The following is a 56073-nucleotide window of genomic DNA, read 5'->3' on the forward strand; positions in this document are numbered from 1 at the left end:
TCCGGCGCGACCAATGCCTGGGGTTCGTTCGAGGCGTTCCAGGGTGGACTTGAAGGCGACGCCGCTGCACTGTCTCCGGAAGTCCAGCAAGCGGCTTATGCCGCAGGCACCGAAGGCCGTCTATTTGGCTGGCAGGCTGGCTGGACGACCTTCTACTGGGCCTGGTGGATCGCGTTCTCGCCCTTCGTGGGTCTCTTCCTTGCCCGCATCTCCAAGGGCCGCACGGTACGCGAATTCATCGTCGGCTGCGTCTTTGCTCCGGCCATGGTCTGCTTTGCCTGGATGACCATCCTCGGCGGCACAGCGATCGACCTTGAACTGTCCGGCGCGGCCGAAGGCTCGATCATCGCGGCCTCCAACACGGCGAAACTGTTCGTCACGCTGGGCGAAATGATCTCGGGCGGGTTCCTGTCGGCGATCACCATCATGTGCGTCGTCCTGATCATGACCTTCCTCGTCACCTCGGCGGACAGTGGCATCCTCGTGATGAACACGATCATGTCGGGCGGCGATCAGGAGACTGACAACAAGCACAAGATCATCTGGGGCGTCATCCTCACGCTGGTGATCGGCACGTTGCTGATTGCGGGCAAGACCAATGGCGGGGCTGACCCGATGGAGGCGCTGAAAAGCGCGATGATCATCGGCGCCCTTCCCTTTACCATGGTCATGGGCCTGATGTGCGTCTCGCTTGCCAAGGCGCTCTACCGCGACGGGCTGCGCGACAAGCACCGGACGGCGACGTCGGCGGCCGAATAAGCCCGGCCAACTTCGAACCACGACAACGGCGCCGTTCGCGGCGCCGTTTTTTTTCAATATGCCGGTTTCCCCGAGTACGGCGCCTTACAAGGTCACTGCCGCGCCAAACATGACAGCGAGGGCAAGCCGTGCTACATTACCTGAGATTGAAGATTTCATTGCTAAGTTCTGTATTTGGAGCAAATAGATGCCACATCTGTCGCAACAGACTTTGGCCGCTATGGCTGCCGCATTCCTGGCCATGGCCCAGCCACTTGCCGCGCAGGACCTTACCGGCAAGCTGATCGAACCGAGCCAGACGGCGCCGATCCGGGACACGCCGCCCTCCGGCTTCTGGCGCACTCTCGGCACGCAGATCGGCGAAACCTCGGTCGGCACGGAGTACTACATCCTGGACCAGTTCGACATGCAAAGCAGTGTCGGCGCCTCCCAGACCTGGATTCAGGTCGCGCCTGTTGATCCGTCAACAGATGAGGTCGATCCGGGCAAGGCGGGCTGGGTTTATTTCGGTGAAAATGCCAGCAGCCAAAGCGGAAACTTCGAACAGAGCGGTTCTGACGCAAACCGCAGCATGAATTTCGAGCCCGGCGAAGCTGTCACGACACGCAGCCTGTCGGTCACGCCCGAGGACGATACAGGTGCCGCGCCCGACGGCACGCGCTCCATCATTATTCTCAGCCCCGAGGAGAACTGACCATGGAACCGGCCTTTTTCGACATGACGGTCAAGCTTCTGGCGCTGGCCTATCTCGTCCCGTTCATCGCCTTCCTGTTCGGAGTGGTGATCTGCGATCAGCTCAAGCTGCATTCGATGCACAAGCGTAAGCATCTGTGGCTCGTTTCCGCACCGGTGGCGATGTTCACGGTGGGAATGATGGTCTCCTCCACCAAGATCAAGAGCGCCCATGACGACGTGATCACCTATCAATACGCCCATGTGACCGAGTTCGACCAGTATCTGATGTTTTTGGCGATCACGATCTTCCTGGGCACAATGGCGCCGACAACCTTTGACCGGCTGCGCGACAAATTGGCCAAGACCGGGCCGGGCGGGATGGCGGCAGAGTAACGGCGGCGGACGGAGGCCGGAACCTGTACTAGCGGGTGCAGCCTGAAATCAACTTGCACCATCATCGGCTGGAACCGGTGAACTGAATTCGCTAGTACAGGTGCTGAAGGCCGCCATCCGGAGACAGGTAAGTGATTTCATTCATCCTGACGTTGTTTCGCTTGGTCAAGGCGCTCGTTCGCGGCTTGCGCGATCCCGAGTTTCGGGCGGTCGTGATACTTGCCCTGCTGCTCATTCTGTCGGGTGGCCTGTTTTACAAGTGGGCAGAAGGCTGGACATTTCTGGACGCGATCTATTTCTCGGTGATCACGCTATCCACGGTCGGTTACGGCGACCTGTATCCGGTCACGCCGATCGGCAAGGTGTTCACAATCATATATATCCTCGTCGGTATCGGCGTCTTCGTGACCCTCGTAACGCTCATGGCAAAAACGCTATTGTCGGATCCAAAAATCGACAGCAAAGGCGATAGCAGAGACGTGGGCAAGTCACCTGATGACAAGACCGGGTAATCGCGCCTTGCATCCTATCTGCATTCGACTATAAGGCCGCATCCTTCCGCATTCACGGGAACCGGCGTAGCCTCTCGTGGCGGGCAGCGGAAGGGGTCGCCCGCCTATGAAGCCGCCTGAGACTGATAGGAGTATGCATGCCGCTGTATGAGCATGTCCTAATCGCGCGTCAGGACCTTTCCAACGCGCAGGCCGAAGGCCTCATCGAACATTTCTCCACCGTCCTCGCTGACAACGGCGGCAAAGTCGTTGATCACGAGTACTGGGGCGTCAAGACGATGGCCTACAAGATCAACAAGAACCGCAAGGGCCACTATGCCTATATCCGCACCGACGCGCCCTCGGCCGCCGTGCTGGAGATGGAGCGTCTTGCCCGTCTGCACGACGACGTAATGCGCGTGATGTCGATCAAGGTCGACGCGCACGAGGAAGGCCCCTCGGTCCAGATGCAGAAGCGTGACGACCGCGGCGATCGCGGCGACCGTCGCGAGCGTCGTTGATCAGAGCCTGAGGAAAGGAACCCAAACCATGGCGAACAAACCGTTTTTCCGCCGCCGCAAGGTCTGCCCCTTCTCGGGCGAGAACGCGCCGAAGATCGACTACAAGGATGTCCGTCTTCTCCAGCGTTACATCTCCGAGCGTGGCAAGATCGTGCCCGCCCGCATCACCGCCGTTTCGGCGAAGAAGCAGCGTGAACTGGCCCGCGCCATCAAGCGCGCCCGCTTCCTCGCCCTGCTGCCCTATGCCGTGAAGTAAGGAGACACGAACATGCAAGTGATCCTTCTGGAACGCGTGGCCAAGCTTGGCCAGATGGGCGAAGTCGTCAAAGTCAAGGACGGCTACGCACGCAACTTCCTTCTGCCGCAGGGCAAGGCGCTCCGCGCCTCGGAAGACAACATCAAGAGCTTCGAAGGCCGCAAGGCGCAGCTCGAAGCACAGAACCTCGAGACCAAGAAAGAGGCCGACAAGGTCGCTGCGAAGCTCGACGGCCAGACCTTCATCGTGATTCGTTCGGCCTCCGACGCCGGCGCGCTCTACGGCTCCGTCACCACCCGTGACGCCGCCGATGCCGCGACCGACGCCGGCTTCTCCGTCGATCGCAAGCAGGTCGTGCTGACCCGCCCAATCAAGGAGCTTGGCCTTCATGACGTGGAGGTCGTTCTGCACCCCGAGGTTTCCGCGACCATCGTGCTGAACGTCGCCCGCTCGACCGAGGAAGCCGAGCTTCAGGCCTCCGGCAAGTCGATCCAGGAACTGGCCGCCGAGGAAGAAGCCGCCGCCGATTTCGAAATCGCCGAACTGTTCGACGATATCGGGTCTGCCGGTCAGGATGCCGAGGAAACCGCGGAGTAATTTCCGCCGGTTACGAAATCAAAACCGCGCCGGTCCGTCCGGCGCGGTTTTTTTTAATGGCCAACGGTTTTTCAGCCGTCACAGCCCCAGATCACGAAAGACCGCGGGAAGCAGTTCCGGCAGGTCCTCGGCGATCAGGCCGGGGCCGAACTTCAGCGCGCATTCGACATGCAGCCATGCGGCGGTTTCGGCCGCCTGAATCGTCGCGAAGCCCCGCGCCAACAGCCCCGTTATGAAGCCTGCCAACACATCCCCCGAACCCGCCGTCGCCAGCCAGGGGGCCGCGCGGTCGTAATGGGCAGAGTTGATGCTGCACCGGCCCGACGGATCGGCGATCACCGTGTCCGGTCCCTTGTAGAGCACCACGCAGCCCGCCCGTTTCGCCGCCTCGCGCGTGGCATCGACTTTGGAATAGGCGGGGCCTTTGGTGGCGGGGGCGGCCAGTTTTTCGGCGATATCCGGGAAGAGCCGGGCAAATTCCCCCGCATGGGGGGTGAGAACGCAGTTTTCGTGGAGAGCCGCGAAAATGTCGGGTTCGCGGGCGAGGATCGTCAGCGCGTCGGCGTCGAGGACGATGGCGCAGGATGCCCCCCTCCCTTCTTCCCTCCCCACAAGGGGGAGGGAAACCGCCCCGACCTTGTGCGCATCGCCCGGTGCCTCGCGGCTCCCCTCCCCTTCGTGGGGAGGGGATGGGGGTGGGGGGGCGGCGCCGGAAACCCCGAGCGCCGCCGCGACCAGCGCCACCTTCCGATCACCGGTCCCGAGTCCCGGCCCGAGGCAGAGCGCGTTGATGCGGCTGTCCTCCAGCACACGCCTGAACGCATCGGCATCGGCGACAGGCTTCAGCATCACCGCATCGAGCCGCGCGGCGTTCTCCACCAGTGCCTCGGGCGGGCAGCCGACGGTGACAAGCCCCGCCCCGATCCGCAGCGCCCCCCGCGCGGCGAGGCGTGCAGCTCCGCCTTTGCCCGCGCCGCCGGAGAGGATCAGGGCGTGGCCCTCAGTGTACTTGTGTCCATTCGGGAACTTTCCTAGAGGCGCACCGATTTGTTCGTACGAAGAAGCGTGAAACCTCTCCAAATCTAAACGCATAACTACAGCGGCAGGGTCGCGTCTGCGCCGTCGCTTAACGTCATGCAGCGCTCCCAACCGGATCATAGCTGATTGAGCGTCTAGCCCGATGTCCGCGACTTGCACTCGACCAAATGCGAGTGGCGCGTCTCCTAAGAAATGTCCGATCTTTGGAAACTGAAACGTGACTGTAAGATTCGCTGCCACCGCGAGGCTATCGCCTTCAAAGAGCGCCCTGCCGCTTTCAAGACAATGACCGGACGGGCAGTCAACGGCAACGACCCTCTCCGCGCCAAGTTCACTTACTAAACGATACGCTTCGGCGTCGAGTTGTCTCGTTAGCCCCGTGCCAAACAAAGCGTCAATGTAGACGTCGCGATGTTCCCAAGGATCAAAGGCCTCCGAGGCGGCAATCTCCCCCAACCCCAACCACCGCTCACAATTCACCCGCGCATCCGGCGGCAGCTTCTCGGGGTCACCGTAAAGGAACACCTCCACCCCCCAGCCCCACTCCTTCAAGAGCCGCGCGACGACGAAGCCGTCGCCGCCGTTGTTGCCCGGACCGCAGAGAACGACCGCCCGGTGGGACGTCTTCGCCAGCTCCGGCCATTCCTCGAAGATCGCCTCCACGACGCCGCGCCCGGCACGTTCCATGAGTTCGAGGCCGGTGACCGCGCCCGAGGCAATCGCAGCCTCTTCGATGGCGCGCATCTGGGCGGCGGTGAGGAGTTCGGTCATGGTTTTGGCCCCGTCTTTCACAAACTGCCCGGCCTTCGGGCGAAGTGCACAAATTTTAGGCAAACACTCCGGAATCCCGGATGCAGCCGCCCTGACGGGAGCCTAGCCAATTGTGCCGGTGCAGCGAAAGTGGTGACAGGGGCGCGACCGCAGGAAATTGACCCCGGGAGAGTCGCCCCATGAAGAAGATCGAAGCCATCATCAAGCCCTTCAAGCTCGACGAGGTGAAGGAAGCGCTTCAGGAGGTCGGCGTACAGGGGCTTTCGGTGATCGAAGTGAAGGGCTTCGGCCGCCAGAAGGGCCATACCGAGCTTTATCGCGGCGCCGAATATGTCGTCGACTTCCTGCCCAAGGTGAAGATCGAGGTGGTTCTGGCCGACGACATGGTCGATGCCGCCGTCGAGGCCATCGTCTCGGCCGCCCGCACCGACAAGATCGGCGACGGCAAAATCTTCGTCACCCCCGTCGAACAGGTCATCCGCATTCGCACCGGCGAGACCGGCGAGGACGCGATCTAACACCCGGGCCACCCGCCCGAAACCGAAATCTCAAGTCAGAAGGACAGACCAGATGAGCGCCAAGGACGTTCTGAAACTGATCAAGGACGAGGAGGTCGAATATGTCGACGTCCGCTTCACCGACCCCAAGGGCAAGCTGCAGCACGTCACGCTGATCGTCGATATCATCGACGAGGACTTCTTTGAAGAAGGCTTCATGTTCGACGGTTCCTCCATCGCCGGTTGGAAGTCGATCGATCAGTCCGACATGAAACTGATCCCGGACACGTCCTCGGTCTATATCGACCCGTTCTATGCCGAAAAGACGCTCTGTATTCACTGCAACGTCGCCGAGCCGGATACGGGCGAACCCTACAGCCGCGACCCGCGTGGGACGGCTGCCAAGGCCGAAGCCTATCTGAAGGCTTCCGGCATCGGTGATGCGGCCTATTTCGGTCCCGAGGCCGAATTCTTCATCTTCGACGACGTGCGCTATTCCGTGACGCCGCAGAAAGTGGCCTACGAGATCGACGCGCACGACGCGGCATGGAACACCGACAGCGAATACGAGATGGGCAACCAGGCCCACCGCGCCGGTCACAAGGGCGGCTATTTCCCGGTGAACCCGATCGACGCCGCGCAGGACCTGCGGTCGGAAATGCTCTCGACCATGAAGCGCATGGGCATCAAGGTCGACAAGCATCACCACGAGGTCGCGACCGCCCAGCACGAGCTTGGCATGATCTTCGGCGGCCTCGTCGAGCAGGCCGACAACATCCAGAAATACAAATACGTGATCCACAACGTGGCCCACGCCTATGGCAAGTCGGCGACCTTCATGCCGAAGCCGATGAAGGGCGACAACGGCTCGGGCATGCATGTGAACATGTCGATCTGGAAGGGTGGCAAGCCCCTTTTCGCGGGCGACAAATATGCCGACCTCAGCCAGGAAGCCCTGTGGTTCATCGGCGGAATCCTGAAGCATGCGAAGACGCTGAACGCCTTCACCAACCCGTCCACGAACTCCTACAAGCGTCTGATCCCGGGCTTCGAGGCTCCGGTTCTGCGCGCCTATTCCGCCCGCAACCGCTCGGGCTGCGTCCGGATCCCGTGGACCGAAAGCCCGAAAGCCAAGCGCGTCGAGGCCCGTTTCCCCGATCCGGCGGCGAACCCCTATCTCGCCTTTGCCGCGCTCCTGATGGCCGGTCTTGACGGCATCAAGAACAAGATCGATCCGGGCCCGGCTTCGGACAAGGACCTTTACGATCTGCCGCCGGAGGAACTGGCGGGCATCCCGACCGTCTGCGGTTCGCTGCGTGAAGCCCTTGAGGCGCTCGACGCCGATCACGGCTTCCTGCTGGCCGGTGACGTGTTCACCAAGGACCAGATCGACGGCTATCTCGCGCTGAAGTGGGAAGAGGTCTATGCCTACGAACACACGCCGCACCCGATCGAGTACCAGATGTACTACAGCTGCTGACGCGGTCAGCACCGATATGAGAAAGGGCGCCTTCAGGCGCCCTTTCTTGTTTACGCAGGAAATGTGGGGGCGACAGGATCACCTGACCGGGCCCGATCAGCCGTCAGTCCCGCCGCTTTCTGCCTTCTTCTGCCACCGTCCGTCCGCTTCGCTCCAGTATTGCGCGGCGACCCCTGCGCCCGTCAGCGCCTTCCACTGGCTGCGTGCGTGCTCGACGGCCGCCGGATCATTGCCGTCGAAGATAATGCAGACCCGCTCCAGCCCGCCGCATTCCGCTGGCTCCACCCCGGCCCCGTCCACCGCCATCAGGCATTGGGCGCCGTTCGGCATCTCTGCCCCGGTCGTCAGCAGGATCGGTTGCAACGCATCATGTTTACCCCCCGCGACCCCATGCGGCAGGAACCCCTCGTCCGGTCCGGCCCACAGCTTCTGGTCAAGCCAGTCGAGCCGCCCTGCCTCGCGCCCCCGGACCACCACATGCCACCCCGCCTGAAGCGATTTTGCCAAAAGCATCGGCAAGGTCGCCTCAAGCGGCGAACGCGTCAGATGGTAGAAGAACGCGTTACCCATCAGCCTTCCAGCATGTCGCGCACCAGCCGGTCGAGCGTCATAACGCCCCAGCCCGTGGCACCTTTCGGCGCGAGCGCGGTTTCCTTCGGCGGCAGCGCGACGCCCGCGATGTCGATATGGCACCAGGGCGTCTCATCCTTCACGAACCGCTTCAGGAACTGCGCCGCGGTTATCGACCCCGCGGGCCGACCTCCGGTATTCTTGACGTCGGCCAGTCGGGTCTTGATGAGCTCGTCATAGGCAGGCCCCATCGGCATCCGCCAGGCGCCCTCGCCCTCGGCCCCGGCCGCTTTCAGAAGCGCGCCCGCGAGCTTGTCGTCATTCGAAAAGACCCCGGCATTCTCGTGCCCCAGCGCGATGATGATGGCTCCGGTCAGCGTCGCGAGGTTGATCATGCCGGTCGGCTTGAACCGGTCCTGCGCGTACCAGAGGACATCGGCCAGTACGAGCCGCCCCTCGGCATCGGTGTTCACCACCTCGATCGTGTCGCCCTTCATGGATTTCACGATGTCGCCCGGTCGCTGCGCCTTGCCGTCGGGCATGTTTTCGACGAGCCCCACGAGGCCCACGACATTGGCCTTGGCCTTCCTCAGTGCCAAGGCCCGCATGACGCCCGACACGACACCCGCGCCGCCCATATCCATCGTCATCTCTTCCATGCCAGCCGCCGGCTTGATCGAGATGCCTCCGGTATCGAAGACCACGCCCTTGCCGACGAAGGCGAAGGGTGCATCGCCCTTCTTACCGCCCTTCCACTGCATCACGACAACCTTGGAGGGGCTTTCCGACCCCTGCCCCACGCCCAGAAGCGCCCGCATCCCGAGCTTTTCCAGGTCCTTTTCCTCCAGCACCTCAACCTCAAGGCCGAGCTTTTTCATCTCGACCAAGCGGTCGGCGAAATCGCTGGTGGTCAGCACGTTCGCGGGTTCATTGACGAGATCGCGGGTAAAACAGACCGCATCCGCCACGGCGGCCATCGGCGCGAAGGCCGCACCGGCATCCACCGGCTTGTCTGCCATCACGGTGACTGCACCCCGGTCGCTGTTCTTTTCGCTGAGATAGTTGGCGAACGTATACGAGCGAAGCGCAACGCCCATCGCGACATCGGCCGCCTTCGTCTGCCCGGCCGCCAGAACCGTCACCCCGGATTCGCCGAGCGCCTTGCCGATCGCGCCCCCCGCCTTGCGCGCCTCTTCCACGGTGGCCTTCTTCGGCAGTTTCACAAGCTGCACCGCTTCGGCAGCAATCCCGGCGGGATAGGCCAGGTCCATCGACTGCCCCGGCTTCAACTTGCCCCAGACCTTGCTTTCCACCGCCCGGCCCAAAGCGCCCTTGATCTGCCGGTCGAGCCGCCGCACAACAGTGCCAAGCGGCCCCTCCGGGGCGATCAGAACCGCAATCCTGCCCTCCGTTGCCTTCAGGGTTTCAAAATCGACGGCAACGAATTCAATCGAGACGGGCGCGCTCATAAAAGACCTCCGGGCGTTGTTCCGCCGGACCCTACCGCCCTGCCCCGGGCTTGGCCAGATATGAGTTTTCCCGGCGCGGCTGATGGGCTAGGGATGGGGCAATAGAGGTGAGGGAGTGTCAGGGACCGTGTCCAGATTCGACAGATACATGCTGTCGCAGCTGATGATGCTGTTCGGCTTCTTCTCGCTGATCCTGGTATCGGTCTATTGGGTGAACCGGGCGGTCAGCCTGTTCGACCAGCTTATTTCTGACGGCCAAACGGCCTGGGTCTTTCTGGAATTCACCGCACTCACACTGCCCAACGTCATCCGCCTCGTCCTGCCGATCTCGGCCTTCGTCGCAACCGTGTATGTCACCAATCGCCTGTCCTCCGAAAGCGAACTCATAGTGATGCAGGCAACCGGGTTCTCACCGGCACGGCTGGCGCGTCCGGTGCTGTATTTCGGGCTGATCGTCGGCGTGATGATCGCCATTCTCGTTCATGTTCTGGTTCCTGCAAGCCGAACCAAGCTGACCGAGAGACGCGGCGAGATTGCCGAGAACGTCGCGGCGCGCTTCCTGACCGAAGGCGCCTTCCTGCACCCGGCATCCGGGATCACCTTCTATATCCGTCAGATCACCGAAACGGGTGAATTGAACGACATCTTCCTGTCGGACAGCCGCGCCCCGGGCGAGCGCACGACCTATTCCGCTGAACGTGCGCTTCTCGTGCGGACCGAAGCCGGACCAAAACTCCTGATGTTCGAAGGTATGGCCCAGACCCTGACGCTCGCCGATCAGCGGCTGTCGGTGACGCGGTTCGACGACTTTTCGTTCGATGTCGGTGCACTCATGGCCTCTGCCGCGCCGCGTCCGCCGGAACTGGAGGAAGTCTCGACCGGCGCCTTGCTGCGCGGTGACCCGGAATTGGCGCAAACCATGGGCATCCCACGCGACCGCCTGCTCTACGCCGGACATGAGCGCCTGACCCAGCCGCTTGTCGCGGTTGTCGCCGCACTGATCGGATTTGCCGCGCTGCTGACCGGGGGATTCAGCCGCTTCGGTCTCTGGCGCCAGATCGCGATTGCCGTGGGCGCACTGATCTTCGTTCAGTTTCTAGTGAACGGCGCGACCAACCTTGCCACGCGCACGCCCGATCTCTGGCCCATTGTCTATCTGCCGGTTCTGGTCGGCTTTGCCCTTGCCGGCGTCTTGCTGGCCCTTGCCGGAAGGACGCGGAAGGTACGGCACAGCCTCGTCGCGGCGGTGGCGTCATGACGCTCTCGCTTTATATCGCACGACGCTTCGCCTCCTCGTTCCTGATGGTGTTTTCCGGCTTCTTTGCCGTGCTCTTCCTGATCGAGATCGTTGAACAGGTCAGACGTTTCTCCGGCGCGAACCTATCACTTGCCGAAACCGCCGAACTTGCCCTTCTCAAAGTCCCGGAATCGGCTTACCGCATCCTGCCAATGATCATGATTCTCGCCTCCATCGCGCTCTTTCTTGCGCTGGCCCGGTCGTCGGAACTGGTGGTAATCCGCGCGGCTGGCCGGTCGGCGTTGCGGATGCTCGCAACCCCGCTTCTGACGGCGCTCGCCATCGGCGCGCTTGCCGTTGCGGTGCTGAACCCGATCGTCGCTGGCACGTCCAAACGGTACGAGGTCCTGTCGGATCGCCACCGTCTGGGTGACGGTAATGTTCTGTCGGTCACGCGTGAGGGCCTCTGGCTGCGGCAGGGCGGCGAGGATGGCCAGGTCGTGATCCATGCCGACCGCGCCAATCTCGACGGAACGACGCTCTTTGGCGTCTCATTCATCGCCTTCGCGCCTGAAAGCGGGCCGGTGGCACGCATCGACGCCGAAATGGCGGAACTTACGCCGGGTGCCTGGCTTCTGCGTGGCGCGAAGGAGTGGCAATTCGCGCTGGGTGGCAATCCCGAGCGTGAGGCGGTACAGCACCCGCAATACCGCCTGCCCTCAGACCTGACCGCCGATCAGATCCGCGACAGTTTCGGCACCCCGTCCTCCATCGCCATCTGGGACCTGCCGGCCTTCATTACCGCGCTGGAGCGTGCCGGTTTCTCGGCGCAAAAACACAATGTCTGGCTGCAGATGGAACTCGCGCTGCCGCTGCTTTTGGCAACGATGGTTCTCGTCGGCGCCGGGTTCACCATGCGCCACGCCCGGTCGGGACGTTCCGGGACCATGGTGCTGCTTGCGGTCATTTCGGGTTTCGCGATCTTCCTCTTGCGCAACTTCGCGCAGGTTCTGGGGGAAAACGGCCAGATCCCGGTCCTGATCGCGGCATGGAGCCCGCCCGTCGCCGCGGCGCTCCTGTCGCTCAGCCTCGTGCTGCATCTGGAGGATGGCTGATGCGGCACCTGATATCCGCGCTGCTCTTCATCCTGCTCTTTGCACTCCCGCTCCGGGCGCAGGATCAGGCGACCCTGATCGCCGACCGGGTCTTTCTTGCCGGGGATGAGACCCTGACCGCCGAAGGCGCGGTCGAGGTGCTCTATCGCGGCGCGCGTCTGACGGCGGAACGGATCACCTTTGACAGCCGCACTGACCAGTTGACCATCGTCGGCCCGATCCGGCTGACGGATGTAAACGGAACCGTTGTTCTGGCCGACGCAGCCGAATTGTCGCGCGACATGACCGAGGGTGTCCTGACCAGTGCACGCATGGTGCTCGACCAGCAGCTACAGCTTGCCTCGTCGTCGATGACACGAACGGAGGGACGGTACACGACGCTCAACAAGGTTGTCGCATCGTCCTGTCAGGTCTGCCCGTCGAACCCCAGACCGTTGTGGGAAATCCGCGCCCGGCGTGTCGTCCATGACCAAGAGGAACGGCAGCTCTATTTTGACCATGCCCAGTTCCGGGTGGCCGGATTGCCGATATTCTACGCCCCGAGACTCAGAATGCCGGACCCGACCCTGAAACGCTCGACAGGCTTTCTCATGCCGTCGGTGCGCAACACATCCGCCCTCGGCGCAGGCATCAAGCTGCCCTATTTCTTCGCGATCGGCGACAGCCGCGACCTGACGCTGACGCCCTATGTTTCGACCAACCAGACGCGCACGCTGGAATTCCGCTACCGGCAGGCTTTCGCCACGGGAAAGATGGAGTTCTCCGGCGCGTTGACCCGTGACGACCTACTTAAGGGCGATACGCGCGGCTATCTCTTCGGCGAAGGACAATTCGACCTGCCGCGCGATTTCGGCCTGACCTTTGAAATCCAGACGGTCAGCGATGACGCCTATCTGCTCGACTACGGCGTCAGCGATGTCGACCGGCTCGCAAGCGGGGTCGCGGTGACCCGGACCCGGCGCAACGAGTATATTGAGGCGCGCATCTTCCGCTATTGGTCAATACGGCCGGGCGACGACAACTCCATTCTGCCGACCTATGTCGGAGACCTGACCTTCACGCGTCGCTTCAGCCCGGCCTATCTTGGCGGAGAGGGACAGTTCAGCTTTCAGACCCACGGCCACCGCCGCAGTTCCGATGTCGATACCGACGCCAATGGCGACGGCGTGACCGACGGGCGCGACATGGCGCGGGCGACGCTGATGGCGGATTGGCGGCGGAACTGGACGTTGCTGAACGGGATGGTCGTGTCCAGCGGGTTCCAGGCCACGGCTGATTTCTACTCCATCGGTCAGGACGCTGCCTATCCGGGCACCGTGACGCGGTTCACCCCCGCCGCCTTGGTCGAATTGCGCTGGCCCTGGGTCAAGACCGAGCGGACGGGCGCAACGCAGGTGATCGAGCCCGTTGTGCAAGTGGTCTGGAGCCCTGACAGCACCGACAATGTCCCAAATGAAGACAGCCAGATCGTAACCTTCGATGAAGGCAACCTGTTCGACTTCAGCCGCTTTCCCGGTGCCGATGCGCATGAACTGGGCACGCGGTTCAATATCGGTGTCGGCTGGACCCGGTATGACCCCGACGGATGGTCGCTCGGCGTTGCCGCCGGACGGGTCTTCCGCGCCCGCGACCTTGGCCAGTTCAGCGCCGCGTCCGGCCTCGACGGCACCTCATCGGATTGGCTTCTCGCGGTTCAGGCCGAGAATGCCTTCGGACTGACCCTGATGAACCGCGCGCTCTTCGACGACAATATGAATTTCAGCCGTGACGAGTTGCGCATCGGTTACGATGACGGCCGTTACGACATGACGGCGGGCTATCTCTGGCTGGTCGCGGACCCCGTTGAAGGCCGCCTGCAGGAAAGCTCGGAATTCGTCTTTGATGCGGGCTGGAACTTTGCCGACAACTGGCGCGGCACGCTGGCCGGGCGCTATGATTTCGAGGCCGCGCGCGCAGCGCGCGCCGCGGTCGGGCTTCAGTACCGCAACGAATGCGCAACAATTGATCTTTCCCTCTCGCGCCGCTTCACGTCCTCGACTAGTGTGTCAGCGGATACGAGCTTCAACCTCGGCGTCGCGCTGAACGGCTTTGGCGCGGGAACCGACGGACGGCGCTACCGGCGCACATGCCTGCGCTGACAACAAGCGGCCGGGCGAAAACCGAAGACGACGACAGAGCAGACGGACGGCACATGATGCGCAAGATCACTCTTCTTTCCCTCGCCCTCGCGGCGGTCACGGCCTTTGGCGGACCGGTCACCGCCCAGTCGGGTCAGTTCTCACCCGCCGTCATCGTGAACGACTCCGTGATCACTCAATACGAGTTGGATCAGCGCATCCTGTTTCTTCAGCTCCTGCGCGCCCCCGGCGACCCGGCCGAGGAAGCGCGCAAGGCCCTGATCGACGACCGACTGCGCAGTCAGGCCGCAGAGCAGATGGATATCTCCCTGACCGCCGAGCAGATTCAGGCCGGCATGGCCGAATTCGCAGGTCGCGCCAATCTGGAAATCGAGCAGTTCCTGGAAGCCATCGGCCAGGGCGGCGTGTCGCCCGAAAGCTTCCGCGATTTCGTCAGTTCCGGCCTTGCCTGGCGTGAAGTCGTGCGCGCCCGTTTCGGCGGGCCCCGCATTACCATCACCGATGCCGAGATCGACCGGGCGATGTCGGTCGCGGCGCAGCGCGGATCGGGACCGCGTGTGCTCCTGTCCGAAATCATCCTGCCGCTGGAACCGACAACGGCCGCCGATACCCGCGATCTCGCCCTTGAACTCGCCGAAACTGTCCGCTCTGAAGCGGCCTTCGCCAATGCCGCCCGGACCTATTCTGCCGCGCCTTCGCGCCAAGAGGGAGGTCAGCTTGGCTGGATGCCGCTGACCAACCTGCCGCCGCAGGCGCGTCAGGTCGTCGCCCAGATGGGCAATGGTCAGGTGAGCCCGCCGATCCCCCTTGGCAACGCCATTGCCCTCTTCCGCCTGCGCGGCATCCAGCAGGGCGGAGAAATTGCCGCATCGAACATCACGCTCGACTACGCGCAATACCTGATCCCCGGTGGACGCAGCGCCGAGGCGCTGACCGAGGCCGAGCGGGTGCGGGGCAAAGTCGATACCTGCGACGACCTTTACAAGGTCGCGCGCGGCAAACCGGCTGAACAGCTTCTGCGCGATGCGCTGCCCGCCAGCCGGGTGCCCGCCGATATTGCCGCCGAACTCGCGCGGATGGACCGCAACGACACCTCTGTCGCGCTGACGCGCGGAAATGCGCTCGTCTTCCTCATGCTCTGCAGCCGCTCCGCCACCATCGCCGAAGGCACCGATCCGACGGTTCCGGTAACGGTCGCGGCCGAGGATCTGCCGGAGGGCACACCGGCGATCAATCCCGAGCTTGGCTTCGGCCGCGGCCCGAGCCGCGCGCAGATCCGCGAGGAACTGATCAACCAGCGCCTTGCGGGACTTGCCGAGGGCTATCTCGCCGAACTGCGTGCGAACGCGATCATCGTCACGCCGTGAAGCGGTGGCGATGAGCCTTGCCCCCATCGCCCTGACCTGCGGCGAACCTTCGGGCATCGGCCCCGAGATTGCCGTGACGGCGCGGGCCGCGCTTGGGGCGGACCTGCCGTTTTTCTGGATGGGCGATCCAAGACACCTGCCCGATGGCAGCAAGTGGCAGGAAATCAAAACCCCCGCCGACGCGCATGACGTGCCCGAGGGCATCCTGCCGGTACTGCGCCACGACTTCCCATCCCCGGCCCTGCCCGGCGTTCCGGCACCTGAAAATGCCGCGGAGGTGATCGCTGTCATCGCCCGTGCGGTCGATCTGGTGACCAGCGGCGCGGCCTCGGCTGTCTGTACCGCGCCCATCCACAAAAAGGCGCTGAAGGATGGCGCAGGGTTCGCCTTTCCCGGCCATACCGAATACCTCGCCCATCTGGCGGGTGTTGACCGCGTTGTCATGATGCTCGCCAGCGACGCGCTTCGGGTCGTGCCCGTCACGATCCATATCCCGCTTTCCGAAGTGCCCGGTGCGCTGACCGCCGATCTTCTGGAAGAAACGATCCGCATCACACGCGATGGGCTTACCCGGGATTTCGGCCTTACCAACCCCCGGCTTGCCGTGGCCGGGCTGAACCCGCATGCGGGCGAAGGCGGGGCCATGGGGCATGAGGATCTGACGATCATCGCCCCCGTCCTTAACCGGCTCAGGGCCGAAGGCATGGCAATAACCGGCCCCCTGCCCGCCGATACGATGTTTCACGCAGGCGCCCGGGCCCGCTATGACGCGGCGATCTGCATGTATCACGATCAGGCGCTCATCCCGATCAAGACGCTGGATTTCGCAGGCGGTGTGAACCTGACGCTGGGCCTGCCTTTCATCCGAACCTCGCCCGATCACGGCACCGCCTTCGACATTGCCGGGCGCGGCATCGCCGATCCGACCAGCCTGATCGCAGCCCTGAAAATGGCGCGGCACATGGCGGAAAAGAGGGCTGGGTGATGGCGACACTGGACGGGCTCCCCCCTTTGCGCGAGGTGATCGCGACCCACGGGATCGCCGCGAAAAAGGCGCTTGGCCAGAACTTCCTACTGGACCTGAACCTGACCGCCAGGATCGCGCGGGCGGCGGGAGACCTGACGAAGTGCGATGTGCTGGAGGTGGGGCCCGGCCCCGGCGGGTTGACGCGCGGTCTTCTGGCCGAAGGGGCGCGCAAGGTGCTGGCCATCGAAAAGGATGCCCGTTGCCTGCCCGCACTGGCCGAGATTTCAGACGCCTATCCCGGACGCCTGGAGGTGCTGAACGCCGACGCGCTTGCCGTCGATCCCCTTGCGCATCTGACCCCGCCGATCCGCATCGTCGCCAACCTGCCCTACAATGTGGGGACCGAGCTTCTGGTGCGCTGGCTCTCGCCACTCGAATGGCCGCCGGTCTGGCAAAGCCTGACCCTGATGTTTCAGAAAGAGGTGGCGGAGCGTATCACCGCACAGCCCGGCGACAAGGCCTATGGCCGCCTCGCCATTCTCGCCCGCTGGCTGACCGACCCGCGCATCGTGCTGACGCTGCCGCCCGAAGCCTTCACACCGCCGCCAAAGATCCATTCGGCGGTGGTGCATATGACCGCCCTGCCCGAACCGCGTTACCCGGCCGATGGCAAGGTCCTGAACCGCCTCGTCGCGGCGGGGTTCAACCAGCGCCGAAAGATGCTCAGGGCCAGCCTCAAGGGTTCCGCACCCGATATCGAGGCAAAGCTGGAGGAAGCCGGTATCAAGCCGACCGCACGGGCGGAAGAGATCGGTCTGGAAAGCTGGTGCCGGCTGGCGCGGATCGTAGCTGCGTCGGACAACGGTGCTTAGCCAAGAAAAGCCGCCGGACCATTTTGAACCGCTTTTAGCCCAAAGCGGTCTATAGCTCGCCAACTTTTTCTACCGCAAGCAACGATTTTTCGACAGGCAACCTAGACAAACTACTGTCTGCCTCGTCTAACTAGCTGTTAGCCGATTTGCACTGCACCGGTTTCTGGAAGGAAAATTGTGCATTTAAGACCGATCACTTTAGCCGCAATCTTATCTTTTTCGGCTTGTACTGATACATCCGGCACCCCGGGTTCAATCGCGTTCGTGGAAAGCAGTAACAACTTGCCAGATTCCTACCAAGTGCTCGCTGACAGTTTTGAAGATATTGAGGCAGAAGTCGTCCATGCATTTTCGATATACGGCGGAGAATGTTTAAGCGCCAAATATTCGGACGGCTCGGGCAAAGGGGATTGCACTTACGGATCGGTGCGATCGATTTTACGTGAAACTAACAGGAGTGGTCCGTATCATTTCGCACAACCTGAACAGGCCTGGTACTCGTGGAACATGCTCATTCCATCGAGCTATCCAACCTTAGGAAGGCAAACAGCAGGCAGCTATACCTTCGTGCAATGGAAAGGGTTCGATTGTCCGCACGCCACCCTAAGTCACAGTGCACGGCCCGGGCATGACAACACGCTGCTGTTACGTCTGAACCGTACAACCGGAGAGCACGACTGCGCTGCGACAGCAGAAGTTATCCTGATGCCGATGAACCAGTTCAAGGGTAGCTGGCGGCAAGTTGAGGTTTTCGCAAAGTGGTCCACCGGTCCGGACGGTCGTATGGACGTGTACATTGATGGCCAACGACGCGGTTCCTACAATGGGCCGACGCTGGACCCAAATATGCGTAGCCCAACTGGCCGACCGGATGCTCCAAATCATTTTGATATTGGCAGCTATCTTTGCTGCACTGGCGGTGTTGAACTCATCAAACCGGGGACAGTTTACTTTGCCAACATGACCCGAGATACGACAAAAATCACGAAGTAAAGTTTGCAAGTAGTATGTCCACTTTGTCCGCTGAGCGGACCAAGACGGCGCTGATTCAGCAAATAAGACCGCAGCCTACGCCAGCGGTCTTTTCTGCAAATCACTATTGGTTCCGGTTACTCGGCCGCATCCGCAGGTGGCTCGCCGCCGCCATCCGCAGGCGCCTTCGCGGTATCGCGCTTCTCGCGCGGCTTGCGCGGCGCACGCGGTGCCCGGCCCGGCTTTTTCTCACCCGTTGCGGGCCCATCTTCCTGCGCAACCGGCAGGTCCGGCATCATCGGAGCCGAGCGCGCTGTCTGACGCGCCTCGGGGGTCTCAACCAGACCCGGACCCTCATCGCCCTCCTCGTCACGACCCGCCGACATGTCGGCACGCGGCTGTTCGTTGCCGTCCCGATCGCTCCGGTCGTCATGACGGTGACGCTGGTTCTGCCGGTCGCCGTTCTGACCGCCCTGATTGCCATCGCCCTGGTTCTGACCGCCCTGCGCCTGCCGCGCCTCCTGCTCGCGCTGCATTTCCTTCTGCGCCTCGCCCAGCATCCTTGTGTAATGCTCGGCATGCTGAAGGAAGTTCTGTTCCGCCACCCGGTCATTCGACAGCTGGGCATCGCGCGCCAGCGTCAGATACTTGTCGATGATCTGCTGCGGCGTGCCGCGCACTTTTCCCTCGGGACCGGAGGAGTCGAACACCCGGTTGACTACATTGCCGAGCGAGCGTTGACGGTTCGACTTCGAACGCGAACGGTTCTTGGATGATCTCATGTGTTTTCGTCTGTCCAGGCCAATGGGGCTATGCGCTGTCCTGCCCGGCTCCGCATCCTGCGCCGAATGATACGGCTTGAGGGGGCGGTCTGTTCTGCTGGGCAAAGTGGTCCGGGCTGACGCGAAAGGTCCGCCCGTCACGTCCCCCTTAATGCATGATGTGGCAGGACGGGCAAGGGAAAATTGCTTCCTGTGGCGAAAAATCCCGTTTTTTCGCGACAATATCGGCACCTGCGTCACATAGGCAGCGATTCCCCGGGGCCCGGCTCACATCGCGCCGCACTCACCGGCCTCTCCCTGCCGTATCGCGACAACGACCCGGTCACGCCCGTCAAGGTCGCGTCGGATATCCGGTGCCGCAAAACCCTGTGCCCGCAGCAAAGCAGCAACCGCTGCGCCCTGCGTCGGTCCGATCTCCAGCACGAGCCGGCCACCCGCCATCAGCCGCGCCCCCGCCCCGGCGGCAATGGCGCGATAGGCGTCGAGCCCGTCGCCCCCGGGCGTCAGCGCGCCCCTCGGCTCCCAGTCGCGCACCTCGGGGGCAAGACCCGCCATCTCGTCTTCGGCGATATAGGGCGGGTTGGAGGTGATGAGGTCGAACCGGCCATTGATCCCGGCGAACCAGTCGGCCTGCATGAACCGCGCCCGCCGTTCCACGCCAAGCACCGCCGCGTTCTCCGCCGCGACGGCCAAGGCACCTTCCGACACATCCGTCCCCGTCCCGGTCGCGAATGGCATTCCGGCGAGACAGGACAGGAGGATACAACCGGTCCCGGTGCCAAGGTCCAGCATCTTGACGAAGGGGCGTTCCAGCGCTGCGGCCACCAGCAACTCTGTCTCGGGGCGCGGGTCGAGCGTATCGCGTGTTACCCGGAACTCGCGGCCATAAAATAACCGCCGCCCGGTGATCTGACTGACCGGTTCCCGCGCCGCCCGGCGCGTCACCAACGCCTCGAACGCTGCCAGCGCGGCAGGCTCCATCGCGTTGGGCAGAATGAGCGTCACACGGTCGGGCGCGATCCCGAGAGAATGGGCCAATAACCGCCGAGCATCCCGCGCCGCGCCCTCGATTCCGGCCTCACCCAGCCGCCTGATGGCGGCGCTCAGCGCCTCTGCCCCCGTCATCGCGCGGATCCATTGCCGATGTTCAGGGCCGCAGGCCCGCGAACGAGGCGTCTCACGCCTCCATCTCCGCGAGCTTCGCGGCCTGATCCTCGGCGATCAAAGCATCGGTCACTTCGGTCAGATCACCCGCCATGATCTCCGAGAGCCGGTAAAGCGTCAGGCCGATCCGGTGATCGGTCATGCGACCTTGCGGGAAATTGTAGGTGCGGATGCGCTCGGACCGGTCGCCCGATCCCACCTGCGCCTTGCGGTCGGCAGCACGGGCATCATCCGCCTTCATGCGTTCCATATCGTAGAGCCGCGCCCGTAGCACGGCCATCGCATTGGCGCGGTTCTGGTGCTGGGACTTCTCCGATGAGGTCACGACGATCCCGGTCGGAATATGGGTGATACGCACGGCGGAATCGGTCGTGTTCACATGCTGCCCGCCCGCGCCCGAGGACCGCATCGTGTCGATGCGGATATCGGCGGCGGGAATGTCGATCTCAACATCCTCGGCCTCGGGCAACACCGCGACGGTTGCGGCAGAGGTATGGATACGCCCCCCCGCTTCGGTCTCGGGCACACGCTGGACCCGGTGGACACCCGACTCGAACTTGAGACGGGCAAAGACGCCCTCGCCCTCGATCCGCGCCATGGCTTCCTTGACCCCACCGAGTTCGGTTTCGGAAAGCTCCAGAAGCTCAAACCGCCAACCCATGCTCTCGGCGTATTTCTGATACATGCGCAGAAGGTCACCCGCGAAAAGCGCAGCCTCCTCACCACCCGTTCCGGGCCGGATTTCGAGGATCGCGGGCCGTGCATCGGCGGCATCCTTCGGCAGAAGCGCGATGCGAAGCCGCGCCTCCATCTCGGGGATGCGTTCCTTCAGACGCGGCAACTCGTCTTCGGCCAAGACCCGCATCTCGGGGTCGTCCAGCATCGCCTCGGCCTCTTCCAGATCATCCAGCGCCTGCCGGTAGGCGGCAATCTCGGCCGTCACCGGCTTCAGCTCGGAATATTCGCGGGAAAGCGACGCAATCTCTGACGGGTCGGCGCCGGACGACAGTTTCGCTTCGAGAAACTCGAAACGCCGGGTGATCTGGTCGAGCTTGTCCAAGGGTACCATTCCGGCGGTTTCGCCTTTCGCCGGTCGGCGGTCAAGGGGGGAACCCCGGGGGTTTCACACCCCCGGACCCCCGTGGAGTATTTTCAGACAGAAAGTGACAGAGGAGGCCACGCGCCTGTCGGTACAGTGTCGGTACAGATGCCATACGCATTCCATACGCATGCCCGACGGCGTTTTTCGACCGAAATGCCGGTTTTGATCACGACCTTAACGGGGCGTTAGCTGCCCGAGCCAGTCGCGCAGCCGGGACGCATTGACGCCCTGGTCATCGCGTCCGAAGCGGAGGCGGGCATGGAGGGTCAGAGCTGTTGCCGGGCCTTCGTCACGCGCGGCAGCGGTGGTGTAGTCAGGAAAGCCGAAAACCCTCGACCGCGTGACCCAGGTGATCATGCCCTCTTCGGGACTGCCCGCCAGCCGCACGGTTCGCGCTGTGTTCAGGGCAATGGCGTCGAGGTCAGAAAGGACCTCTGCCGGGCTTTTGCCTAGCACGGCTACGGCGGCCTTTGCACGTCCCCTTCCGGCAACGACCGCGTCGGCACCCGGGGGAAGGAACGTCCATCCGCTGCCACCCGAGAGTTCCGGGGCCACATGCCACCGCACGAGATCGGAGGGGGCAAGGCGGATATACGCCATGCCCCCGGCGACGATCAGGACAAGGAGGGCAAAAGCCATCCTCATCCCTTCCGGCGCGTCCAGCCGTAAAGACAGATCAGCTCATGCGCGACATGGGCACCGGCAATCGCCGTCGCCCCGGTCGTATCGTAGGCAGGCGAAACCTCGACCACATCGCCGCCGACGAGGTTGATCCCCGCCAGATCACGCAGGATCGCCGCCACCTGCCACGAGGCGAGCCCGCCCCAGACCGGTGTCCCGGTGCCAGGGGCAAAGGCCGGGTCAAGGCAGTCGATGTCGAAGGTCAGGTAAGTCGGACGGTCGCCGATTATCCCCTTGATCTTGTTGACAACAATCGCCGCGCCCGTCTCATGCACCTCGCGCGCGTCGATCACATTGACGCCCATGAAGTCGTCGTTATGGGTGCGGATGCCGACCTGCACCGAGGTCGCAGGGTCCACGATCCCCGACTTGATCGCCTTGTAGAACATCGTGCCGTGGTCGATGCGGCTGAAATCGTCATCGACCCAGGTGTCGGAATGGGCATCGAAATGCAAAAGCGAGAGCGGCCCGAACTTCTCGGCATAGGCCTTCAGGATCGGGAAGGTGATGTAGTGATCGCCGCCGAGCGTCACCGTCCCCGGCCCTGCGGCAAGGATGCTGCGGATATGGGCGGTGAGCGTATCGGGGAAGTCCGAGACCTTGGCATAGTCGAAGGCCAGGTCGCCGTAATCGACGATCTCCATCTCGTCCAGCGGCGAATAGCCCCAGCCATAGGGCGGATCGAAGGGCTGAAGCGCCGAGGCCTCGCGCACTGCGCGCGGGCCGAAGCGGGTGCCGGTCCGGTGCGTCACTGCCTGATCGAAGGGGACACCGGTGATCGCCAGATCGACGCCTTTCAGATCCTTCGAGTAACGCCTGCGCAGGAAACTCGTGGCACCGCCAAAGGCGTTCTCATAGGCAAGGCCGCGCCGTTCGGCACGGGTAAAGGCGAGGTCAACCTCGCTTTTCGCGTCTTCCAAAGCCATGGGATGGGCTCCGTGATTGGGGTCTGGCGTCGTTCAAGCCGGAGACGCCGCCGATCCGGATGGCAACAACCCACGCGATTCCGACGGATTCGTCAATCTTTTTTTGATCAAATTACACGGAGAGCCCGGTCAAACCGGCTGCGCCCGCTCCACCAACCGCGCAAAAAAGCTGGCACCAAAGGGCGCGGCCTCGTCGTTGAACTCATATGCCGGATGGTGCAGCCCCGCCCCTTCGCCCTGCCCCAGGAAGAGATAGCAGCCAGGGCGTTTTTCGAGCAGGTAGGAGAAATCCTCCGCCCCCATCTCGCGCCCGGCATCGTCGGCGACACCGGCAGCACCGGCGACCTCGCGCGCAACACCGGCGGCGAAGACAGTGCGATCGGGATCATTCACCGTGGCGGGATATCCCAGTTCATAGTCGACCTCTGCGGTTACACCGAAAGACGTCGCCTGCCCCGCCACGATCTCTTCGAAGCGCTGCTTGACCTGCATCCGCACCGTTTCGCTGAAGGTTCGAATTGTGGCGCCGAACCACCCGGTTTCGGGGATGATGTTATTCGCTGTACCGGCATGGATTTCCGTCACTGAAACAACGACTTCGTCGAGAGGATTGACATTCCGGCTGGCAATGGTCTGAAGCGCGTTAACCATGCTGACCATGGCCGGGATCGGGTCGATGCAGGAATGCGGATAGGCGCCATGCCCCCCCTTGCCGGTGACCTTGACACGCGCAGTATCAACCGCGGCCATGATCGGGCCGGGCGTGGTGACAAAGCGGCCAAGGGGCACAGTCGGCGTATTGTGCAGAGCATAGACTTCGCCGATGCCAAACCGGTCGAGGATGCCTTCACGGACCATTGCTTCGCCGCCGCCGCCATCTTCCTCGGCGGGCTGAAAGATCAGGGCCACACGGCCCCGGAAACGACGCGTCTCAGTCAGGTATTTCGCGGCACCAAGTAGCATCGCGGTATGCCCGTCATGGCCGCAGGCATGCATGACGCCCGGCACGGTCGAGGCATGGGGCACGCCGGTTTCCTCAGTGATCGGCAACGCGTCCATATCGGCGCGTAACCCGATGGTCGGACCGTCGCCCTGCCCCTCGATGATCGCCACGATGCCTGATGTCGCGATCCCTTCGTGAACCTGATCCACCCCGAACTCCCTCAGGCGCTCAGCTACAAAGGCAGCAGTCTTGTGGCAGTCGAACCGCAATTCCGGGTGTGCATGCAGATGGCGACGCCACTCGGCCATTTCGGGAGCAAAATCGGCTATGCGGTTCAGGACAGGCATGTGGACTCTCAGCGCTCGGTGCGAATACTGGCTACATGACCGCAATTTCGGGATATCCGCAATGACCCTCGACCGCGCCGCCTCAGACAAGCTCGTGCACGATTCTGAGGGAGGGCTGCCACGGCTTCTGGAAATCATGGCCCGGCTGCGCGACCCGAACACCGGCTGTCCCTGGGATATCGAACAGGATTTCGCGACGATCGCGCCTTATACGATCGAGGAGGCCTATGAGGTCGCAGATGCGATCGAACGGGGGGCATGGGGCGAGCTTGAAGGTGAACTGGGCGATCTTCTCTTTCAGACTGTTTATCATGCGCAGATGGGGTCAGAGGCCGGGCATTTCAGCTTTGAAAGCGTGACAAAGGCCATATCGGACAAGATGGTCGCACGCCATCCGCATGTCTTCGGCGACGAGAGCCGTGACAAGTCAGCCGAACAGCAGACCCGCGACTGGGAACGACTGAAGGCCGCTGAACGGGCCGACAAGGCCGAGCGGGGAACGCTTGACGGTGTGGCGGTCGGCCTGCCCGCGTTGACCCGGGCGGTCAAACTGCAGAACCGCGCCGCGCGCGTCGGGTTTGACTGGCCCTCCACCGACCAGGTGATCGACAAGATCACCGAGGAGGCGCGGGAACTGAACGAAGCCCGCGGTCAAATGACCGAGACCGAGGTTTTCGAGGAGTTTGGCGATCTGCTTTTCGTCATCGCCAATCTTGCCCGCCACATGAAGATCGACCCGGAGGCAGCCCTGCGTGCCGCCAACGGAAAGTTCACGCGCCGCTTTCGCGCCATCGAGGCAGCCCTTGCCGAGCGTGGCAAACGACCCGAAGACAGCGATCTGGCAGAGATGGACGCGCTTTGGGATGCGGCCAAGCTGCGTGAAAAGGCGGAGGCGGCGCAGCTTCACCAGCCACAGCGACTTGAGGACCCGCAACGACGTATGGCGGAGGAGCAACGCAAACTGGCCGAGAAACACCGGCGACAACAGCAGGCGCAACAGCAGCAATAATTCCGACTTCTTTAATCGGGTATTGACGCCCCGCGATCGCTCAGCAATAAGGACGCCAATATCTGACTAAAGGAGTCGACTATGCTCACCCGCACCCCGCTCTTCGCGCTGTCGCTGATCGCGCTCGCTGGCCCCGCCCTCGCCGAAGAGGTCAACGTCTACTCGCTACGCCAGCCGGAGCTTGTGCAACCCCTCTTCGACAAGTTCACCGAAGAAACCGGGATCGCCGTCAACGTCGCCTTTGTCGAGAAGGGCATGGTGGAGCGACTGGTCAGCGAAGGCGACCGCAGCCCGGCAGACCTCGTGATGACCGTCGATATCGCCAAACTGGCGCAGGTGGTGGAGGCGGGCGTGACCCAGCCGGTCACTTCTGACATTCTCGCAGCCAACATTCCCGCCGAGTTCCGCGACCCGGGCAATCAATGGTTCGGCCTGACGACTCGCGCCCGCGTCGTCTATGCGTCGAAGGATCGCGTCGCCGATGGTGAGGTGACGACCTATGAGGACCTCGCTGATTCAAAATGGCAGGGCCGCATCTGCACCCGCCCCGGCACGCATGACTACAATCTCGGCCTGATGGCGGCGATGATCGAACATCACGACGCGGATTATGCCAAGGAATGGGCGACCGGTCTGCGTGCCAACCTGGCCAAAAAACCCGAGGGCAACGACCGCGCGCAGGTCAAGTCGATCTGGGCAGGAGAATGCGACATCTCACTCGGCAACACCTATTACATGGGCGCGATGCTGAACGACCCCGAGCAGGTCGACTGGGCCAATTCGGTGCGCATCGTGTTTCCGATCTTCGACGGCGATGGCACCCATATGAACGTCTCGGGCGTGGCGATGACCAAGGCCGCCCCCAACAAGGACACTGCCTTGAAGCTGATGGAGTTCCTGTCGTCTGATGAGGCACAGGCGATCTATGCCGAAACGAACTATGAGTTTCCGGTCAAGCCCGGCGTCGCAAAGTCCGAACTGGTGGCAAGCTGGGGCGAGTTCACGCCCGACAGCCTGAACCTGATGGATGTGGCAAAGTCGCGGCCCGAGGCGTTGAAGCTGATGGAAGAAGTGAACTTCGACGGCTGATCACAGAGACCGAGTAAAAAAACAGCCCCGGCATTCACGTGCCGGGGCCTTTGTTTTGCTCGTACGGTCCTGCCAGCACCGGAAACGAATATTATTCGGCAGCAACGGCGGGCATCACGCCGCCAATAAGATCGACGCCCGGAAGACGCGCCAGTGTGTCGAGATCGGCGACATAGCGACCACGTAGATCGGCAAGCTGCAGACCGGGGAAGCCCTGTTCGATGCCCGTCTGGGGCTGGCGGGAATGGAAGGCGAGGATGCGGTCGCGCTGACCGGGGGCGAAACGGGCACCCTGCCGGTAGTGGCGCTGGATCATCGCGACGGCGCTGTCGGTCACGGGCGGTGCGGAGCCGGGTATCACCGGATCCTTCAGCCTCAGGCGGGGAACGAGATGGGCCATCACCTCCAGAGGATGCGGCCGCGTCGCCAGAACGGTAACCCTGCTAGCCTCAAGCCCGTCGCGCAAAGCTTCGACGACTTCGACCCACCCCCCGGAGAAACTCGCCATAGCAGTGGCATATTCGGCGAAGGGCTCCACCAGCCGGTCCAGCGCGAAGCGGCGCCATGCACCGACGAAAAGGGCGTCATAAGGAACGACGGCGAGAACTAGATGGTCGACAGGCCGCCCGATCGCCGACCGCAAAACCTCGGCGCGGCTGCGGGCGGCGGGGTAGAACCGGCCGTTCAGAAGGCTCGCCATACGGCCCGCAAGATCATGTTCGGAGAGAATCAGGCCATGGCGGCCCTCTTCCGGCGCAGGGATCGAAGCGGTGATCTGGCTGGAAAACGCCTCGACCGCGAGGCCCATGTGACGCGGCTCAGGAAAGGCGCAGTCGAACGTCCCGCCCGGCGCGCCACCCCGGCCGGGATAGGCCAGGTCGTAACCCGCAGTGAGGATCGCATCGCGATTGACGCCGACGAAACGCTGGAAGTCTTCGGCTTCACAGCAATGCGCGCCCGCATGGACAAGAATCTCGTAGGACTCCGTGGTCATTGGTGTTGCCTTCCCCAGATCGTTTCCACGCTCGCAACCAAATGTGGTTTATGTTTGGCAACTTTTGGTTACGGACTTGTCCACGCAAGTTTCGAATCGTTTCAAGGGGTTCCGCAGGGATGCTCATTCCAAGTAGCAGATGGGCGCCTTTACCGTGCTTGCGGGCACAGCAGCTTGGAACAAGAGGTGGGCGATGAAGATCGCAGATATCCCGCCCGGTCCCGCCAAAGCTGTCCGATACGAAAAAGACCCCGGCGGCAGGCCGGGGTCTTTATCAACAGAAGCGCATTTACCCGTCGTTCAGTTTGTCATTCGCCTCTTTCAGCGATGACGAGATGACATCATACCACTCGCCCGATTCCCGCATCTCCAGAAGGCCCGTGTTCAGCATGGCGAGGTAATCCTTTCCGTGCGGGTTCGACTTGTGGGACATCGCCGAGATTTCCTGGATCGACGTGACATAGGTGTTTTCCACGATCTGATCTGCGATGCCGAGGTCCTTGATCACCGAAACGGTCGCCTGGGATTCCACGGTCGCGATGTCGTAAGTGCCGTCAATCAGCCCTTTGAAACAGTCAGGGATCATCGCCGGGATCGACACCGTGATCACAGGCTCAACCAAACCCTCGGCGTCAAGGTCATGGAGCGAGTATCCCTCGGGCCGGCAGATCCGCGCACCGACCAGATCCTGGAAGCTCTTGGCATCGGCATAGGGATTGTCCTTGGCCGCGAAGAAGCCAAAGACGGCGGTATAAAGCGGTTCGGAAAAGTCGAACTCCTCGCAGAATTCCCGGGTCAGATCGGAAACGTTGCTGAGATCGGCGCAATCGGGCGCATACCAGGCGACTGAGATGTCGAAGGCGTTCGTCGGGATCAGTGTCGACAGATGCGAATCCCAGTCGTCAATCCAGTCGATGCGGAACTTGCGGTCAGGCGCGGCCCGGCGCATCGCAGTCGAGGTCAGACGGATCAGGAAGCCACCACCGGTCAGCCCTTCATCGGCGAAGGGATACCAATCGCCCCCGGTCAGGAACTTGATCGTCGGCTTGTACTCCCCCGCCTCGACGATTTGTTCATTGCCGGTCAGGCTTTCATTCTCGGTGAGTTCGGTCAGGGTCGCTTCGACAGTCTTGCGGCCATCCTTGCAGGGGATCACCAGTTTGGTGCCCGCAACCAGCTTGTTCGGATTGCCGATCGAACCGGAATTCACGTTGAAGAGCGTCTGGTAGTCAAGAACGCCATATGCCGCGACCGAAATCGAACCGAGTGTATCGCCGTCCTTGACCGTGTAAGTCGAGCATTCTTCCTGCGCGGCAACCGTCCCGGCCGCGAAAGTCGCCAGCAGGCTCACAGCCCCGATCCGGCAGATAGCAGAGTAAAATTTCATCATATTCCTCCTTCACGCGTGCGCTCAACGCGTAGCTTGGCACCTTTCAGGGCTGATCTGTGGATGTGTTTGTTTATTCGTAATAATTACGATGACACCGCCACTTGACGGAGGTAGTCGCACTAATAACGATGTCGGTTTTAACCTAAATAGTGTCCATTTTAGGGCGGAAAATTCTTCCTTGTATTTTTTTGATCATTTTTTTCTGCGGATGGACAAGAACGAACACAAGGTCCAACCTGCGGAGCAAAGGAGCGTCCCGAATGCCGAAAAGCCGAAAGATCATCATCGACACCGATCCCGGTCAGGATGACGCCGTGGCGATCCTTCTGGCGCTTGCCTCTCCGGAGCTGGATGTCGTTGGCATCACCACGGTGGCCGGCAATGTGCCTCTGACACTCACGTCCAAAAACGCCCGCATCATCTGCGAACTGGCAGGGCGAACCGATATTCCTATCTATGCCGGCTGCGAGGCGCCGCTTGTCCGCCCACTCGTCACGGCGGAATATGTACACGGCAAGAGCGGCCTTGACGGCATCACCCTGCCCGATCCGGAGATGAAACTTGCCGAAGGTCACGCCGTCGACTTCCTGATCGAAACATTGCGCAAGGAGGCGCCCGGAAGCGTCACGCTCTGCCCGATCGGCCCGCTGACGAACATCGCCACGGCGCTGCGTCAGGCACCAGATATCGGCCCCCGCATCACCGAGATTGTGCTGATGGGCGGCGCGTATTTCGAGGTCGGCAATGTGACACCTGCGGCAGAGTTCAACATCTATGTCGATCCGGAAGCCGCCGATATCGTCTTCAAGTCCGGCATTCCCCTGGTCGTCATGCCGCTTGACGTCACGCACAAGGTGCTGACGACACGGGCGCGAGTCGAAGCGTTCCGGGGGCTCGGGACACAGGTTGGCCACGCAGTCGCAAGCTGGACCGACTTCTTCGAGCGCTACGACATGGCGAAATACGGGTCCGAAGGCGCACCACTACACGACCCCTGCACCATCGCTTATCTCTTGCAACCCGATCTGTTCACCGGTCGCCATATCAACGTAGAGATCGAGACGGAGGGTCGGTTCACCACGGGCATGACGGTTGCAGACTGGTGGCGGGTGTCAAAGCGGGAGGCCAACGCGATGTTCATGGGCGATGTCGATGCCGAAGGGTTCTACGCGCTCCTGACCGAAAGGCTCGCCCGTCTGTGAGACAAGGAACGGCTTTTCTTTGGGCCGCTCTGCCCTATCTATGGGTAATGGAGCACCAATGACCCTGACCCTGCCCTTTGACAATTCCTACGCCCGTCTGCCCGACCGGTTCTATGCCCGCCAGTCCGCTGTGCCTGTGCGGGATCCTGGCCTTATCGCGGTAAATGCCGGACTGGCGCGAGCCTTGGGGCTGGATCCCGAGGCGCTTACCACACCCGAGGCGGTCACGTCTTTTGCGGGCAATGCCACACCAGACGGTGCCGAGCCGCTGGCGCAGGCCTATGCCGGGCATCAGTTCGGCGGCTGGTCACCGCAGCTTGGGGACGGGCGGGCGCTGCTTCTGGGCGAGATCCTTGCCCCGGACGGGCGGCGTTTTGACATTCAGCTCAAGGGCTCCGGCCCCACGCCCTTTTCCCGGCGTGGCGACGGGCGCGCGTGGATCGGGCCCGTGATCCGAGAATATATCGTATCAGAGGCTATGGCGGCGCTTGGCCTGCCGACGACCCGTGCGCTGGCCGCCGTCACGACCGGCGAACCGGTCTGGCGCGAATCCGCCCTTCCCGGCGCGGTTCTTGTCCGGGTCGCCTCCAGCCATATCCGCGTCGGCACGTTCCAGTATTTCGCCGCAAGGCAGGATACCGAGGCCCTCAGGCTCCTGACCGACCACGTCATTGCCCGCCACTATCCCGATGCCCAAACCCCGCTCGACCTGCTCGACGCCGTCACCGCCGCTCAGGCCCACCTGATTGCAGGGTGGATGAGCTTCGGCTTCATCCACGGGGTGATGAACACCGACAATATGACCATCTCGGGCGAGACCATCGACTATGGCCCCTGCGCCTTCATGGATGAATATCACCCACAGAAAGTCTTTTCCTCGATCGACCAGTACGGACGTTATGCCTATGGCAACCAGCCCCGCATCGCGGTCTGGAACCTCGCACAATTCGCCTCGTGCCTGCTTCCTCTGATGGGCGAGGAGGAGCCCGCAATCGAAGCCGCAACTGCCGCGATCAACCGCTTTCCAGACCTTTATGAGGCCGAATGGCTGCACAGCTTCCGTGCCAAGATTGGACTTTCGACAGAAGAGGACGGCGATGCAGCCCTGATCGAGGCTTTGCTGGCAAGCATGGCCGAGGGCGGTGCCGATTTCACCCGCACGTTCCGGGGGCTTTCAGACGGAACCGCCGCGACCGAATTTGCCGATCCCGAGGCGTTTGAAAGCTGGTTCAACGACTGGCGGGCCCGCACCGCGCGTGAGGCCGATCCGAAAGCGACGATGCGCGCGGCAAACCCGGCCTTTATTCCCCGCAATCACCGGGTCGAAGAAGCGATCAGGGCCGCTGTCACCGGAGATTATGCCCCGTTCCACCGGCTGAACAGCATCCTTGCCCGCCCCTACGACGATCAGCCGGACGCCATTGAATATCGCGCGGCACCGGCCGATGACGAGATTGTCACCCGGACGTTCTGCGGCACCTGACTCCGGCACCAGCTGTCAGCGCCGGAACTTCTGAAAGAACCTGCGGTTCTTCTCGACAAATTCCTGCAAGAGCCCGGTCAACCCGCCGAGTTCCAGCCGCTTGAGATAGAAGAACCCGACCATCGCCCCGAACCCCGCCCCGACGGTATCGACGATCAGGTCCCACATCGTATCGACAAGGCCCGTCTTTTGCATGTTCATGCCGAAGACCTGGTCCATACCGAACTCGAATATCTCCCAGATCGTTCCGATCGACAGCGCAAAGCAGAAGCTGACAAAGGCGATGGCCCATGCCGGTGCTGCATAACGATCGCCTTCGAACAGCATAAAAACAAAAAGAAATCCGATGAGACCGAAGCCAAGCGCCGAACCGCCATGAAGCGCGACATCCCACCACCAGAACCGGTTGTAGAAATCAAACGCCTCGCCGAGAAAGATCGTCGCGAAGACGAAGATCACGATCCCGGCGAAGAACCGCACAGGCAGGTGAATGCCAAACCGGCTTTGAAAGAGGACCGGGAGAAGGGACAATCCGAATGTTGCAATCGATACGAAGGCAAGCGACCAACGCGCCGTGAACAAGGCCACGACAAAGGCAAGCCCCAGCACTGTCCAGACTGCCCGAACGATAAGGGGTTGATTACGTAGACGGTCATGCCACATGAAAGTTAGCTAATCCCGACGGCCGAATGCTTCAAGTGCAGGCAATGAACGCTTAGATCGGGATCATGAAGCTGCGCCTCGCCTCATACAATGCGCACAAGTGCCTTGGCCTCGACCGCCGCCGCAATCCGGCGCGTATTGCCGAGGTTGTGGCGGCGATCGGCGCAGACATCATCGCCCTGCAGGAGATTGACCACCGTCTTGCCCCGCGCCGTGCCGCTCTGCCCCGAAATCTCATCGAAGAGGTGACGGGCCTGCGTAACCTGCCCTTCGCACCCGAGGGGCCAAGCCTTGGCTGGCACGGTCAGACCCTGCTCGTCCGCACCGACCTGAATGTTACTGCGATCCGCCGCATCGTCCTGCCGGGGTTGGAGCCACGTGGTGCGGTACTGGCCGAAATCGACACTGATGCGGGTCCCTTTCGGGTGGTCGGCGTGCATCTGGGCTTGATCAAACGCTACCGGTCGATGCAGCTTGCCGCGATCCGGGCGGCGATCAGTCGCCGTCAGGACATGCCAACCGCGATTCTCGGCGATTTCAATGACTGGTCGGCGCGCGGCGGGGCAGAGGCGCTCGGCCCCGATTTCCGCCTGCACACGCCGGGGCGCAGCTTTCCCGCCGCCGGACCGATTGGTGCGCTCGACCGTGTCGCGCTTGGGCAGGGCCTGCACCTGCAGGATGCGGGCGTATATCGCCTGGCACCTGCCCGCATCGCCTCGGACCATCTGCCGGTCTGGGCGGACATCCGGATCGGCCAATGAGCTTTTTACACACCGCGCGACGCTATTTTGGCGCAGACCGGTTGATCAGGATGATCCCGATGCCGACCAGCAGAACCGATCCAATCAGCGGCAGCCCCACTTCTTCACCGAGAAGCGCCCAGCCAAAACCGACGCCGAAAATCGGGGTCAGAAAGGAAAAGCTCGCGACACTGGCGGCGGGATAGACCGACAGGAGCCAGAGCCAGAACATGAACCCGGCCGCGACCACGACGACGCCCTGAAACACCAGCCCGGCAATGTGCAGCGGCACCAGGTCACGCACAAGCGGACCGAAGAACAGCGACGCGACAATCAGGACAGGTGCCGAGACGAGGACCTGCCAGAACAGCTGCATTTCTGGCCGCGCCTCCTTCAACCGCGTGCCGCGGGCGATCAGCGCCAGCGTCGCCCAGCCGATCGCGGCACCAAGCGCACAAAGATCACCCGTCAGGCTCGCCTGTCCGCCACCCGCGTCGCGATCAAGGATCGCCCATGCGACACCCGAGAAGGCGAGGATCAGGCCAACCGCTTTTCGCGGCGTGATCCGTTCACCCGGAAGCACGAAATGCGCCGCCAGCGACAGCCAGACCGGCATGGAATACAGGATGATCGAGGTGCGCGTGACCGTAGTCAGGTCAAGCGCGATGAAAAGGCCGAGGAATTCGGCCGCGAAAACAAGGCCGATGGCGATGCCCGGGCCCGCCATCTCGCGCCGCAGCCGTGGCGGACGCCCGCGCCATGTCATCCAGAGCCAGAGGCAGAGTACGGCGATGGCCGAACGGAGGCCCGCAAAGAAGACGGGCTGCAAGCCGCCATTGACGAATTTGATGATGACCTGATTGAAGGCGAGAAACGCCGAAAACCCGGTCAACGATAGCGCCCCGAAAGCGTCGATCCTGTCCTTGCGCTCCATCCGCTCCCCTTTTCCCACGCAGACCCGATACCGGCGCGCCGCCACTGTCAAGCATCCCTTTGCCGTTGCGCGCGGCTCTATTCCCCGCCAGCATCACGCCAGTTTAAGTCAGGAGCCCGCCATGCCGACCCTCGCCCCCATTGCCGCCTATGACATCCTGCCCGATGGCAAGGCGCGGGCGCTGGATCAGGACTGGCCCACCCCCGGGCCGGGATCGGATGTCGCCTGGCGCTGGATCCATTGTGACCGCACCGCTCCGGGCTTCATCGCGTGGAGCGCTGCACACTTGCCGCACCCGGTCCGCGCCGGTCTGATGCAGGCCGAGACCCGGCCGCATTTTGAAAGCATCGGCGATGGCTTTCTGGTGACGCTGCGCGGCATCAACCTCAATCCGGGCGAAGAAAGCGAAGACATGGTCGCGCTGCGTCTCTGGATCGGGCCGGGACTGGTTGTCTCGACCCGGATGCGGCGCATCTTCGCCTTCGAAGACCTTCTGCGCGCGATGGCCGAGGGACAGGCCCCCGCCACCCCTGCTTCCTTCGTCGCCCGCCTGATCGACGCGCTGACCCTGCGGATCGAGGCGACAACGGCCGAACGCGAGGACCGCACCGACGAGATCGAAGAGATTCTGCTCGATGACCAACCAGACACGGTCGGCAAGGGTGAGATGGAGATCGCCCGCCTCGCCCGTTCGGTCATTAAGCTGCGCCGCCATATCGCGCCGCAACGCGAAGCATTGTCCCGGCTGGCAGCTGCCGAAGGGGAACTGTTCGGCAGCGTCGAGGGCTATGATATCCGGAATGCCGCCAACCGGACGGTAAGGGCGGTCGAGGAACTCGACACCGTGCGCGACCGCCTTGCATCGCTGAGGGCCCATACCGACAGCCTTCAGGCCGCGCGGCTCGGGCGCAACAGCTTCATCCTCTCGGTCGTGGCCGCGGTCTTCCTGCCGCTGGGTTTTCTCACCGGTCTTTTCGGGGTGAATGTCGCGGGCATGCCCGGCACCGACTGGCCCTGGGCCTTTGCCGCATTGTCGGGCGCCACGGCGGTGATGGGGCTTGGCCTCTGGCTCGTCTTCCGCTGGATGAAATGGTTCTGAGCCCTGTGCTACCCTCTTGCCTCATGCCGGGCCGCGCGGTAATCAGATCGCCACGCGGGTGTAGCTCAATGGCAGAGCAGAAGCTTCCCAAGCTTACGACGAGGGTTCGATTCCCTTCACCCGCTCCAATCCCTGTGACGACCTGTTTCAACATTAACTCGACTAGGGAGACATTCAGATGAAAAAGACGATACTTGCATCCGTGATTGCGGCCGCCCTCGCCGGTCCTGCATTCGCAGGACAGTGCCCGGCGTTGATGGCCGAAATCGACACTGCGATGGCCGCCAGCACCGCTGATGAGGCGACCAAGGCGCAGATCACCGAACTCTACAATTCCGGCAAGGCCAAACACGATTCCGGCGATCACGCGGGATCGGTCGCCGATCTGAACGCCGCGAAGGAACTTCTCGGTATCTGATCCAATGCCCGGCCGTTAACCCGGTTCCATTCCGCCGCCAAGGCGGATAGGAGGGGGTGCGTTTTTCCAGCGAGGACACGGATATGAGCACCCCCATCACCCGTATTGAAACCGAAACCCGGATGTCGAATATCGTCATCCACAACGGCGTTGTGCACCTTGCCGGTGTGGTCGGCGAGCCGGGCGGTGACGTCACCAGCCAGACCCGCGAATGCCTTACCGAAATCGAACGGCTTCTGGCACTGGCGGGATCGGATAAGACACGCATCCTGCGCGCCCAGATCTGGCTGGCCGATATCAACGCCGACTTCAAGGCGATGAACGCGGTCTGGGACGCCTGGGTGCCTGCGGGTCACGCACCTGCGCGCGCAACCGGCGAAGCCAAACTGGCGACGCCCGACTATCTGGTCGAAATCATCATCACGGCCGCACGGGCCTGATGCAGCGATACCGGAAAAGTCTTGGAACAAGACTTTTCCGTCGCTCCGGCGGGGAAGGATTTTGATCCAAAATCCTTCCTGACCCGCCCAAAAGGACCGGTCGCTCAGAGGGCGGCGACCATGACGCAGAGCATCTCGAACATGAGCGATACGCCAAGCCAGGCGGTGTTGCCGGAGGGATCGAAGGGCGGCGAGACCTCAACCAGATCGCCCGCCACAATGTTCAGCCCGTCGCATTCCCGCACGACCTGCATCGCCTGAAACGCATTCGGCCCGCCCCATTCCGGCGTACCTGTGCCGGGCGCGACCGAAGGGTCGACGAAGTCGATATCATAGGACATGTACGTTGGCTTGTCGCCGACGACCTCGCGCGCCTCGGCCATGACATCGGGAATGCCGCGGGCAAAGAACTCTTCGATCGTGACGATGCGGATACCGGTGGCCTTAGCGAAATCGAAATCGCTGCGGTCGTATTGAGTACCGCGGATGCCGATCTGGATCATGCGCTTGGGGTCCAGAAGTTCCTCCTCCACCGCCGCCCGGAACGGGTTGCCATGGGTCAGCGTCTTCGATCCGAAATAGGCCGCGAAGAGATCCGTATGGCTGTCGAAATGCACGAGGCCCAGGGGCGCATCCTTGGCCAGCCCGCGTAGAACCGGCAGGGTGCAGAGATGGTCCCCCCCACCGGTCAGGGGCCGGATATTGCGGGATTTTAGTTCGGCATAGAAACTTTCAAACCGCGCCATCGTATCGTCCTGATCGACCGGGTTCGGCCCGACATCACCGAGATCGGCGCAGTTCGCCGCCTCGAACGGCCTGAGGCCCGAGACCGGATGCTGTGCCCGGATCATCGTCGAGTAGTCGCGCAACTGGCGCGGACCGTGGCGCGGACCGGGCCGGTTCGTCACCGATCCGTCCCAGGGCAGGCCCACTAGACCGATCTGGACATCGCCGATGCGAGGATGGTCGAGCGGCACGGATGGCAGTCGCATAAAGGTCGGTATTCCCGCGAAACGCGGCATCTCCATCCCCGATACGGGTTTGAAAAACGGGTCGGCCATGATCCCTCCTTAGGTCGTCCGCGCGACGCTAGTTCAGTTCAGCGCGCGGATAAATAGGCAAGAACCCAAATAGGAATCCCGAAATCCGGAATTCAGCGTCCATTCAGACACGTCGTTGGCCTGCTGCGCGTTGAGGCGGCATCAGGCCGAGACCGCAACCGGCAGCAGGATATCAAAACGTGCCCCCTCACCCGGGCGGCTATCGACGGTGATCGTTCCCCCGCCCCGCGCCACTAGATTTCGGCTGATCGAAAGCCCAAGCCCCGTGCCCTCACTGCGTTTCGTCGTGTAAAACGGGTCGAAGATCCGGGCGAGCACCTCTTCCGACATACCAGATCCCGTATCGGCAACCGTGATGCGTATTTTGGTGTCTTCCGCCCTCGTTTTCAGGTCCAGCCGTCCGCCATCCGGCATCGCTTGTATCGCGTTGACCATGAGGTTGATCAGCACCTGCTGTAATTCCGTCTGGTTCATCGCCACCACGGCGCCTGCGTTCAGGTCGAGCCCTACATCGACCTTCGCCTTGGCGAGCAAGTGCTGAACAAGCGGCATCGTATCGCGGATCACATCGTCTGGATCGTTCCCGGTGCCGCCATCGGCATATTCCTCGGGTCGGGCAAACCGCAGGAGTTTCGAGACGAGGATATGGATCGCCTGGATCTGCTCTTGAATAAGCGTAAATTCGGTCTTCAGCGGCTGAGCGCGGGCGCCCAGATCGTCGCGCACCACATCAAGATTGCCCTGTATCACTGCTAAAGGATTATTGATTTCATGAGCGACACCGGCGGTGATCTCGCCGATGGCCGCGAGTTTTTCCGAAACGATCAACTGCCTTGTCGTCGCCTCGATCTGCCGGTTCGCCTCTTCCAGATCGCGGGTGCGGTCGGCGACACGCTCCTCGAGCTCTTCCGCCCAATCACGCAACCGCCTGTCGCGCTCCTCTAACTGGTCGAGCAGATGGTCGAGATGCCCTGCCACCCGGCCGATTTCGTCATCGGGCACCGGCTGGCCAGAACGGGCCGAAAGGTCTCCTTCCTCGACCGCTCCGATCACGGCATTCATTTTTTCGAGCGGAGCAAAGATCCCACGCGCCCACCGCAAGAGCACCGGAACCGAAACGGCAAGAACAATGACAAACGCGACGCCAATTTCGATCAGGGTGCGCCGTTCGGCAGCAACGAAGGGTGCCTCAAGGAAGCCAACGTAGAGCATACCCACGCGGTTTCCGAAACTGTCCACGATGGGTTCGTAGGCCGAGACGTACCAGTCATTCACGACAAAGGCCCGGTCCAGCCAGACCTGACCCTCATCCAGAACCCTGGCCCGGACGGCGGCCGACACACGGGTGCCAAGGGCGCGGACATCCTCGAACAGACGCACATTGGTCGAAATACGGACGTCCTCAAGAAAGATCGTCGCTGTTCCCTGCCCACTTTGTGTAATTCTGCCAGAGGGATAGACAAGGTTATTAATCTCGTCAATGAAGGCAAGGTTGTGGTTGAGGAGCGTGCCGCCGACCAAGGCCCCGCCCCTCGCCGGGGCGGCCGCATGTACGACCATGCCACGTGTCTCCTCGATGCGGTCTGTCGGCACCGCCGCGACAGTCGGCACCAGAGGCAAAAGCGCCCGTGCCGCGATCGTCGGAGAAATCCTGGCAAGGTCATCGCCTTCGAAGATATCGATCTCGGCCCGTGCCTGCCCCTCCAGGGCGGACGCCACAACAGGCCAGCGGGCGGCGTCGATCGGGTCGCTGCCATCAACGAAATAGAGAAAGTCGAGTCCAAGTGCCGCGCTTCGCGTCTCGAGCAGCGCCGACAAAGCTGCTGGATCGTTCCGAACGGCGACAAAATCGGTGGATTCGCCAAGCGCCGCGATTCCGGCGCGGCGACCGTTCAGAAGCCCGGCAAGGTGCTGGTGGGCAATCGTCAACTCACCCGCCACCTTGTCGATAAGCACTTCGTCCAGCCGGTCAATCAGGCTCTTGACGGTATAGGCCAGGACCATCGGCAATAGGATCAGCGCGGGCAGCAGCGCGATGACCAGCATGCGCGTGCGGACGCTTTTCAGCCATCTCACCCGACGCGGCGCTTCAGACATTCCACTGCGCGCATTTGCGGTCGATAGTCTTGCGCGACACGCCCAGACGCCGCGCCGCCTCGGCCCGGTTACCGCCGCAGGCTTCCAGAATGGCGAGGATGTGGCGCCGTTCCACAGCATGCAGTGACTCTGCCGGTTCCATCCCTGCCGCATCCGGTCCGCCCGCAAATTCTGGCGGGAATTCCCCGAGGATCAGCGAGCGTTCAATGAGGTTGCGAAGCTCCCTCACATTTCCCGGCCACTCGTAGCGGGCGAGGTTCCGCAAAACATCCTCGGTTACCACCAGTGGCGACATTCCCAACTGGCGGGCGATGTTGCCGATGAATAGCTCGGCCAGCTCGCCGATATCGCCGACCCTGTCGCGTAATGGCGGCATCTCGACCGTCAGCACGTTTATCCGGTGGAAAAGGTCCTTGCGGAACCGGCCCTCGGCCACAGCACGGCCCAGATCGGTGTTGGAGGCGAAGAGAAAGCGAAGGTTCAGCGGGATTTCGCGTTCTGAGCCATGCGGGCGCAGCCGATTATCCTCGATCACTCTCAATAGAGTGCCCTGCATCGCGAGCGGCATGTCTGCTATCTCGTCGAGGAAGAAGGTTCCGCCGCTGGCCTGAATAAGCAGTCCGTCGCGCCCCTCTGCGCCTACCTTGCCGAACAGTTCCTCGGCAAGATGGTCGGGCGTCGTCGTGGCGCAGTTGATCGGGACGAAGGGCTTGTCGGACCGGTCGGACATCGCGTGCAGTGTGCGTGCCGCAATCTCCTTGCCCGTGCCGCTTTCACCCGTGAACAGAACCGGCGTCGGCAGGGGGGCGGCCCGTTCCAGCGTTCGTCGCACCGTCTCGATCCGCGGCGAATTGCCGATCAACCGCCCGCGCGCAGCCAGCGTATCGGCGCGGAGTTCGTATTTCAGCAGGAAATTCTCGCGCCTTAGATAGCGCTGATCCATGCAGCGGTTGACGGCGTTGATGATCTGGTTCGAGCGGAAGGGCTTCAGCACGAAATCCGCCGCACCCACCCGCAAGGCATGGATCGCGGTGTCCAGATCAGCATAGGCGGTCATCAGGATCGCCTCGGCGAACAGCCCCACGCGACGCTGTTCGGTCAACCAGTCGAGGCCGGACTGGCCGGGCATGACATTGTCCAGCAACACCAGATCGAAATGCTGGGTGTCAAGAAGCTGCGATGCTTCCTCGGCACTCGCCGCCGCCACGATCCGCTTGCAGCGCGGCTCAAACGTCCGGATCAGGAAATTGCGCATTCCCGGTTCGTCGTCGATCACCAGTATCGAGACATGGCGAAGCACCCGGTCGATGGCGCTCGGCCCGACCTCTTCGGCCTCCGTCTGCGGCGGTGTTCCGCCGGGGCGCAGTTCCGTCAAATCATTCCCCGTTTCAGTCGAGCCGGACCGAAGGCCCCGCTGTCACCTCCTCGGACGAGAAACCCGCGCGGTGAAGCGCAAGATCGGCTGCCACCGCGATGACGATGGCGCTGAGGAAAGCGGCAAACATGACTTTCATCGCGTCCCCCTATTCTGCCGGTTCGGCAGGAACATCCGGCGAAGCCGCCCCACGCGTCTCCTCGTACCAGAGTGCATGGTGTTCCTTTGCCCATTGCACGTCAACCTCGCCCGTGCCCACGGCGTCGAACGCGCCCTCCATACCCACCGAGCCGAGATAGATATGGGCGATGATGATCGCCATGAAGACGAAGGCGACGATGCCGTGCCAGGCTTGGGCAAGCTGCATTTCCTGATGCGGGCCAAGGACCGTCGGCAGTTCACCGAAGCCGAAAAGTTGCGGCAGGCCGGTCGCGTTCAGGATAACGAAGGTCTTGGCGAACATCGGCAGTTCGAAGGGGAACAGAAGCGAAAGGCCGGAGGCAGAGATCGAAACACCGAGCACCACGACCGACCAGAAGATGATCTTTTGCCCCGCATTGAACTTTTTCGCGGGCGGATGCACGCCCTTGGAAAACAGCCCGCCGCCCTTGGCCAGCCATTTCAGGTCATGTTTGTTCGGGAAGTTGTCGGCGACCCAGACCACGATGACGATGACGAGCCCCGCCATGAAGGCCCATGCAAGGTTGTTATGCGACCATTTGCCCACATTCGCGATCGGCGCATAGACCTCTTTGCCCAGCAGCGGGATCAGCGCGAGACGGCCAAAGATCATGACCAGCCCGGTCACAGCAAGGACAATGAATGACCCCGCCATCAGCCAGTGACCAAAGCGTTCGACCGCGTTGAACCGCAGGATGGTCTGGCCACTGGGCCCACCATCGATGCGGATCTTGCCACGGATCAGGTAAAACAGCACCAGCACCGCGATCATGCCCAGCAGCGCATAGCCGCCGTAATGCGCCAGCGGCCCTTCGCGGAACTGCAGCCATTCCATACCACCGTCCTGAATGATGACGCCTGCCGCCGGTGAGCGGGACGACACGGTGATATCGGCCGAACCGTAGCGCAGGGCGCGCCACAGATCGGGATCGGATGCGCCGCCGAGCGTACCGAGTTGTTCGGCGATCCCGGCGGCTGAATCCGGGTCCCCCGTGGCCGCGCGCATGGCGCTGTCATCCACGACTTCGCCACGCTGACGGGCGAGGATATCCTCCAGCGTCTGCGCCCCGCCAGTCGCGGCGCGGGTATCATCGGTCTGCGCCCCAACAGGCATTGAGAGTGAGAGACAAGCGGCCAGAACGGCAAGAAAGTTGCGAAGGATCATGATCGTCTCCCGATACCGCGTTCAGGCGGCGGCACCCGTGGCGCACAGGCGCCACGGGACCACTTGTAACCGCCACCAATCGGACGTGTCAGTTGGCGGCCTTCTGGTCATAGGCCGTGCCCCAGCCCCACGCACCCGAGCCGAAGCCGCGCGCCACGACCCGTTCGCGGTAGATGGCCGAAACGACATCGCCGTCTCCCGCCAGAAGCGCTTTGGTGGAACACATCTCGGCGCAGATCGGCAGCTTGCCCTCGGCGATCCGGTTCCGCCCGTATTTGGCGAACTCGGCCGTCGAATGCGTCTCTTCCGGGCCACCGGCGCAGAAGGTGCATTTGTCCATCTTGCCGCGCGATCCGAAATTGCCCGCCTGCGGATATTGCGGTGCGCCGAACGGGCACGCGTAGAAGCAATAGCCGCAGCCGATGCAGAGGTCCTTGGAATGCAGGACGATGCCGTCCTCGGACTGATAGAAGCAGTCCACCGGACAGACCGCCATGCAGGGCGCGTCCGAACAATGCATGCAGGCGACCGAGACCGACCGTTCGCCCGGCGTGCCGTCATTGATGGTGACGACCCGCCGGCGGTTGATGCCCCAGGGCACTTCATGTTCGTTCTTACATGCCGTCACGCAGGCATTGCATTCGATGCAGCGTTCGGCGTCACAGAGGAATTTGACTCTTGCCATGACTGTTTCTCCTTAAGCTGCGCTGATTTTGCAGAGGGTACACTTGGTCTCCTGCATCAGGGTGACCGAGTCGTAGCCATAGGTCTGCGCGGTGTTGGAGCTTTCGCCCAAGACATAGGGGTCGGCCCCTTCGGGATATTTGTCCCTCAGGTCCTGGCCCTGATAATGGCCGCCGAAATGGAAGGGCATGAAGGCCACGCCCTCGCCCACCCTCTCGGTCACCATCGCCATGACCTTGACTTTGGCGCCCTCGGCCCCCTCGACCCAGACCTGCGCCCGGTCGCGGATGCCAAGGTTGTTGGCATCCCTCGGATTGATCTCGACGAACATGTCCTGCTGCAATTCGGCAAGCCACGGGTTCGACCGGCTTTCGTCGCCGCCGCCCTCATATTCCACAAGACGCCCGGAGGTCAGGATCATCGGGTAGTCGCCCGAGAAATCCTTTTCCTGGATCGAGGCATACATGGTTGGCAGACGGTAGAGCTTGCGGTCCGAATAGGTCGGATAATCCGCCACCAGATCGCGCCGGTTGGTGTAGAGCGGCTCGCGATGCAGCGGCACCGGGTCGGGGAAGGTCCAGACCACGGCGCGGGCCTTGGCGTTGCCGAAGGGTGCGCATTCATGCTTGATCGCCACCCGCTGGATGCCGCCCGAAAGGTCGGTTTTCCAGTTGGTCTTCTCGGCCGCGATCCCGTCAATGACCGCGCGTTCCTCAGCCGTCAGATCGCCGTCCCAGCCAAGATCCATGAGCATCTGCATGGTAAATTCAGGATAGCCGTCCTGAATTTCCGAACCTGCCGAGTAGACTCCCTCGGCCAGAAGGTTCTGACCGTCCCGCTCCACGCCGAACCGGGCGCGGAAGGTCAGGCCGCCCTGACTGACCGGCTTTGACATGTCGTAGAGGTTTGGCGTGCCGGGATGACCCATCTCGGGCGTGCCCCAGCAGGGCCATGGCAGACCATAATAGTCACCGTCCGCCGGACCGCCAATGGCTTGCAGCGTCGTCTTGTCGAACGTGTGCTGGTTGGCCATGTGCAGTTTCAGCCGCTCGGGGCTCTGGCCAGTATAGCCGATGGTCCACATACCGCGGTTGAACTCGCGGGTAATGTCCTCCACCACCGGCTCGCCGTCCTTCACTTCGATATTGCGGAACAGCCGGTCGGAGAAACCGAACTTGTCTGCGAACATGCGGATGATCGTGTGGTCGGGCAGCGACTCGAAGACCGGTGCTACGACCCGTTCGCGCCACTGGAACGACCGGTTGGAGGCGGTCACCGATCCCGACGTCTCGAACTGGGTCGAGGCGGGCAGCAGGTAGACGCCATCCGTGCGGTCATGCAACACCGCCGAGACGGTTGGATAGGGATCAACCACGACAAGCATGTCGAGCTTTTCCATCGCCGTCTTCATCTCGGACCCGCGGGTCTGAGAGTTCGGCGCGTGGCCCCAAAGTACCATGGCCCGGACGTTGTCGTTCTGGTCCATATTGGCCTTGTCTTCCAGAACGCCGTCGATCCAGCGCGAGACCGGGATGCCGTTCTGGTTCATCAGGCTGATATCGTTGCCATCGGCATCCTTGGCGGGATTGCCATCGGCATCGAGAAGGTTGACGAACCGACCCTTGAGCCAGTCGAGGTCTTCGCCCCAGACCCGGCTCCAATGCGCCCATGATCCCGGTGCCAGACCGTAATAGCCGGGCAGGTCGTGGGACAGAACGCCAAGGTCCGTCGCACCCTGCACGTTGTCATGGCCGCGGAAGATATTGGTGCCGCCGCCCGACACGCCCATGTTGCCGAGCGCGAGTTGCAGCACGCAATAAGCACGCGTGTTGTTGTTGCCGTTCGTGTGCTGGGTGCCGCCCATGCACCAGATCACGGTGCCGGGGCGATTGTTGGCCAGCGTAAAGGCCACGCGGCGGAGCTGCGAGCCCGGCACGCCGGTGACACGCTCGGTCTCTTCCGGTGTCCATTTCTTCACCTCGTCCCGGATCTGGTCCATGCCCCAGACGCGGGTGCGGATGAACTCCTTGTCCTCCCAGCCGTTTTCGAAGATGTGCCAGAGGATGCCCCAGATCAGGCCCACATCGGTGCCGGGACGGAAGCGGACATATTCGTCCGAATGCGCCGCGGTGCGGGTGAAGCGCGGGTCGCAGACGATCAGCGGCGCGTTGTTTTCCTCTTTCGCCTTCAGGATATGCATCAGCGATACAGGATGCGCCTCGGCAGGGTTGCCGCCGATCAGGAAGATCGCCTTGGAGTTATGGATGTCGTTGTAGGAATTGGTCATGGCGCCGTAGCCCCATGTATTCGCAACCCCGGCAACCGTGGTCGAATGGCAGATACGGGCCTGATGGTCGACGTTGTTCGTGCCCCAATAGGCCGCGAACTTGCGGAAGAGATAGGCCTGTTCATTGGAATGCTTGGCACTGCCGAGCCAGTAGACTGAATCCGGCCCGCTTTCCTCGCGGATCTTCATCATGCCGTCGCCGATCTCGTTGATCGCCTCTTCCCAGCTGATCCGCTTCCACTCGCCGCCTTCTTTCTTCATCGGGTATTTCAGACGGCGCTCGCCATGGGCATGCTCGCGCACCGACGCACCCTTGGCGCAATGGGCGCCGAGGTTGAAGGGGCTGTCCCAGCCGGGTTCCTGCCCGACCCAGACGCCGTTATCCACTTCGGCGACGACCGTGCAGCCGACCGAACAATGGGTGCAGACCGACTTGATAGTCTGGATGGCGCCAGAAGTCGCCTCCTGTGCCGTGGCCTGACGCACCGTACCGCCCGTGGCCCCGATCGCGGCCAGGCCGCCGATGGCGAGGCCGGAGCCCCTGAGGAAGGACCGCCGGTCAACCGTGGCCTCTCCGACCGCCGCAATCATTGATCTGCGCTGGCCGGTTCTTTGAACTCCGCTCGTCTTTCTCTTGAGCATTCCCGTCTCCCTTGCTTGCCCGGCGCTTTGGCCGGAGGCTGGGTGGTTGTCCTTGGCCCGTCAGAACCGGGCGCTGTCGTAATAGGCCCTTGTATGGGCAGTGTCCTGCAACCGGGTCTCGCCGGTCGGCTCCGCCGCCTCGGCCGTCTCGGTTCCCGCGACCGTTGCGGCCGCTGCAGCGGGGGCCGTCGTTGCCGCCAGCTTGAGGAAATCGCGGCGATTGGTGCCGTCCTTGGTCTTGGCCATTATGGGTCCTCCCTTCATGTCCTCACGCCCCGCTCATGCGGAACGCTTCGCGTTCGATATCGATGAAAAGCCGCCCGACGGTGCCGACGGGCGTGTAGAAAACCGATCCTTTCGCGCCTTCGAGATCGGCAAAGAAATGCCCCGCCCATGGCGCGATATGGCGGTTGAAGAATTCCTTCTGCCGGGCAAGCGCCGCTGGCGCGCCAAACTGGCCGGTGATCAGACCCGCCATCATCTCCATCAGGCTCGCGATATTGTCCTCTGGCTCATAGACATTGGGCGCGCGACTGATGCGGAGCGCGGACATATCCTTGCGGAGCGAGGCCAGTGGCTTTTCGTTCAGGAACCCGGTCAGGTAATAGCTGGCATAGGGCAACAGTTCGCCCCGCCCGAGACCGATGAAAAGCTTGTTGAATTCCCTCTCGGCCGAAACAGGTGTCGCGGCCTTGGCCAGTTTCGCCAGGGTTCCGATTGCGCGGCCAAGTTGGCTGTCATCGCCATGAAGCGCCGCGGTCTTGTCCAGAAGCACCCGGTCTGGTGGCGCGGCCAGAAGCGCGGACAGGAAGCCGTAAAGGTCGGCCCGAAGCCGGTCTTCCTCGGCGATCTCAGTCCTCTGGACAGCGGCTGCATTCATGAACGGATCTCCGGTGTTTCGGTATCAGCGAAGGAAAAGCGAATGTGGCGGCGGGGTTGCGGGGTCGGTTCCGGATCCACGGCGGCCAGTTCTTCCGGCTCGTCGACCATCGCCTCGTCGATCGACGCTGACGCGTCGAACTCCTCGGTGGCGAGCCCTTCTTCGTCCTGACGCTCTTCAGCTTCTGCGAGCGCCATAACATGACGCATCATGCCTTTGCCCACCTGATAGGTGGTCATCATACCCGGCACGACCACCGCCTTGTCGGTGAAATCCTCACCGTGATCGATGAGCCCGTCGAGATTTGCGAGCACGGGGTTCGACCGCCAGAGACGCCGCAAGGCGCGACGGCGCAGGCGTTCGGGAACGGCGGATTTCAGGAAGGCCGCGAAATCGTCACCCTGCTCCATCGTATCGGGATCGGGCAGACCAAACTCGGCGAGGATCTCCTCATCGCTCCGCTCTGCCGCCTCAGCCTCGCGCGCCTCAGCCTCTTCGGCGCGCAGGATGGCCTCTTCCGCTTCGGCTTCGGCCCGCACAGCGGCGCGGCGGCGGGACCAGAAATCACTTTGACGGGCGGGGCCGGTCATGCGGTGCCCCCCCGGTAGCCGTGAGGTGCGCGGAAGACATCGGAAAGCTGGCGGACACGGGCATCGCCCTTGCCGTCCTCGACCAGATCGACCCGCTTCTTGTCGCGCTTGCGCTTCACGAAAGGTTCCTCCACATGGTGGCGGCGCACGAAATCGGCGACCCATGCGGCCATTCCATCGGGCATCGTCACCCGCTCCACCAGCCCGTCGCCACTGTCGAGATAGTCCTGCCCCTCATAGGGTGAGGCTGTAACGATCGCGGGTCTCCAGGGCATACGGGCATCCGGCGCGTCATCCTCCCTCAGGACGACACACACACCGGGAGGGTCGGAAGCGAGGGCGACGTGGTAGGCCTCTGTGTCCGACGACCAGAGGTCCAACGTGAGTGTGGCAGCGTGGTAGTCGACCACATCGCCCTCGCGGCGCAATTCACGCCAATTTGCGGGTCCTGCGCCGGGCACCACGGCAACAACCTTCCACGCCCACTTCGCCCATTTCGTCACTCCGGGTGACCTCCGGACGACGATCCCGACGGGTATGGATGCGCGTGCGAGCGCCATTGATGCGATCTAGCCTCCCCTTATGGCCGACATCAGTTTCCCGTTCGGCCTTGGAGTTAGCGTGCGCCGGGATCGCCATTTCACAAAGAAGAATCAGCATGAATCGCACCAAAGTGTGCGGTCGCATACCAGCGCGGGACATTTTGTCCGTGCAGCCCCAGCGCAACCAAAACCAAGCTGGACGAAATGTCCGGAACCAGATTCCCGTGTCTTTTTGTCGGGAAAAATAGTGTTAATTGACCGGCGAATCGCCCCCATCTGCCCGAATTTCGCTTTGCGCCGGGTAAGTGTTCGTGCCTAGCATCACCTCGTGGGCAGGGCCGACAAAAAAGAGCCTTAACCCACGAATGGGGAGAGGAATGCCAAAACACCTGATCCTGTGCGATTGTCTTGGGTCGCAGACAATCGACGCCGAAACGATTGGCCAAGCCACCGGGCTGGCCTGCTCGCGCGTTCACACGGCGCTTTGCACACGCGAGATTGCCGCTGCAGCAGAAGCAATAGAGGTGGGCGACGCCGTAATCGCCTGTGGGCAGGAGGCGGCGCGCTTTGCCGAACTGGCCGCTGATCTGGGTCAACCTGAACCGCACTGCGTCGATATCCGCGACCGGGCGGGATGGAGCGACGATGCCGCGGCAGCACCGAAAATGGCGGCACTTGTGGCCGAGGCGCTCGTCCCAGCGCCGCAAGCCAAGAGTGTTGACGTGATTTCAGACGGTACTTGCCTGATCATCGGGCGCGGATCCGTGGCGTTTCCGGCGGCGGAGCAGCTGGCCGATACACTGGCGGTGACCGTGCTGTTGACAGACGACGCGGACCTGCCCGTGTCCCGTGGTTTTGAAACCGTGCGCGGCACACTCAAGTCGGCGACGGGAACGCTCGGCAACTTCGCTCTGCATCTCGACGCGCTCAGCCAGATCGAGCCGGGGGGTCGCGGTGGTTATGGCTTTGGTCTGGCCCGCGACAAGGCGGAAACCTCCTGCGCGATCATCCTCGATCTGTCCGGCAATCCGCCGCTCTTTCCCGCGCATGAAAAGCGCGACGGCTATCTACGGGCCGATCCCGGCGATCCGAACACGGTGGCGACCGCCGTGTTTGAAGCTGCCCAGCATATTGGCACCTTCGAAAAGCCGTTGCATGTCGCGCTTGAGGCGCAGCTTTGCGCCCATTCCCGCGCGGGTCAGGCGGGTTGCACCCGCTGCCTTGACGCCTGCCCCACCGGCGCTATCCAGCCCGACGGCGATCACGTCACCGTGGACCCGCTGATCTGTGCTGGCTGCGGTGCCTGTTCGGCGCTCTGCCCCTCGGGCGCCATTATCTATGACGCCCCGCCAGTTGCATTTGATCTGCGGCGGATGCAGGTCATGGCGGAAACCTACATTTCGGCGGGCGGTTCGGCGCCCCGCCTTCTGGTTCACGATGACGGTCATGGCGCCGAGATGATCGCGCTTGCCGCGCGCTTCGGGCGCGGCCTGCCCGCCGATGTGCTGCCGCTGTCGGTAGGGTCCCTGGCCGGGTTCGGCCATGCCGAGATGTTGGCCGCGCTGGCGCTTGGTTTCACATCGGTCGATGTGCTGACTTCGCCGAAGTCGGATCTCGACACGATATCCCGAGAACATGAACTGGCTTCGGCAATGGGTGGCGATGGGCGCATACGGCTTCTCGATGCCCGGGATCCCGAAGCCATGGCCGATGCACTATATAGTATCGGGGCACAGCCAGCGGGAACCGACCCCGTCCTGCCGCTTGGCAGCCGCCGACAGGTCGCACGGCTTGCTGCGAAGGCGCTTATGCCGGACGTTACGCATCCGGTCCCCCTGCCCGTCGGCGCGCCCTATGGTGCGGTTCTGGTCGATACCGATGCCTGCACGCTCTGCCTGTCCTGTGCCTCGCTCTGTCCGTCAGGCGCGCTTGGCGACAACCCGGACAAACCGCAGTTGCGGTTTCAGGAGGATGCCTGCCTGCAATGCGGGCTCTGCGCCACGATCTGCCCCGAAAAGGCAATTACGCTGGAGCCGCGTTTCAATCCCGCCGATATGGCGCTCGCGCAGATCGTGCTGCATGAGGAAGAGCCGTTTGAATGCATCGAATGCGGCAAACCCTTTGGCGTCAAGTCTACGGTCGAAAAGATCATGGAGAAGCTTGCCGGCAAGCACGCCATGTTCGTCGAGGGCGGTACCGGGCGGCTGATCCAGATGTGCGACGATTGCCGCATCCGGGCGCAATACCATTCCGAGGCCAACCCGCTGTCCGGCGGCGACCGCCCCCGGCCCCGCACCACGGAAGACTATCTTTCGAAGCGGCGGGATCATTGAATGACCGGTACGGGACTACCTGCTCTCGATATCCGCGCCCAGATCTGCGGCGGGGACCTGTGCGACATAGGCCAGCAAGGCCTCAACCTCATCCACCGTCACCTCAACCGGGACGATGGGCGGTGGACGCGACGGGTCAAACGGCGGGCTGATCCCCTTCACCAGCAGAAACGAAGGATGAGGGTTCAGCGCGTAGAAGGCGGTGAAACGCTCGGACCAATCCTGCAAGGTCTTCAGCGCGGAAAAGGACGGGGTGGAGCCGAGCGTCATACCCGTCATCTCGGGCGCGATTCGGTGACAGCGGGCGCAATGCGCTTCGGCAACCTCGCGGCCGAGCGCGGCATCGCCCTCGATCTTCGTGACGGTTCTGACCGACACCTCCGGCGGCGGACCGAAGGCAGGGCCGTCTGTCGGCGCAAAGGCGGCAATCGTTTTCTGCCCGACATCGGAGCGCAGCCAATCGGCGAAACGTCTCGCGGCATCGTTTTCGCCCTCAATGACGAGTGCAAAGACAATGTCGCCCCGCGCCATGACAGGTGGCGCTCCCTCCACCGAAGCCAAACGCGCATCAGCGTCTCCCGTCACGATGTTCGCCCGCCGTCCGGTCTTGAGCGCAAAGCGCGGCAGGATATAGTCGGCAAGACCGCTGGCGGCGATTTCGTCGGCAAGCGACAAGGTAAACTCCCGCGCCTCCTCCCCCCTCACGGGAAGAGCTGCGAGAAAGAAGACAAAAAGGACGATCCGTTTCCACATCCCGCGCGCCTTTCAGCACAAAGGCTAGGGGGCAATCGGGCAACGGGTCAACTGTCTAGGAAAGGCTGAACCGATGGATGACGATTTCAATATGTCGATGCGCAAGTTCCTGAAACAGGTCGGCGTGACCTCGCAGCAGGCCATCGAAAAGGCGGTGCGTGAGGCAGGCAGAAAGGCAGCGGGCAAGACGCTGTCCGCCAAGGTGGTGCTGACCATTGACGGGCTGGACATGGAGCACGTCGTCACCGGCAAGATCACGGGCCCCGACGCATGAGCCTGACGCGTGAGGCGGTTCTCGACGTATTGAAAGGCGTCGCCAACCCGATGGGGGGCGGCGACATCGTCAGTGCAGGCATGGTGCGGGCGCTGACGGTCGAGGGGGCGAGTATCCGCTTCGTGCTGGAGATCGACCCTGCCCGCGCAGCCCGCATGGAACCCGCACGGGCAGAGGCCGAAGCCAGACTGCGGGCGCTGCCGGGGGTCAAAGCCGTGTCGGTCGTCATGACCGCCCACAGCGCCCCTGCCGCCCCGCCCGATCTGAAGCTGGGCGCCAAGCCGAAACCGCAGGGGCCGGTGAAGGTGCCAGGCGTGGACCGGATCATCGCCATCGCGTCCGGCAAGGGCGGCGTTGGCAAATCCACCGTCGCCGCCAACCTTGCCGTCGCACTCGCGGCCGAGGGCAAGCGCGTGGGCCTCTTGGACGCCGATGTCTACGGCCCCTCACAGCCCCGTATGCTCGGCGTCTCCGGTCGTCCCGCCTCGCCCGATGGCAAGACCATACTGCCGCTTCGCAATCACGGCGTCACGTTGATGTCGCTCGGCCTCATGACGCGCGAGGATGAGGCTGTCGTCTGGCGCGGCCCGATGCTGATGGGGGCGTTGCAGCAGATGTTGTTTCAGGTCCAGTGGGGGGCCTTGGACATCCTGCTGGTCGATCTGCCGCCCGGCACCGGCGATGTACAGATGACGCTCTGCCAGAAGGCCGAGGTCGCGGGCGCGATCATCGTCTCCACTCCGCAGGATGTTGCCCTTCTCGACGCCCGTAAGGGCATCGACATGTTCGCCAAGATGGGCACACCGATCCTTGGCCTCATCGAAAACATGGCCGTCCATGTCTGTTCGCAATGCGGGCATGAGGAACATATCTTCGGCCATGGCGGGGTCCGGGCCGAGGCCCAAAAGCTCGGCGCGCCATTGCTGGCCGAAATCCCGCTGCACCTCGACATCCGGGTCGCCGCTGATGGCGGCGCACCGGTCGTGGTGTCGAAGCCGAACACGCCGCAGGCGCGCGCCTTCCGTGACCTTGCGAAGCGGCTTATCGGGGATGGGATAGCATGAGCCAGGTCCCGGTCTTCCCGCCCTTGATGACCGGACTGGCCGCGGGGCCCGCAAACCCGTTCACCATTGCCTGTGATCAGGCCGAACGCGGCACCGATGCCGGGCTGATCGCCTGGTCGGTCTCACCCGAACGGCTGCGGGCCGCGATCGTTCTCGCGCCCGAAACGCCGCTTGAGCCTGCCATGGCCGGGTTCATCGCCTGCGGGGTCGGTATGCAGAACGCCCTTGGTGCGCTGGTACCGCCCGAAACCGCCGTCCATCTCGACTGGTCCGGCGGTATCCGGCTGAACGGCGCCCATGTGGGCGCGTTGCGGGTCGCCGCGTCTGAGAATGATCCCGGGGAAGAACCCGACTGGTTGGTCGTCGGCATGGAACTGACCCTGTCGCTGCCGCCCGATTGCGAACCGGGCGCGTTCCCCGACCGGACCGCGCTTGATCAGGAAGGCTGCGGCGGACTTGACCCGGTGCATATCCTTGAAGCCTGGTCGCGCCATACGCTCCTTTGGCTCAACACGATCGAGGATGCCGAGGGGCGTGGCGATCTGCACCGGGAATGGGAGGGGCTCGCCTGGAAGCTGCATTACACGGTGACCGTTGCCTCTGACGGCACGAGGATTGAGGGGACGTTCCTTGGCGTCGATGAGAATTTCGGAATGCTTCTGAAGACAGGTGACACCACCCGGCTGCTGCCGCTCTCATCGCTGCTGGAGGACGTCTGATGCTGCTCGCCCGCGCCATCCATTTCGACGAAAGCGACATGAACGTCTTTGCCAACCCGGCGCGAACCGGGGAATGGGCGATCTCAGGCGGGTTCGAGTTTTCAAACTGGTCAGAGGGAGATCTTGTTGGCAAGGCGCGACAGGCCTTTGCCAATGGCTGGTTGGGGATTGAGACTTTCGGGCGGGTAACCTTCGTCGCCGTGACCCGGATCGAGGCGGCCGAGTATGAGGCACTGGTGCGCCGGCTGGCAGAACACTTCGTCGCCGTCTACGGGGCTCCTTCAGTCGAAGCCGCCCTGCCCGTCGCAACCGAGGAACTGGCGCAGATGGCCGACCTCTGCGCCGACCACGCGCCGAATACCGTGCTGACGGTGATACGCGAACTGACGGAATCCGGGGTCCGCGAACAATACCGATTCATCGAGGCGAACGAGGCCGGGCTTGATCAGTTCGCGATCCATGGGTCGTTGGAAGAATAACGCACGACTCACGAGTGACGAAAGAACCCGATGCCGGATCGGCCACCGTCACTGCGCTAGGAAAGCGACCGACCGGCGCCTGTCGGCGGCAAGGCCAAAGCAATTTTGAGTCGGAGATTCGGCATCGCGTCATAATCCTGATGGGAAAACAGTGCCGATCCGCTAATTATTCAACCCTAGCGCGAAAGCTTCATCTTCTGAAGGGATGCCGCGCCACATTTCCGCCGCAATTATGATCGGAGCCGCACAGTTCTGCTGCGGTCTGTCAATCGTAGCCGGGGCTTTGCTCTGGATTATTTGCAACGCATTAAAGGAGATACTTCATGCGTTCGACTCTGATGATGAAACTTCGCAGCTTCCGCACCGACGAAGAAGGCGTGACGCTGGTCGAGTACGGCATCGCTCTCACGCTGGCCATTATCGTCGGTGTTTCGGCCCTGACGAACCTCGGCACCAATGTCAGCGACGAAATGGTCGATGCCTGCACCGTGCTGAACAACTCGGGCACCACCAATACCACCGCCTGCTGATCCAGCGGACGACAAACCTCCTTTCCGCCCCGGTCGCGCCTGGGGCGGAAGGCACCACGGTTCACACCGTGACCGACAGCTACCACCCATGATCAAGGAGAACTGCCGTGGGCGCCCGTTCAATCCTCGTCGCACTGCTCGGAATCGCCGTTGCCGGAGGATCGGCATTCGGCGCACGTGAATATCTCGACCGCAGCAGCGCCGTGGCCTCAACCGATCCCGAGGCGGCATTGGTGACGGTTATCGTGGCCGGTCGCGACATTCCCTTCGGCCAGCCGATCCAGCCGCAGGCTCTGCAGGTAATGTCATGGCCCCGGGCCGCTTTGCCGCCCGGCGCGATCTCGGATCTTGACGTTCTGGTGCCCAAGCCCGGCATGCAGCCGCGGCGCGCGACCCGCGCGATGGCACAGGGCGAACTCATTCTCGCCTCCAAGGTTTCGGATTTCGGTGAAAAGGTGACGATCGTCCAGACGCTTGGAGAGAATACACGAGCGATGGCCATCAAGGTCGACGCCGAAACCGCCGTCGGTGGGTTTGTGACGCCGGGGGACACCGTCGATATCGTGATGACACAGGGCGGCGGCGACAAGCTGCGCGCGGTGACGATCCTGCAAAACGTTCGCATCATTGGCGTCGATCAGCAGTCCGACCAGCAATCCGACCAGCCATCGGTGGCGCGCACAGTCACCGTTGAGGTGACACCGCAACAGAGCCAGACGCTTGCACTGGCCCAAAAAGCGGGCACGCTCAGCCTGTCGCTGCGGACACTCGACAGCGCAGTTGATGAACCGCTCGATTCGATCCGCCTGTCCGACATCCTGCGAGAGAAATCGCCCGTGGAAGAGAAAGCCGTATCCAAGGCCACCGTGCGCGTCCGTCGCGCCAACGATGTCGAAGTCGTGGAAGTCGAGTAAGCCGGGAGCACTCTGGTCATGACGTTCAGTACAAAAATCAGACAGTTCGCACAAAAAGAAGACGGTACAATCCTCGTCTTCTGGGCGATGGCGCTCGTGGTTGTACTGGGCTTCGTGGCTTTGTCACTCGATGTCGGCCGGCTGGCGACGACGCAATCCGAACTGCAATCCTTTGCCGACCATGTAGCGCTGGCTGCCGCTGGCGAACTCGATGGACAAAACGATGCTATCACGCGTGCCACGGCGGCGGCTGCGAATCTGATCACGGACACCCAGACCTATGGCAATGGCGGCCAGACTCTGGGTGGTTCGGCAGATTATACGCTCGACTTCTACGCTACCCTTCCGGGCAATGATGCGACGGCACTGCCATCGCCAAACCCGTCTCCTCCGCAACCGGAAGACGCGGTTTACGTACAGGTTACGGTCAATCCGAAGACCGTGGATTTCCCCTTCGGTTCGCTGCTTTCGACGCTTCTCGGCGGAACGACCGTTACTCCGTCGACCAGCGCGTCAGCCGTCGCAGGTTTCACCCAATATGCCTGCGACATCGCACCGATGATGTTCTGCATCCCCGATCCGACCTTCGACGCCTCGGACCCCGCTCGGGTCGGCGACATGATCCGCCTGCGTTCGGGCGGTCAGGGCGCGGCCTGGGGGCCCGGGAACTTCGGCTTCCTGGACCCAACACAGGTGATCGATGCCAATGGTAACTGCGCCAGCGTGCCCTCCGGTCCGCAAAAGCTCGCCTGTGTTCTCGCCGCCGCCGGCTCGATCACGCAATGCGTGGCGCAACGGGGTGTCGATACTGAGCCCGGTCAGAAAGTCGGCATCACCAACGTCTCGCTCAACATGCGTTTCGATATGTGGCCGCAGTCCATGCACAACAAGGAAATGATCGATCCCGTTTTTGCTCCGGCGCCCAATGTCATCAAGGGTGTTAAAGCCAAGGGCGGTGCCTGCAAATGGAACGGATCCGACCCTACCGGGGACACGGCTGCTCTGCCGCGTGACGATTGCTTCCCAGGATGCGCACCTTACGGCGACGGCAACTGGTCGGGTGGCCGTACGGATCCGGTAAACGGTTACGTTGCGAAAAACTACGGTGGCAATGATCCGCACCTGACGGCATCGACCCGGTATGAATACTATCTGGCCGAAATCGCAGCTGCCGGTGGTCCCTTCTCGACCTCGTCGATCCTCAACAGCCCTCCCCTATCGGAGACCGGCCGACGGATGTGCTCACCCAATCAATACCCCGACCCGGAACGCCGTGTCATGATCATCGCCGGTGTAAACTGCGACCCCCTGAACGGCGGCATGACGATCAACGGCAATACTGTCGGCGTTCCAGTGAAGCAGTTCGTCAAGGTATTCATCACTGAACCGGTTCAGGACAACGGCGCTTCGCCAGCGGCGCTGGATATGTATGTCGAGGTTATCGGCTCGGCGCATTCGGGCAGTAGTGGCGGCAATTCGGGCGTCATCCATGATGTCGTGCAGCTTTACCGGTGACCTGATGAAGATGCGCGCATCCCAAACACATAAAGATCGCCTTCGCCTCTTCGCACGGTCAGAAGACGGCGCAGCCCTGGTCGAGTTCGCCATGGTGCTGCCGATGATGCTACTGGTCTTCTCGCTGATCGTCGAGGGCGGTCGGATGCTCATCTCGTATCAGAGTGCGATTGCCGGTGTGCGCGACGCGACCCGCTATCTGTCGCGGGTCGTGCCGCCCGGCACCTGCACCTCCGCTGCGGTCACTGCGCATGCTGCCAAGCTGACCACGATCGTAAGTCACACGGCGACCAACAACTCCGTTTTCGACAGCGCCGTTGTTGTCAACTCTGTCACGCCCTCCGCCACACCCCATACCGGCAGCTACAGGATCAGCCCGGTTTGCGTGGCGAGCGTGA

At 62.6% G+C, this 56073-nt stretch carries 58 protein-coding genes and 1 tRNA gene (2 of these 59 running past the window's edge); 34 read left to right on the top strand and 25 right to left on the bottom strand.

Going from position 1 to position 56073, the window contains the following annotated elements:
• From QKW60_RS00235 to rplI, 7 genes are all read left to right on the top strand, one after another.
• Nucleotides 1–759: the final stretch of a BCCT family transporter gene (locus QKW60_RS00235; protein ID WP_282365565.1), read on the top strand. The gene continues 1074 nt to the left of window position 1, outside the view; only the last 759 of its 1833 coding nucleotides appear in the window; its start codon lies off the left edge, out of view; the stop codon is at nucleotides 757–759.
• A 187-nt stretch (nucleotides 760–946) separates the two neighbouring features.
• The gene (locus QKW60_RS00240; RefSeq protein WP_282365566.1) at nucleotides 947–1453 is read left to right on the top strand and encodes a hypothetical protein; all 507 of its coding nucleotides are present in this window, start codon (nucleotides 947–949) and stop codon (nucleotides 1451–1453) included.
• A gap of 2 nt (nucleotides 1454–1455) precedes the next feature.
• Entirely contained in the window at nucleotides 1456–1827 is a 372-nt protein-coding gene (locus QKW60_RS00245; protein WP_263740094.1) for a DUF1275 family protein, read from the top strand.
• Between the two features lie 131 nt (nucleotides 1828–1958).
• Nucleotides 1959–2339, top strand: coding sequence for a potassium channel family protein (locus QKW60_RS00250; protein ID WP_282365568.1), 381 nt, complete (start codon nucleotides 1959–1961; stop codon nucleotides 2337–2339).
• Nucleotides 2340–2476: 137 nt separating this feature from the next.
• On the top strand, nucleotides 2477–2839 hold the full coding sequence (gene rpsF / locus QKW60_RS00255; RefSeq protein ID WP_282365569.1) for a 30S ribosomal protein S6: 363 nt from the start codon (nucleotides 2477–2479) through the stop codon (nucleotides 2837–2839).
• 28 nt (nucleotides 2840–2867) lie between these two features.
• A complete protein-coding gene (rpsR, locus tag QKW60_RS00260) occupies nucleotides 2868–3095 on the top strand; it encodes a 30S ribosomal protein S18 (protein ID WP_068765176.1) in 228 nt (75 codons plus the stop codon).
• 12 nt (nucleotides 3096–3107) lie between these two features.
• Entirely contained in the window at nucleotides 3108–3692 is a 585-nt protein-coding gene (gene rplI, locus QKW60_RS00265; protein ID WP_282365570.1) for a 50S ribosomal protein L9, read from the top strand.
• Nucleotides 3693–3770: 78 nt separating this feature from the next.
• Here rplI and QKW60_RS00270 read toward each other — a convergent pair whose 3' ends face one another.
• A complete protein-coding gene (locus QKW60_RS00270) occupies nucleotides 3771–5501 on the bottom strand; it encodes an NAD(P)H-hydrate epimerase (RefSeq protein ID WP_282365571.1) in 1731 nt (576 codons plus the stop codon).
• 179 nt (nucleotides 5502–5680) lie between these two features.
• Between QKW60_RS00270 and QKW60_RS00275 the strand changes: the two genes are divergently transcribed.
• Entirely contained in the window at nucleotides 5681–6019 is a 339-nt protein-coding gene (locus QKW60_RS00275) for a P-II family nitrogen regulator (protein WP_282365572.1), read from the top strand.
• A gap of 52 nt (nucleotides 6020–6071) precedes the next feature.
• Complete coding sequence (glnA, locus tag QKW60_RS00280) at nucleotides 6072–7478, top strand: type I glutamate--ammonia ligase (RefSeq protein WP_282365573.1); 1407 nt, start codon at nucleotides 6072–6074, stop codon at nucleotides 7476–7478.
• Nucleotides 7479–7574: 96 nt separating this feature from the next.
• On the opposite strand, the gene QKW60_RS00285 is transcribed toward glnA, so the two are convergent.
• Both QKW60_RS00285 and QKW60_RS00290 read right to left on the bottom strand, forming a co-directional pair.
• Nucleotides 7575–8048, bottom strand: coding sequence for a DNA polymerase III subunit chi (locus QKW60_RS00285; RefSeq protein WP_282365574.1), 474 nt, complete (start codon nucleotides 8046–8048; stop codon nucleotides 7575–7577).
• Nucleotides 8048–9517 carry a leucyl aminopeptidase gene (locus QKW60_RS00290; protein ID WP_282365575.1) on the bottom strand — a complete coding sequence of 490 codons (1470 nt, stop codon included), beginning with the start codon at nucleotides 9515–9517 and terminating at the stop codon, nucleotides 8048–8050. The genes QKW60_RS00285 and QKW60_RS00290 overlap by 1 nt, the downstream gene beginning before the upstream one ends.
• 127 nt (nucleotides 9518–9644) lie before the next feature.
• On the opposite strand from QKW60_RS00290, the gene lptF reads away from it, so the two are divergent.
• From lptF to QKW60_RS00325, 7 genes are all read left to right on the top strand, one after another.
• Nucleotides 9645–10775: an LPS export ABC transporter permease LptF gene (gene lptF, locus QKW60_RS00295; RefSeq protein ID WP_282365576.1), complete on the top strand. Its 1131-nt coding sequence runs from the start codon at nucleotides 9645–9647 to the stop codon at nucleotides 10773–10775.
• Entirely contained in the window at nucleotides 10772–11869 is a 1098-nt protein-coding gene (lptG, locus tag QKW60_RS00300) for an LPS export ABC transporter permease LptG (RefSeq protein ID WP_282365577.1), read from the top strand. The genes lptF and lptG overlap by 4 nt, the downstream gene beginning before the upstream one ends.
• Nucleotides 11869–14007, top strand: coding sequence for an LPS-assembly protein LptD (locus QKW60_RS00305; RefSeq protein WP_282365578.1), 2139 nt, complete (start codon nucleotides 11869–11871; stop codon nucleotides 14005–14007). The genes lptG and QKW60_RS00305 overlap by 1 nt, the downstream gene beginning before the upstream one ends.
• 56 nt (nucleotides 14008–14063) lie before the next feature.
• Nucleotides 14064–15374 (top strand): peptidylprolyl isomerase, encoded by a 1311-nt coding sequence (locus tag QKW60_RS00310; protein WP_282365579.1) that lies wholly within the window; start codon nucleotides 14064–14066, stop codon nucleotides 15372–15374.
• 10 nt (nucleotides 15375–15384) lie between these two features.
• Nucleotides 15385–16359, top strand: a complete 975-nt coding sequence (pdxA, locus tag QKW60_RS00315) for a 4-hydroxythreonine-4-phosphate dehydrogenase PdxA (RefSeq protein WP_282365580.1) — start codon at nucleotides 15385–15387, stop codon at nucleotides 16357–16359.
• Nucleotides 16359–17213 (top strand): 16S rRNA (adenine(1518)-N(6)/adenine(1519)-N(6))-dimethyltransferase RsmA, encoded by an 855-nt coding sequence (gene rsmA / locus QKW60_RS00320; RefSeq protein WP_282365581.1) that lies wholly within the window; start codon nucleotides 16359–16361, stop codon nucleotides 17211–17213. Before pdxA ends, rsmA begins: the two co-directional genes overlap by 1 nt.
• A gap of 282 nt (nucleotides 17214–17495) precedes the next feature.
• Nucleotides 17496–18206, top strand: coding sequence for a heparin lyase I family protein (locus QKW60_RS00325; protein ID WP_282365582.1), 711 nt, complete (start codon nucleotides 17496–17498; stop codon nucleotides 18204–18206).
• 116 nt (nucleotides 18207–18322) lie between these two features.
• Here QKW60_RS00325 and QKW60_RS00330 read toward each other — a convergent pair whose 3' ends face one another.
• The 6 genes from QKW60_RS00330 to QKW60_RS00355 all read right to left on the bottom strand — a co-directional run bounded on the left by QKW60_RS00330 (nucleotide 18323) and on the right by QKW60_RS00355 (nucleotide 24130).
• Nucleotides 18323–18967 carry a DUF4167 domain-containing protein gene (locus QKW60_RS00330; protein ID WP_282365583.1) on the bottom strand — a complete coding sequence of 215 codons (645 nt, stop codon included), beginning with the start codon at nucleotides 18965–18967 and terminating at the stop codon, nucleotides 18323–18325.
• Between the two features lie 267 nt (nucleotides 18968–19234).
• Nucleotides 19235–20092: a peptide chain release factor N(5)-glutamine methyltransferase gene (prmC, locus tag QKW60_RS00335; RefSeq protein ID WP_282365584.1), complete on the bottom strand. Its 858-nt coding sequence runs from the start codon at nucleotides 20090–20092 to the stop codon at nucleotides 19235–19237.
• A 52-nt stretch (nucleotides 20093–20144) separates the two neighbouring features.
• The gene (prfA, locus tag QKW60_RS00340) at nucleotides 20145–21200 is read right to left on the bottom strand and encodes a peptide chain release factor 1 (protein ID WP_282365585.1); all 1056 of its coding nucleotides are present in this window, start codon (nucleotides 21198–21200) and stop codon (nucleotides 20145–20147) included.
• A 207-nt stretch (nucleotides 21201–21407) separates the two neighbouring features.
• Nucleotides 21408–21872 carry a DUF1499 domain-containing protein gene (locus tag QKW60_RS00345; protein WP_336619142.1) on the bottom strand — a complete coding sequence of 155 codons (465 nt, stop codon included), beginning with the start codon at nucleotides 21870–21872 and terminating at the stop codon, nucleotides 21408–21410.
• Nucleotides 21873–21874: 2 nt separating this feature from the next.
• Nucleotides 21875–22840, bottom strand: coding sequence for an agmatinase (speB, locus tag QKW60_RS00350; protein ID WP_282365587.1), 966 nt, complete (start codon nucleotides 22838–22840; stop codon nucleotides 21875–21877).
• A gap of 129 nt (nucleotides 22841–22969) precedes the next feature.
• Nucleotides 22970–24130 (bottom strand): M20 aminoacylase family protein, encoded by a 1161-nt coding sequence (locus QKW60_RS00355; protein ID WP_282365588.1) that lies wholly within the window; start codon nucleotides 24128–24130, stop codon nucleotides 22970–22972.
• Nucleotides 24131–24191: 61 nt separating this feature from the next.
• Here QKW60_RS00355 and mazG point away from each other — a divergent pair, with 61 nt between their 5' ends.
• Together mazG and QKW60_RS00365 are read left to right on the top strand one after the other, a co-directional pair.
• Nucleotides 24192–25139, top strand: a complete 948-nt coding sequence (gene mazG, locus QKW60_RS00360; RefSeq protein WP_282365589.1) for a nucleoside triphosphate pyrophosphohydrolase — start codon at nucleotides 24192–24194, stop codon at nucleotides 25137–25139.
• 81 nt (nucleotides 25140–25220) lie between these two features.
• Complete coding sequence (locus tag QKW60_RS00365) at nucleotides 25221–26228, top strand: Fe(3+) ABC transporter substrate-binding protein (protein ID WP_282365590.1); 1008 nt, start codon at nucleotides 25221–25223, stop codon at nucleotides 26226–26228.
• Between the two features lie 91 nt (nucleotides 26229–26319).
• Here QKW60_RS00365 and QKW60_RS00370 read toward each other — a convergent pair whose 3' ends face one another.
• A complete protein-coding gene (locus tag QKW60_RS00370) occupies nucleotides 26320–27222 on the bottom strand; it encodes a hypothetical protein (protein ID WP_282365591.1) in 903 nt (300 codons plus the stop codon).
• A 289-nt stretch (nucleotides 27223–27511) separates the two neighbouring features.
• Nucleotides 27512–28609 carry a LysM peptidoglycan-binding domain-containing protein gene (locus tag QKW60_RS00375; protein WP_282365592.1) on the bottom strand — a complete coding sequence of 366 codons (1098 nt, stop codon included), beginning with the start codon at nucleotides 28607–28609 and terminating at the stop codon, nucleotides 27512–27514.
• A gap of 263 nt (nucleotides 28610–28872) precedes the next feature.
• Here QKW60_RS00375 and QKW60_RS00380 point away from each other — a divergent pair, with 263 nt between their 5' ends.
• Nucleotides 28873–29814, top strand: coding sequence for a nucleoside hydrolase (locus QKW60_RS00380; protein WP_282365593.1), 942 nt, complete (start codon nucleotides 28873–28875; stop codon nucleotides 29812–29814).
• Nucleotides 29815–29872: 58 nt separating this feature from the next.
• Complete coding sequence (locus QKW60_RS00385; RefSeq protein WP_282365594.1) at nucleotides 29873–31297, top strand: protein adenylyltransferase SelO; 1425 nt, start codon at nucleotides 29873–29875, stop codon at nucleotides 31295–31297.
• 15 nt (nucleotides 31298–31312) lie between these two features.
• On the opposite strand, the gene QKW60_RS00390 is transcribed toward QKW60_RS00385, so the two are convergent.
• Entirely contained in the window at nucleotides 31313–31960 is a 648-nt protein-coding gene (locus QKW60_RS00390) for a DUF2238 domain-containing protein (RefSeq protein ID WP_474001822.1), read from the bottom strand.
• A gap of 65 nt (nucleotides 31961–32025) precedes the next feature.
• Between QKW60_RS00390 and QKW60_RS00395 the strand changes: the two genes are divergently transcribed.
• Complete coding sequence (locus tag QKW60_RS00395; protein WP_282365598.1) at nucleotides 32026–32721, top strand: endonuclease/exonuclease/phosphatase family protein; 696 nt, start codon at nucleotides 32026–32028, stop codon at nucleotides 32719–32721.
• 22 nt (nucleotides 32722–32743) lie between these two features.
• Here QKW60_RS00395 and QKW60_RS00400 read toward each other — a convergent pair whose 3' ends face one another.
• Nucleotides 32744–33634 carry a DMT family transporter gene (locus QKW60_RS00400; protein ID WP_282365599.1) on the bottom strand — a complete coding sequence of 297 codons (891 nt, stop codon included), beginning with the start codon at nucleotides 33632–33634 and terminating at the stop codon, nucleotides 32744–32746.
• A 121-nt stretch (nucleotides 33635–33755) separates the two neighbouring features.
• Between QKW60_RS00400 and QKW60_RS00405 the strand changes: the two genes are divergently transcribed.
• The 4 genes from QKW60_RS00405 (at nucleotide 33756) to QKW60_RS00420 (ending at nucleotide 35591) form a co-directional block, all read left to right on the top strand.
• Entirely contained in the window at nucleotides 33756–34733 is a 978-nt protein-coding gene (locus QKW60_RS00405) for a zinc transporter ZntB (RefSeq protein WP_282365600.1), read from the top strand.
• A 54-nt stretch (nucleotides 34734–34787) separates the two neighbouring features.
• Nucleotides 34788–34861 (top strand) — tRNA-Gly (locus QKW60_RS00410).
• 50 nt (nucleotides 34862–34911) lie between these two features.
• Complete coding sequence (locus QKW60_RS00415) at nucleotides 34912–35151, top strand: hypothetical protein (protein ID WP_263738055.1); 240 nt, start codon at nucleotides 34912–34914, stop codon at nucleotides 35149–35151.
• A gap of 83 nt (nucleotides 35152–35234) precedes the next feature.
• On the top strand, nucleotides 35235–35591 hold the full coding sequence (locus QKW60_RS00420; RefSeq protein ID WP_282365603.1) for a RidA family protein: 357 nt from the start codon (nucleotides 35235–35237) through the stop codon (nucleotides 35589–35591).
• A 104-nt stretch (nucleotides 35592–35695) separates the two neighbouring features.
• On the opposite strand, the gene QKW60_RS00425 is transcribed toward QKW60_RS00420, so the two are convergent.
• The 11 genes from QKW60_RS00425 to QKW60_RS00475 form a co-directional block, all read right to left on the bottom strand.
• On the bottom strand, nucleotides 35696–36652 hold the full coding sequence (locus tag QKW60_RS00425) for an agmatinase (protein ID WP_282365605.1): 957 nt from the start codon (nucleotides 36650–36652) through the stop codon (nucleotides 35696–35698).
• Between the two features lie 141 nt (nucleotides 36653–36793).
• On the bottom strand, nucleotides 36794–38728 hold the full coding sequence (locus QKW60_RS00430; protein ID WP_336619143.1) for a sensor histidine kinase: 1935 nt from the start codon (nucleotides 38726–38728) through the stop codon (nucleotides 36794–36796).
• Nucleotides 38729–38741: 13 nt separating this feature from the next.
• Complete coding sequence (locus tag QKW60_RS00435) at nucleotides 38742–40058, bottom strand: sigma-54-dependent transcriptional regulator (protein WP_282366834.1); 1317 nt, start codon at nucleotides 40056–40058, stop codon at nucleotides 38742–38744.
• Between the two features lie 79 nt (nucleotides 40059–40137).
• Entirely contained in the window at nucleotides 40138–40263 is a 126-nt protein-coding gene (locus tag QKW60_RS00440; RefSeq protein ID WP_282365607.1) for a hypothetical protein, read from the bottom strand.
• A 9-nt stretch (nucleotides 40264–40272) separates the two neighbouring features.
• Nucleotides 40273–41469: a formate dehydrogenase subunit gamma gene (locus QKW60_RS00445; protein ID WP_419762633.1), complete on the bottom strand. Its 1197-nt coding sequence runs from the start codon at nucleotides 41467–41469 to the stop codon at nucleotides 40273–40275.
• A gap of 88 nt (nucleotides 41470–41557) precedes the next feature.
• The gene (gene fdh3B, locus QKW60_RS00450) at nucleotides 41558–42154 is read right to left on the bottom strand and encodes a formate dehydrogenase FDH3 subunit beta (protein ID WP_282365609.1); all 597 of its coding nucleotides are present in this window, start codon (nucleotides 42152–42154) and stop codon (nucleotides 41558–41560) included.
• 12 nt (nucleotides 42155–42166) lie between these two features.
• Entirely contained in the window at nucleotides 42167–45082 is a 2916-nt protein-coding gene (locus QKW60_RS00455; RefSeq protein ID WP_282365611.1) for a formate dehydrogenase subunit alpha, read from the bottom strand.
• A gap of 60 nt (nucleotides 45083–45142) precedes the next feature.
• Nucleotides 45143–45328 (bottom strand): twin-arginine translocation signal domain-containing protein, encoded by a 186-nt coding sequence (locus tag QKW60_RS00460; protein ID WP_282365612.1) that lies wholly within the window; start codon nucleotides 45326–45328, stop codon nucleotides 45143–45145.
• Nucleotides 45329–45350: 22 nt separating this feature from the next.
• The gene (locus QKW60_RS00465) at nucleotides 45351–45962 is read right to left on the bottom strand and encodes a TorD/DmsD family molecular chaperone (protein WP_282365614.1); all 612 of its coding nucleotides are present in this window, start codon (nucleotides 45960–45962) and stop codon (nucleotides 45351–45353) included.
• Entirely contained in the window at nucleotides 45959–46552 is a 594-nt protein-coding gene (locus QKW60_RS00470; RefSeq protein WP_282365616.1) for a DUF3306 domain-containing protein, read from the bottom strand. Before QKW60_RS00470 ends, QKW60_RS00465 begins: the two co-directional genes overlap by 4 nt.
• On the bottom strand, nucleotides 46549–47112 hold the full coding sequence (locus QKW60_RS00475; protein ID WP_282365618.1) for a DUF3305 domain-containing protein: 564 nt from the start codon (nucleotides 47110–47112) through the stop codon (nucleotides 46549–46551). Before QKW60_RS00475 ends, QKW60_RS00470 begins: the two co-directional genes overlap by 4 nt.
• 359 nt (nucleotides 47113–47471) lie before the next feature.
• Between QKW60_RS00475 and QKW60_RS00480 the strand changes: the two genes are divergently transcribed.
• A complete protein-coding gene (locus QKW60_RS00480; protein ID WP_282365619.1) occupies nucleotides 47472–49427 on the top strand; it encodes a 4Fe-4S binding protein in 1956 nt (651 codons plus the stop codon).
• Between the two features lie 15 nt (nucleotides 49428–49442).
• On the opposite strand, the gene QKW60_RS00485 is transcribed toward QKW60_RS00480, so the two are convergent.
• Entirely contained in the window at nucleotides 49443–50102 is a 660-nt protein-coding gene (locus QKW60_RS00485; protein ID WP_282365621.1) for a c-type cytochrome, read from the bottom strand.
• 151 nt (nucleotides 50103–50253) lie between these two features.
• Here QKW60_RS00485 and QKW60_RS00490 point away from each other — a divergent pair, with 151 nt between their 5' ends.
• The 8 genes from QKW60_RS00490 to QKW60_RS00525 form a co-directional block, all read left to right on the top strand.
• Nucleotides 50254–50454, top strand: a complete 201-nt coding sequence (locus QKW60_RS00490; RefSeq protein ID WP_282365623.1) for a DUF6494 family protein — start codon at nucleotides 50254–50256, stop codon at nucleotides 50452–50454.
• Nucleotides 50451–51518: an Mrp/NBP35 family ATP-binding protein gene (locus tag QKW60_RS00495; RefSeq protein ID WP_282365625.1), complete on the top strand. Its 1068-nt coding sequence runs from the start codon at nucleotides 50451–50453 to the stop codon at nucleotides 51516–51518. The genes QKW60_RS00490 and QKW60_RS00495 overlap by 4 nt, the downstream gene beginning before the upstream one ends.
• Nucleotides 51515–52237 carry a biotin/lipoate--protein ligase family protein gene (locus QKW60_RS00500; RefSeq protein WP_282365627.1) on the top strand — a complete coding sequence of 241 codons (723 nt, stop codon included), beginning with the start codon at nucleotides 51515–51517 and terminating at the stop codon, nucleotides 52235–52237. The genes QKW60_RS00495 and QKW60_RS00500 overlap by 4 nt, the downstream gene beginning before the upstream one ends.
• Nucleotides 52237–52716, top strand: a complete 480-nt coding sequence (locus QKW60_RS00505) for a DUF6505 family protein (protein ID WP_282365629.1) — start codon at nucleotides 52237–52239, stop codon at nucleotides 52714–52716. Before QKW60_RS00500 ends, QKW60_RS00505 begins: the two co-directional genes overlap by 1 nt.
• 323 nt (nucleotides 52717–53039) lie before the next feature.
• Entirely contained in the window at nucleotides 53040–53246 is a 207-nt protein-coding gene (locus tag QKW60_RS00510; RefSeq protein ID WP_282365631.1) for a Flp family type IVb pilin, read from the top strand.
• Between the two features lie 107 nt (nucleotides 53247–53353).
• On the top strand, nucleotides 53354–54160 hold the full coding sequence (gene cpaB, locus QKW60_RS00515; protein ID WP_282365632.1) for a Flp pilus assembly protein CpaB: 807 nt from the start codon (nucleotides 53354–53356) through the stop codon (nucleotides 54158–54160).
• Between the two features lie 18 nt (nucleotides 54161–54178).
• Nucleotides 54179–55675: a TadE/TadG family type IV pilus assembly protein gene (locus tag QKW60_RS00520; protein ID WP_282365634.1), complete on the top strand. Its 1497-nt coding sequence runs from the start codon at nucleotides 54179–54181 to the stop codon at nucleotides 55673–55675.
• A 4-nt stretch (nucleotides 55676–55679) separates the two neighbouring features.
• Nucleotides 55680–56073, top strand: the 5' portion of a protein-coding gene (locus tag QKW60_RS00525; protein WP_282365635.1) for a TadE/TadG family type IV pilus assembly protein. 113 nt of this gene lie beyond the right edge of the window; only the first 394 of its 507 coding nucleotides appear in the window; its start codon is at nucleotides 55680–55682; its stop codon lies off the right edge, out of view.

Origin of the sequence: Albidovulum aestuarii, assembly GCF_029961185.1 — a bacterium.
GTDB lineage: Bacteria > Pseudomonadota > Alphaproteobacteria > Rhodobacterales > Rhodobacteraceae > Albidovulum > Albidovulum aestuarii.

Bases quoted from the DNA above. Each gene is read 5' to 3' on its own strand.
- QKW60_RS00240 (WP_282365566.1), top strand. From the start codon at position 947: ATGCCACATCTGTCGCAACAGACTTTGGCCGCTATGGCTGCCGCATTC.
- QKW60_RS00245 (WP_263740094.1), top strand. From the start codon at position 1,456: ATGGAACCGGCCTTTTTCGACATGACGGTCAAGCTTCTGGCGCTGGCC.
- rpsF (WP_282365569.1), top strand. From the start codon at position 2,477: ATGCCGCTGTATGAGCATGTCCTAATCGCGCGTCAGGACCTTTCCAAC.
- rpsR (WP_068765176.1), top strand. From the start codon at position 2,868: ATGGCGAACAAACCGTTTTTCCGCCGCCGCAAGGTCTGCCCCTTCTCG.
- rplI (WP_282365570.1), top strand. From the start codon at position 3,108: ATGCAAGTGATCCTTCTGGAACGCGTGGCCAAGCTTGGCCAGATGGGC.
- QKW60_RS00270 (WP_282365571.1), bottom strand. From the start codon at position 5,501: ATGACCGAACTCCTCACCGCCGCCCAGATGCGCGCCATCGAAGAGGCT.
- QKW60_RS00275 (WP_282365572.1), top strand. From the start codon at position 5,681: ATGAAGAAGATCGAAGCCATCATCAAGCCCTTCAAGCTCGACGAGGTG.
- glnA (WP_282365573.1), top strand. From the start codon at position 6,072: ATGAGCGCCAAGGACGTTCTGAAACTGATCAAGGACGAGGAGGTCGAA.
- QKW60_RS00285 (WP_282365574.1), bottom strand. From the start codon at position 8,048: ATGGGTAACGCGTTCTTCTACCATCTGACGCGTTCGCCGCTTGAGGCG.
- QKW60_RS00290 (WP_282365575.1), bottom strand. From the start codon at position 9,517: ATGAGCGCGCCCGTCTCGATTGAATTCGTTGCCGTCGATTTTGAAACC.
- lptG (WP_282365577.1), top strand. From the start codon at position 10,772: ATGACGCTCTCGCTTTATATCGCACGACGCTTCGCCTCCTCGTTCCTG.
- QKW60_RS00305 (WP_282365578.1), top strand. From the start codon at position 11,869: ATGCGGCACCTGATATCCGCGCTGCTCTTCATCCTGCTCTTTGCACTC.
- QKW60_RS00310 (WP_282365579.1), top strand. From the start codon at position 14,064: ATGCGCAAGATCACTCTTCTTTCCCTCGCCCTCGCGGCGGTCACGGCC.
- pdxA (WP_282365580.1), top strand. From the start codon at position 15,385: ATGAGCCTTGCCCCCATCGCCCTGACCTGCGGCGAACCTTCGGGCATC.
- rsmA (WP_282365581.1), top strand. From the start codon at position 16,359: ATGGCGACACTGGACGGGCTCCCCCCTTTGCGCGAGGTGATCGCGACC.
- QKW60_RS00330 (WP_282365583.1), bottom strand. From the start codon at position 18,967: ATGAGATCATCCAAGAACCGTTCGCGTTCGAAGTCGAACCGTCAACGC.
- prmC (WP_282365584.1), bottom strand. From the start codon at position 20,092: ATGACGGGGGCAGAGGCGCTGAGCGCCGCCATCAGGCGGCTGGGTGAG.
- prfA (WP_282365585.1), bottom strand. From the start codon at position 21,200: ATGGTACCCTTGGACAAGCTCGACCAGATCACCCGGCGTTTCGAGTTT.
- QKW60_RS00345 (WP_336619142.1), bottom strand. From the start codon at position 21,872: ATGGCTTTTGCCCTCCTTGTCCTGATCGTCGCCGGGGGCATGGCGTAT.
- speB (WP_282365587.1), bottom strand. From the start codon at position 22,840: ATGGCTTTGGAAGACGCGAAAAGCGAGGTTGACCTCGCCTTTACCCGT.
- QKW60_RS00355 (WP_282365588.1), bottom strand. From the start codon at position 24,130: ATGCCTGTCCTGAACCGCATAGCCGATTTTGCTCCCGAAATGGCCGAG.
- mazG (WP_282365589.1), top strand. From the start codon at position 24,192: ATGACCCTCGACCGCGCCGCCTCAGACAAGCTCGTGCACGATTCTGAG.
- QKW60_RS00365 (WP_282365590.1), top strand. From the start codon at position 25,221: ATGCTCACCCGCACCCCGCTCTTCGCGCTGTCGCTGATCGCGCTCGCT.
- QKW60_RS00370 (WP_282365591.1), bottom strand. From the start codon at position 27,222: ATGACCACGGAGTCCTACGAGATTCTTGTCCATGCGGGCGCGCATTGC.
- QKW60_RS00375 (WP_282365592.1), bottom strand. From the start codon at position 28,609: ATGAAATTTTACTCTGCTATCTGCCGGATCGGGGCTGTGAGCCTGCTG.
- QKW60_RS00380 (WP_282365593.1), top strand. From the start codon at position 28,873: ATGCCGAAAAGCCGAAAGATCATCATCGACACCGATCCCGGTCAGGAT.
- QKW60_RS00385 (WP_282365594.1), top strand. From the start codon at position 29,873: ATGACCCTGACCCTGCCCTTTGACAATTCCTACGCCCGTCTGCCCGAC.
- QKW60_RS00390 (WP_474001822.1), bottom strand. From the start codon at position 31,960: ATGTGGCATGACCGTCTACGTAATCAACCCCTTATCGTTCGGGCAGTC.
- QKW60_RS00395 (WP_282365598.1), top strand. From the start codon at position 32,026: ATGAAGCTGCGCCTCGCCTCATACAATGCGCACAAGTGCCTTGGCCTC.
- QKW60_RS00400 (WP_282365599.1), bottom strand. From the start codon at position 33,634: ATGGAGCGCAAGGACAGGATCGACGCTTTCGGGGCGCTATCGTTGACC.
- QKW60_RS00405 (WP_282365600.1), top strand. From the start codon at position 33,756: ATGCCGACCCTCGCCCCCATTGCCGCCTATGACATCCTGCCCGATGGC.
- QKW60_RS00415 (WP_263738055.1), top strand. From the start codon at position 34,912: ATGAAAAAGACGATACTTGCATCCGTGATTGCGGCCGCCCTCGCCGGT.
- QKW60_RS00420 (WP_282365603.1), top strand. From the start codon at position 35,235: ATGAGCACCCCCATCACCCGTATTGAAACCGAAACCCGGATGTCGAAT.
- QKW60_RS00425 (WP_282365605.1), bottom strand. From the start codon at position 36,652: ATGGCCGACCCGTTTTTCAAACCCGTATCGGGGATGGAGATGCCGCGT.
- QKW60_RS00440 (WP_282365607.1), bottom strand. From the start codon at position 40,263: ATGAAAGTCATGTTTGCCGCTTTCCTCAGCGCCATCGTCATCGCGGTG.
- QKW60_RS00445 (WP_419762633.1), bottom strand. From the start codon at position 41,469: ATGATCCTTCGCAACTTTCTTGCCGTTCTGGCCGCTTGTCTCTCACTC.
- fdh3B (WP_282365609.1), bottom strand. From the start codon at position 42,154: ATGGCAAGAGTCAAATTCCTCTGTGACGCCGAACGCTGCATCGAATGC.
- QKW60_RS00455 (WP_282365611.1), bottom strand. From the start codon at position 45,082: ATGCTCAAGAGAAAGACGAGCGGAGTTCAAAGAACCGGCCAGCGCAGA.
- QKW60_RS00460 (WP_282365612.1), bottom strand. From the start codon at position 45,328: ATGGCCAAGACCAAGGACGGCACCAATCGCCGCGATTTCCTCAAGCTG.
- QKW60_RS00465 (WP_282365614.1), bottom strand. From the start codon at position 45,962: ATGAATGCAGCCGCTGTCCAGAGGACTGAGATCGCCGAGGAAGACCGG.
- QKW60_RS00470 (WP_282365616.1), bottom strand. From the start codon at position 46,552: ATGACCGGCCCCGCCCGTCAAAGTGATTTCTGGTCCCGCCGCCGCGCC.
- QKW60_RS00475 (WP_282365618.1), bottom strand. From the start codon at position 47,112: ATGGCGCTCGCACGCGCATCCATACCCGTCGGGATCGTCGTCCGGAGG.
- QKW60_RS00480 (WP_282365619.1), top strand. From the start codon at position 47,472: ATGCCAAAACACCTGATCCTGTGCGATTGTCTTGGGTCGCAGACAATC.
- QKW60_RS00490 (WP_282365623.1), top strand. From the start codon at position 50,254: ATGGATGACGATTTCAATATGTCGATGCGCAAGTTCCTGAAACAGGTC.
- QKW60_RS00495 (WP_282365625.1), top strand. From the start codon at position 50,451: ATGAGCCTGACGCGTGAGGCGGTTCTCGACGTATTGAAAGGCGTCGCC.
- QKW60_RS00500 (WP_282365627.1), top strand. From the start codon at position 51,515: ATGAGCCAGGTCCCGGTCTTCCCGCCCTTGATGACCGGACTGGCCGCG.
- QKW60_RS00505 (WP_282365629.1), top strand. From the start codon at position 52,237: ATGCTGCTCGCCCGCGCCATCCATTTCGACGAAAGCGACATGAACGTC.
- QKW60_RS00510 (WP_282365631.1), top strand. From the start codon at position 53,040: ATGCGTTCGACTCTGATGATGAAACTTCGCAGCTTCCGCACCGACGAA.
- QKW60_RS00520 (WP_282365634.1), top strand. From the start codon at position 54,179: ATGACGTTCAGTACAAAAATCAGACAGTTCGCACAAAAAGAAGACGGT.